Source organism: Streptomyces sp. NPDC055103, from assembly GCF_053607625.1.
This window is the reverse complement of record NZ_JBSGTX010000026.1, coordinates 60,024-103,309: the sequence shown is the minus strand read 5'-3', so window position 1 is coordinate 103,309 and position 43,286 is coordinate 60,024. Positions and strand designations below refer to the sequence as shown.

At 71.0% G+C, this 43,286-nt stretch carries 34 protein-coding genes; 11 read left to right on the top strand and 23 right to left on the bottom strand.

The features are described 5' to 3' along the window. Positions 1–91: 91 nt before the first annotated feature. On the bottom strand, positions 92–3,631 hold the full coding sequence (dnaE, locus tag ACWFR1_RS18565) for a DNA polymerase III subunit alpha (protein ID WP_453552381.1): 3,540 nt from the start codon (positions 3,629–3,631) through the stop codon (positions 92–94). A gap of 189 nt (positions 3,632–3,820) precedes the next feature. Between dnaE and ACWFR1_RS18560 the strand changes: the two genes are divergently transcribed. The 5 genes from ACWFR1_RS18560 to ACWFR1_RS18540 all read left to right on the top strand — a co-directional run bounded on the left by ACWFR1_RS18560 (position 3,821) and on the right by ACWFR1_RS18540 (position 9,932). Continuing rightward, positions 3,821–5,170, top strand: coding sequence for a DUF2252 domain-containing protein (locus tag ACWFR1_RS18560; RefSeq protein ID WP_453552379.1), 1,350 nt, complete (start codon positions 3,821–3,823; stop codon positions 5,168–5,170). 86 nt (positions 5,171–5,256) lie between these two features. Continuing rightward, entirely contained in the window at positions 5,257–5,943 is a 687-nt protein-coding gene (locus tag ACWFR1_RS18555) for a hypothetical protein (protein ID WP_453552377.1), read from the top strand. 59 nt (positions 5,944–6,002) lie between these two features. Beyond that, complete coding sequence (locus ACWFR1_RS18550; protein WP_453552375.1) at positions 6,003–6,818, top strand: DsbA family protein; 816 nt, start codon at positions 6,003–6,005, stop codon at positions 6,816–6,818. 153 nt (positions 6,819–6,971) lie between these two features. Then, positions 6,972–8,621, top strand: a complete 1,650-nt coding sequence (locus tag ACWFR1_RS18545; RefSeq protein ID WP_453552373.1) for an alkaline phosphatase D family protein — start codon at positions 6,972–6,974, stop codon at positions 8,619–8,621. A gap of 348 nt (positions 8,622–8,969) precedes the next feature. Next, positions 8,970–9,932 (top strand): M43 family zinc metalloprotease, encoded by a 963-nt coding sequence (locus tag ACWFR1_RS18540; RefSeq protein WP_453552371.1) that lies wholly within the window; start codon positions 8,970–8,972, stop codon positions 9,930–9,932. A gap of 79 nt (positions 9,933–10,011) precedes the next feature. On the opposite strand, the gene ACWFR1_RS18535 is transcribed toward ACWFR1_RS18540, so the two are convergent. Together ACWFR1_RS18535 and ACWFR1_RS18530 are read right to left on the bottom strand one after the other, a co-directional pair. Beyond that, positions 10,012–10,581, bottom strand: coding sequence for a dienelactone hydrolase family protein (locus tag ACWFR1_RS18535; RefSeq protein ID WP_453552369.1), 570 nt, complete (start codon positions 10,579–10,581; stop codon positions 10,012–10,014). Between the two features lie 131 nt (positions 10,582–10,712). Then, positions 10,713–12,299 (bottom strand): Na+/H+ antiporter, encoded by a 1,587-nt coding sequence (locus ACWFR1_RS18530; protein ID WP_453552367.1) that lies wholly within the window; start codon positions 12,297–12,299, stop codon positions 10,713–10,715. A 72-nt stretch (positions 12,300–12,371) separates the two neighbouring features. Here ACWFR1_RS18530 and ACWFR1_RS18525 point away from each other — a divergent pair, with 72 nt between their 5' ends. Beyond that, on the top strand, positions 12,372–12,560 hold the full coding sequence (locus ACWFR1_RS18525) for a hypothetical protein (RefSeq protein ID WP_453552365.1): 189 nt from the start codon (positions 12,372–12,374) through the stop codon (positions 12,558–12,560). Positions 12,561–12,638: 78 nt separating this feature from the next. On the opposite strand, the gene ACWFR1_RS18520 is transcribed toward ACWFR1_RS18525, so the two are convergent. The 4 genes from ACWFR1_RS18520 to ACWFR1_RS18505 all read right to left on the bottom strand — a co-directional run bounded on the left by ACWFR1_RS18520 (position 12,639) and on the right by ACWFR1_RS18505 (position 15,476). After that, positions 12,639–13,115, bottom strand: a complete 477-nt coding sequence (locus ACWFR1_RS18520) for a GNAT family N-acetyltransferase (RefSeq protein ID WP_453552363.1) — start codon at positions 13,113–13,115, stop codon at positions 12,639–12,641. Then, a complete protein-coding gene (locus tag ACWFR1_RS18515; RefSeq protein WP_453552361.1) occupies positions 13,112–14,053 on the bottom strand; it encodes an RluA family pseudouridine synthase in 942 nt (313 codons plus the stop codon). The genes ACWFR1_RS18520 and ACWFR1_RS18515 overlap by 4 nt, the downstream gene beginning before the upstream one ends. Positions 14,054–14,113: 60 nt before the next feature. Continuing rightward, positions 14,114–14,701, bottom strand: a complete 588-nt coding sequence (gene lspA / locus ACWFR1_RS18510) for a signal peptidase II (protein WP_453552359.1) — start codon at positions 14,699–14,701, stop codon at positions 14,114–14,116. Positions 14,702–14,768: 67 nt separating this feature from the next. Beyond that, a complete protein-coding gene (locus tag ACWFR1_RS18505; RefSeq protein WP_453552357.1) occupies positions 14,769–15,476 on the bottom strand; it encodes a TraR/DksA family transcriptional regulator in 708 nt (235 codons plus the stop codon). Between the two features lie 554 nt (positions 15,477–16,030). On the opposite strand from ACWFR1_RS18505, the gene ileS reads away from it, so the two are divergent. Then, the gene (gene ileS / locus ACWFR1_RS18500; RefSeq protein ID WP_453552355.1) at positions 16,031–19,174 is read left to right on the top strand and encodes an isoleucine--tRNA ligase; all 3,144 of its coding nucleotides are present in this window, start codon (positions 16,031–16,033) and stop codon (positions 19,172–19,174) included. Between the two features lie 460 nt (positions 19,175–19,634). On the opposite strand, the gene ACWFR1_RS18495 is transcribed toward ileS, so the two are convergent. The 16 genes from ACWFR1_RS18495 to rsmH all read right to left on the bottom strand — a co-directional run bounded on the left by ACWFR1_RS18495 (position 19,635) and on the right by rsmH (position 37,365). Next, the gene (locus ACWFR1_RS18495) at positions 19,635–20,747 is read right to left on the bottom strand and encodes a DivIVA domain-containing protein (protein ID WP_453552353.1); all 1,113 of its coding nucleotides are present in this window, start codon (positions 20,745–20,747) and stop codon (positions 19,635–19,637) included. Positions 20,748–20,814: 67 nt separating this feature from the next. Further along, positions 20,815–21,105, bottom strand: a complete 291-nt coding sequence (locus tag ACWFR1_RS18490; protein WP_017238790.1) for a YggT family protein — start codon at positions 21,103–21,105, stop codon at positions 20,815–20,817. Positions 21,106–21,185: 80 nt separating this feature from the next. Continuing rightward, positions 21,186–21,806, bottom strand: coding sequence for a cell division protein SepF (locus ACWFR1_RS18485; RefSeq protein WP_024757241.1), 621 nt, complete (start codon positions 21,804–21,806; stop codon positions 21,186–21,188). A 139-nt stretch (positions 21,807–21,945) separates the two neighbouring features. Next, a complete protein-coding gene (locus tag ACWFR1_RS18480) occupies positions 21,946–22,665 on the bottom strand; it encodes a YggS family pyridoxal phosphate-dependent enzyme (protein WP_453552350.1) in 720 nt (239 codons plus the stop codon). Beyond that, the gene (gene pgeF, locus ACWFR1_RS18475; RefSeq protein ID WP_453552348.1) at positions 22,662–23,402 is read right to left on the bottom strand and encodes a peptidoglycan editing factor PgeF; all 741 of its coding nucleotides are present in this window, start codon (positions 23,400–23,402) and stop codon (positions 22,662–22,664) included. Before pgeF ends, ACWFR1_RS18480 begins: the two co-directional genes overlap by 4 nt. Then, positions 23,399–24,613, bottom strand: a complete 1,215-nt coding sequence (gene ftsZ / locus ACWFR1_RS18470) for a cell division protein FtsZ (protein WP_453552346.1) — start codon at positions 24,611–24,613, stop codon at positions 23,399–23,401. Before ftsZ ends, pgeF begins: the two co-directional genes overlap by 4 nt. A 281-nt stretch (positions 24,614–24,894) precedes the next feature. Further along, positions 24,895–25,698 (bottom strand): cell division protein FtsQ/DivIB, encoded by an 804-nt coding sequence (locus tag ACWFR1_RS18465; RefSeq protein ID WP_453552344.1) that lies wholly within the window; start codon positions 25,696–25,698, stop codon positions 24,895–24,897. A 20-nt stretch (positions 25,699–25,718) separates the two neighbouring features. Then, positions 25,719–26,813: an undecaprenyldiphospho-muramoylpentapeptide beta-N-acetylglucosaminyltransferase gene (gene murG, locus ACWFR1_RS18460; protein ID WP_392296983.1), complete on the bottom strand. Its 1,095-nt coding sequence runs from the start codon at positions 26,811–26,813 to the stop codon at positions 25,719–25,721. A 6-nt stretch (positions 26,814–26,819) separates the two neighbouring features. Next, positions 26,820–28,160 (bottom strand): putative lipid II flippase FtsW, encoded by a 1,341-nt coding sequence (gene ftsW, locus ACWFR1_RS18455; protein WP_453552341.1) that lies wholly within the window; start codon positions 28,158–28,160, stop codon positions 26,820–26,822. A 55-nt stretch (positions 28,161–28,215) separates the two neighbouring features. Next, entirely contained in the window at positions 28,216–29,655 is a 1,440-nt protein-coding gene (gene murD / locus ACWFR1_RS18450) for a UDP-N-acetylmuramoyl-L-alanine--D-glutamate ligase (RefSeq protein ID WP_453552339.1), read from the bottom strand. Continuing rightward, positions 29,637–30,707, bottom strand: a complete 1,071-nt coding sequence (gene mraY / locus ACWFR1_RS18445; RefSeq protein WP_453552337.1) for a phospho-N-acetylmuramoyl-pentapeptide-transferase — start codon at positions 30,705–30,707, stop codon at positions 29,637–29,639. The genes murD and mraY overlap by 19 nt, the downstream gene beginning before the upstream one ends. Further along, positions 30,704–32,128 carry a UDP-N-acetylmuramoyl-tripeptide--D-alanyl-D-alanine ligase gene (locus ACWFR1_RS18440; protein ID WP_453552335.1) on the bottom strand — a complete coding sequence of 475 codons (1,425 nt, stop codon included), beginning with the start codon at positions 32,126–32,128 and terminating at the stop codon, positions 30,704–30,706. The genes mraY and ACWFR1_RS18440 overlap by 4 nt, the downstream gene beginning before the upstream one ends. 4 nt (positions 32,129–32,132) lie before the next feature. Beyond that, on the bottom strand, positions 32,133–33,860 hold the full coding sequence (locus ACWFR1_RS18435; protein WP_453552333.1) for a UDP-N-acetylmuramoyl-L-alanyl-D-glutamate--2,6-diaminopimelate ligase: 1,728 nt from the start codon (positions 33,858–33,860) through the stop codon (positions 32,133–32,135). A gap of 16 nt (positions 33,861–33,876) precedes the next feature. After that, a complete protein-coding gene (locus tag ACWFR1_RS18430; RefSeq protein WP_453552331.1) occupies positions 33,877–35,868 on the bottom strand; it encodes a peptidoglycan D,D-transpeptidase FtsI family protein in 1,992 nt (663 codons plus the stop codon). Between the two features lie 7 nt (positions 35,869–35,875). Continuing rightward, positions 35,876–36,412 (bottom strand): FtsB family cell division protein, encoded by a 537-nt coding sequence (locus tag ACWFR1_RS18425; RefSeq protein WP_453552329.1) that lies wholly within the window; start codon positions 36,410–36,412, stop codon positions 35,876–35,878. Continuing rightward, a complete protein-coding gene (rsmH, locus tag ACWFR1_RS18420) occupies positions 36,409–37,365 on the bottom strand; it encodes a 16S rRNA (cytosine(1402)-N(4))-methyltransferase RsmH (protein WP_453552327.1) in 957 nt (318 codons plus the stop codon). Before rsmH ends, ACWFR1_RS18425 begins: the two co-directional genes overlap by 4 nt. A gap of 377 nt (positions 37,366–37,742) precedes the next feature. Here rsmH and ACWFR1_RS18415 point away from each other — a divergent pair, with 377 nt between their 5' ends. The 4 genes from ACWFR1_RS18415 to ACWFR1_RS18400 all read left to right on the top strand — a co-directional run bounded on the left by ACWFR1_RS18415 (position 37,743) and on the right by ACWFR1_RS18400 (position 43,253). Next, on the top strand, positions 37,743–38,282 hold the full coding sequence (locus tag ACWFR1_RS18415; protein ID WP_453552325.1) for a beta-class carbonic anhydrase: 540 nt from the start codon (positions 37,743–37,745) through the stop codon (positions 38,280–38,282). Positions 38,283–38,461: 179 nt separating this feature from the next. Continuing rightward, a complete protein-coding gene (locus ACWFR1_RS18410) occupies positions 38,462–39,481 on the top strand; it encodes an AAA family ATPase (protein WP_453552323.1) in 1,020 nt (339 codons plus the stop codon). Then, positions 39,481–40,830 carry a DUF58 domain-containing protein gene (locus ACWFR1_RS18405; protein WP_453552321.1) on the top strand — a complete coding sequence of 450 codons (1,350 nt, stop codon included), beginning with the start codon at positions 39,481–39,483 and terminating at the stop codon, positions 40,828–40,830. The genes ACWFR1_RS18410 and ACWFR1_RS18405 overlap by 1 nt, the downstream gene beginning before the upstream one ends. Further along, positions 40,827–43,253, top strand: coding sequence for a transglutaminase TgpA family protein (locus tag ACWFR1_RS18400; protein ID WP_453552319.1), 2,427 nt, complete (start codon positions 40,827–40,829; stop codon positions 43,251–43,253). Before ACWFR1_RS18405 ends, ACWFR1_RS18400 begins: the two co-directional genes overlap by 4 nt. Positions 43,254–43,286 lie beyond the last annotated feature (33 nt).

Sequence of the window (43,286 nt, the reverse complement as noted above, 5' to 3'; positions counted from 1 at the left end):
AATCCACACCGAACCCGGAAGGCCCTCACCCGTTCAAGCAGTCTCAGCCGAGACCTGCATCACCCGTCCACAACCTCCCGGGGCAATACACCTAGCCGGCCAGGCAGGACGGGCCGAGCAGGACCTTCAGGTCGCCGAAGAGCGCCGGGTCGGCCGTCACCCGGTGCCGGTCGAGCCGGAGGACGGTCGTGGTCCGGGGGCCCTGGAGCTTGATCCGTACCTCGGTGTTGCCCTTGTGGCTCTTGAGGATCTCGCCGAGCCTGCTGACCATCGGCGGGGTCACCTTCACCGTCGGGATGGTGAGGATCACCGGCGCGTTGGTCCCGGCGTTCGACAGGTCGGGGACCATCAGCTCCATGGCGACGAGGCGGGGGATGTCCTCCCGCTTGTCGAGCCGGCCCTTCACGAAGACGACCGTGTCCTCGACGAGCTGGGTGGAGACCAGCTGGTAGGTGGCCGGGAAGAACATGCACTCGATGGAGCCGGCGAGGTCCTCGACGGTGGCGATCGCCCAGGCGTTGCCCTGCTTGGTCATCTTGCGCTGGAGGCCCGAGATGATGCCGCCGATGGTGACGACCGCGCCGTCGCTGTGCTCGCCGCCGGTGAGCTGCGAGATGGCCGCGTCCGTCTTGTCGGACAGGACGTGCTCGATGCCGAAGAGCGGGTGGTCGGAGACGTAGAGGCCGAGCATCTCGCGCTCCTGGGCGAGCAGGTACGACTTCTCCCACTCGACGTCGGAGAACTCGACGTCCAGACCGAAGCCGGGCTCGTCGCTCGTCTCCTCGCCCATGCCGCCGAAGAGGTCGAACTGTCCCTCGGCCTCCTTGCGCTTGACCGCCACCACGTTGTCGATCATCGGTTCGTGGTGGGCGACCATGCCCTTGCGGGTGTGGCCCATCTCGTCGAAGGCGCCGGCCTTGATCAGCGACTCGATGGTCCGCTTGTTGCAGACGACGGCCTCGACCTTGTCGAGGAAGTCGGGGAAGGTGCTGTACTTCCCCTTCGCCTTGCGCGACTTGATGATCGACTCGACGACGTTGGTGCCGACGTTCCGCACGGCGGAGAGACCGAAGAGGATCACGTCGTCGCCCTGGGCGGCGAAGTTCGACTCGGACTCGTTCACGTTCGGCGGGAGGACCTTGATGCCCATGCGGCGGCACTCGTTGAGGTAGACCGCGGACTTGTCCTTGTCGTCCTTGACCGAGGTGAGCAGACCGGCCATGTACTCGGCGGGGTAGTTCGCCTTGAGGTAGGCGGTCCAGTAGGAGACCAGGCCGTACGCGGCGGAGTGCGCCTTGTTGAAGGCGTAGCCGGCGAAGGGGACCAGGACGTCCCAGAGGGCCTTGATCGCCTCGTCGCTGTAGCCGTTCTTCTTCGCGCCCTCCTGGAAGATGACGAAGTTCTTCGCCAGCTCCTCGGGCTTCTTCTTGCCCATCACGCGGCGCAGGATGTCGGCCTCGCCGAGCGAGTACCCGGCGATGATCTGGGCGGCCTTCTGCACCTGCTCCTGGTACACGATCAGGCCGTAGGTGACCGCGAGCACCTCTTCGAGCGGCTTCTCCAGCTCGGGGTGGATCGGGGTGATCTCCTGCTGCTTGTTCTTGCGCAGGGCGTAGTTCGTGTGCGAGTTCATGCCCATCGGGCCCGGCCGGTACAGGGCCGAGACGGCGGAGATGTCCTCGAAGTTGTCGGGCTTCATCAGCCGGAGCAGCGAGCGCATGGGGCCGCCGTCGAACTGGAAGACACCGAGCGTGTCACCGCGGCAGAGCAGTTCGTACGTCTTGGGGTCGTCCAGCGGGAGGGCCAGCAGGTCGAGCTCGATGCCCTTGTTGGCCTTCACCATCTTGACGGCGTCGTCCATGATCGTGAGGTTCCTGAGGCCCAGGAAGTCCATCTTGATCAGGCCGAGCGACTCGCACTGCGGGTAGTCCCACTGCGTGATGGTCACGCCGTCCGTGTGCCGCACCCAGATCGGCGCGTGCTCGACGATCGGCTCGCTGGACATGATCACGCCGGCCGCGTGCACGCCCATCTGCCGGACCAGGCCCTCGACGCCGCGGGCGGTGTCGATGACCTTCTTGACGTCCGGCTCGTTCTCGTACATCGCGCGGATCTCGCCGGCCTCGCTGTAGCGCGGGTGCGAGGGGTCGGTGATGCCGTTGAGGTCGATGCCCTTGCCGAGGACGTCGGCGGGCATGGCCTTGGTGAGCCGGTCGCCCATGGCGTAGGGGTAGCCGAGGACGCGCGCGGAGTCCTTGATGGCGTTCTTCGCCTTGATCTTGCCGTAGGTGCCGATCATGGCGACCTTGTCCGAGCCGTACTTCTCCGTCACGTACCGGATCACCTCGACGCGCCGGCGCTCGTCGAAGTCGATGTCGACATCGGGCATGGAGACGCGCTCGGGGTTGAGGAAGCGCTCGAAGATCAGTCCGTGCGGGATCGGGTCGAGGTCGGTGATGCCCATGGCGTACGCGACGATCGAGCCGGCCGCGGAGCCTCGGCCGGGGCCCACGGCGATGCCCTGCTTCTTCGCCCACATGATGAAGTCGGCGACGACGAGGAAGTAGCCGGGGAAGCCCATCGAGATGATCGTGTCCATCTCGTACTCGACCTGCTTCATGCGGTCCTCGGGGATGCCCCCGGGGAAGCGGCGGTGCATGCCGCGCATGGTCTCCTCGCGGAACCACGTGGTGTCGGTGTACCCCTCCGGGATGTCGAACTTCGGCATGAGGTTCTTCTCGACGAACATGCCGTCGGTGGAGACCTGCTCGGCGACGAGGAGGGTGTTGCGGCAGCCCTCCTGCCAGGCGTCCGAGGAGTCGATGGCGTACATCTCGTCCGTGGACTTGAGGTAGTAGCCGGTGCCGTCGAAGCGGAAGCGGTCCGGGTCGGAGAGGTTCTTGCCGGTCTGGATGCACAGCAGGGCGTCGTGCGCGGTCGACTCGTGCGCGTACGTGTAGTGCGAGTCGTTGGTGACGAGCGGCGGGATGCCGAGCTTCTTGCCGATCTCCAGGAGTCCGTCGCGGACCCGGCGCTCGATCTCGATGCCGTGGTCCATCAGCTCCAGGAAGTACCGCTCCTTGCCGAAGATGTCCTGGTACTCGGAGGCGGCCTTCAGGGCCTCGTCGAACTGGCCGAGGCGGAGCCGGGTCTGCAGCTCGCCGGAGGGGCAGCCGGTGGAGGCGATGAGCCCCTCGGACCACTTGGAGATGGTCTCCTTGTCCATCCGGGGCCACTTCTGCAGCCAGCCCTCGGCGTACGCGTCGGAGGAGAGCTTGAAGAGGTTGTGCAGTCCGGTGGCGTTGGCCGCCCAGATCGTCTTGTGGGTGTAACCGCCGGAGCCGGAGACGTCGTCCCGCTTCTGGTGCGGCTGGCCCCACTGGATCTTGCGCTTGTTGCGCCGGGACTCGGGCGCGACGTACGCCTCGATGCCGATGATCGGGGTCACCCCCGCCTTCTTCGCCGAGTGGAAGAAGTCGTACGCCCCGTGGAGGTTGCCGTGGTCGGACATGGCGATATGGGTCATGCCCATCTCGTTGCACGCGTTGAACATGTCCTTGAGCCGCGCGGCACCGTCCAGCAGCGAGTACTGGGTGTGGACGTGGAGGTGCGTGAAGGGCGGCTTGGTCACGGCGGGAGGCCTCCGAAAACACTGAGAGACAGGCTGCGGGCAGTCTGGGGGGACAGCGTGGAAGTCTACGTCTCCGCACTGACAGACGACGGGCACTCGGGGCTAGGGTCGCCCGTTGAGAGACACAGAACACCTGTCCCTTTTGTCATGACCAGTCTTACGCATGTCCGGTACCAGGAGGCACCTCGAATGTCGGTCCCCCAGCCCACCGTCGCGGAGCGCGGTGAGCACATCCTCGCCGTCTTCGAGACCGCCTTCGGCGAGCTCCTCGCCGCCGACCCCGCGGCCTTCCGCGTCAAGTTCCGGAAGATGGCCGGCTCCGCCTTCGCCTTCTACCGGGGGACGGCCTGCCTCTTCTACGCGGACCTGGAGAAGGAGATCGCCGGGCGGGTGGGCGGGAGCGCAGGTGCCGGCCCCTACCTGGACGAGCGCACCGGCCGGGTCTGGATCCACGGCGATCTGCACGCCGAGAACTTCGGCACGTACATGGACGCCAACGGCCGGCTGGTCTTCAACGTCAACGACTTCGACGAGGCGTACGTGGGGCCCTTCACCTGGGACCTCAAGCGCCTGGCCGCCTCGCTCGCCCTGATCGGCTACGCCAAGGCCCTCAGTGACGAGCAGATCACCGCGGGGGTACGGATCTGCGCCGCCGCCTACCGCGAGCGGATCCACGCGCTGGCGACCGGCGCCGACAAGGACGACGTGCCGCCGTTCACCCTGCAGACCGCCGACGGCGCGCTGCTCGCCGCGCTGCGCGCCGCCCGGGCGAAGACCCGCTTCGGGCTGCTCGACTCGATGACGGAGATCCGCCAGTTCGAGCGCCGCTTCGCGAGCGGCGGGGGCGCGATCGACCTGGACGCGGCCACCCGCTACAAGGTCCTGGCCGCCTTCGACGGCTACCTGGAGACCCTGCCGGAGTCCAGCCTGGTCCGCCCCGACTCGTACCGGGTGAAGGACGTCGTGGGCCGGCGCGGGATCGGCATCGGCTCGGCCGGTCTCCCTTCGTACAACATCCTTCTGGAGGGGCACAGCGACGCCCTGGAGAACGACGTCGTGATCTACCTGAAGCAGGCGCAGACCCCGGCGGTCTCCCGCCATGTCATGGACCCGGCGGTACGGGAGTACTTCCGGCACGAGGGCCACCGCACCGTGATCTCCCAGCGGGCTCTCCAGGCGCACGCCGACCCGTGGCTCGGCTGGGCGGAGCTCGACGGCGCCGGGCAGCTGGTCGCCGAGGTCTCGCCGTACGCGGTGGACCTGGACTGGTCGGACATCGACGACCTCGAAGAGATCGCGGCGACCGTCGCGGACCTGGGCCGGGCGACGGCGACCATGCACGCGGCGGCGGACGAGTCCAGCGGGCAGTCGCTGGTGCCGTTCTCGACGGAGCGGGCCATCGACGCGGCGATCGCCGCCGACGAGGAGGGCTTCGCCGACCTCCTGGTCGACTTCGCGCACTCCTACGGGGCCCGGGCGCGGGCCGACCACCAGATCTTCGTGGACCTCTTCCGCAACGGCCGGATCCCGGGGCTGTAGCCAGGAGGGTCCGGCGGGTCCCGCGGGGCGGTTCACAGCCTTCCTTTAGGGACCTCTTACGGCTCGACATGGCACACTCCACGACGATGGACATGGCAGGGACGCAGCTGAGAGCGCTGCGGGCGGCGTTCTTCACGGCACTGGTCGTGACGCTGTCCGTGGCGTCCCACGTGCTGCTCTCCGGCGTGCCGCTGCCGCTGGGGACGGTCGTCCCGGTCGCGGCCGGCACGTTCGCCGTCGCGTACGCGCTGGCCGGCCGCGAGCGCGGCTTCGGCCCGATCGCCGGGCTCCTCGTCCCGCTGGAACTGGCGGCCGACACCCTCTTCACCAGCGGTCAGGTGGTCTGTTACGGCGCCGCCGGGGGCCCGGTCGCCGGTTCGCTGCGCGCGGTCGGCGTCGACGTCTTCTGCGGCGGCGCGGTGGGTGCGCCGCTGCCGGGCGTGACCGCCCCCGGGAGCGGGAGCGCGGCCGCCCTGCTCGACTCCCCCGACCCGGCGCTGCCGTGGCTGCTGCTCCTGGCGCACATCGGCGTCGGGCTCGCGGCGGCGTGGTGGCTGCGCGGCGGGGAGCGGGCGCTCGCCCGGCTGCTCGGCGCGGTGGCGGCCTTCTCGTTCCGGCCGCTGCTGCTCGTCGCGGCCTTCTTCCGCGGTGGGGGTACGGCGCGGGGCCGGGCGACCCGGCCCGCGGGACGGCCCAGGACCTCCCGTATCCGTCTCCTCGTGCACTCCGTAGGGCGGCGGGGGCCGCCGTTCCCGGACTTCGCTCTCGTCTGAGCGACGCCGGTACAGCGGTTCCCCCTTCTCTTCCTCACCCCCTCACGGAGATCACGATCATGAGCGCACGCAACAGCCAGTCCAACAAGGCCGCCGCCCGCGAGCGGCTGCGCGTCGAGCGCGAGCGCCAGGCGAAGAAGGACCGGGCCCGCCGACAGCTCGTCGTCGGCGTCTCGGCCGTGGCCGTCCTGGCCGCCGCCGGAGGCATCGGCTACGCGGTCGTGCAGTCCAACAAGCCGACCCAGTGGGAGGCGGCGGCGGACGCGAAGACCGTGACGGCGCCGAAGAACACCTCGGGCACGAACGGCACGACGGTCGTCATCGGCAAGGCGTCCGCGAAGAAGACCCTGGAGCTGTACGAGGACTCGCGCTGCCCGGTCTGCGCGACCTTCGAGCAGGGCGTGGGCTCGACGATCGAGAAGGACGTCGAGTCCGGCAAGTACAAGATCAAGTACGTCGGTGCCACCTTCATCGACGACGGCGTCCCGGGCGAGGGCTCGAAGAACGCCCTCTCGGCGCTGGGCGCGGCTCTGAACGTGAGCCCCGAGGCCTTCATGAAGTACAAGGCGGCGCTCTACTCGACGGACTTCCACCCGGAGGAGAACCAGGACAAGTTCGCCAAGGACTCGTACCTCCTGGAGGTCGCGGACTCGGTCCCGGCCCTCAAGAGCAACGCCGAGTTCAAGAAGAACGTCGAGAGCGGCACCTTCGACGCCTGGGCGATGAAGATGTCCGAGGCCTTCGACAAGAGCGGCGTGACGGGTACGCCGACGCTGAAGATGAACGGCAAGCCGGTCACGGCGCAGGGCTCCGACAGCCCGCCGATGACGGCCGATCAGTTCACCACGGCGATCGACGCGGCCCTCAAGGCCTGACGCCCGCGCCTCTTCCGCCCGATCGATTCGAGCCGACGTCGACCCGGCCCCGGCCCCCCGAAGGTCCGGGGCCGGCGACGTACGGGCGACAAGTCGACGAACTTCCGGAATTCGCCTGCCCAAGCGCCCTACCCGTCAGTAATCTGACTGGCCGTGACCAGTCAGTTCATATCCTCCGCCCCCAGCCGGCGCACGGTCGTCAAGGCCGCCGCCGTCACCGCCGTCGCCGCGCCCACGCTCCTCGGCGCCGCCTCCCCCGCCCTCGCGGACACCGGGACACCCGCCTTCCTCCACGGCGTCGCCTCCGGCGACCCACTGCCCGACGGCGTCCTCCTCTGGACGCGCGTCACCCCCTCCCCCGAGGCCGTGCCCGGATCCGGGATCGGCCCGGACGTCGCGGTGGGCTGGGAGCTCGCCGAGGACCGCGGCTTCTCCCGGATCGTCGCCGCCGGTTCGACCACGGCGAACGCGTCCTCCGACCACACGGTGAAGGCCGACGTGCGGGGCCTGCGCCCGGCGACCGCATACTGGTTCCGCTTCACCGCGGGCGAGGCCGTCTCGCCGGCCGCCCGCACCAGGACCGCGCCGGCCGTCGACGCCGCCGCCCCCGGGGTCCGCTTCGGCGTGGTCTCCTGCGCGAACTGGGAGGCCGGCCACTTCTCCGCGTACCGCCACCTCGCGGGCCGCGCCGACCTGGACGCCGTCCTCCATCTCGGCGACTACGTCTACGAGTACGCCGCCGGGGTCTACCCGGAGGCGCAGTACACCGTCCGGCGGCACGAGCCGCGCCACGAGATCGTCTCCCTGGCCGACTACCGCACCCGGCACGGGCACTACAAGACGGACCCTGACCTCCAGGCGCTGCACGCCGCCCACCCCGTGATCGCCATCTGGGACGACCACGAGTTCGCCAACGACGCCTGGACGGGCGGGGCCGAGAACCACACCCCCGGCGCCGAGGGCGAGTGGGCGGCCCGGGTGGCCGCCGCCAAGCAGGCGTACTTCGAGTGGATGCCGGTCCGCGCCTCCACCGAGGGCACGGTCTTCCGGCGGCTGCGCTTCGGCAGGCTGGCCGATCTGCACCTGCTCGACCTGCGGACGTTCCGCTCCGCCCCGGCGAAGACGGGCAGCGGCACGGTCGACGACCCGGAGCGGACGATCACCGGCCGCGCCCAGCTGGACTGGCTCAAGGCCGGTCTCGCCGGCTCGGACGCGACCTGGCAGCTGGTCGGCACCTCGGTGATGATCTCGCCGGTCGCCTTCGGCGCCCTGCCCGCCCACCTCCTGGAGCCGCTCGCCGAGCTGATGGGCCTGCCCAAGGAGGGGCTCGCGGTCAACGTCGACCAGTGGGACGGGTTCACCGACGACCGGCGGGAACTGATCGCCCACCTGACCTCGCGGGCCATCCGCAACACGGTCTTCCTGACCGGCGACATCCACATGGCCTGGGCCAACGACGTACCGGTGAAGGCGGCGACCTACCCGCTGTCGGCCTCGGCGGCCACCGAGTTCGTCGTCACCTCGGTGACCTCGGACAACCTGGACGACCTGCTGCACGTGGCCCCGGGGACGGTCTCGCTCGTGGCCGCGGGCGCCGTGAAGGCGGCCAACCGCCATGTGAAGTGGGTGGACATGGACCACCACGGCTACGGCGTGCTGGACGTGACCTCCGAGCACTCGCAGATGGACTACTACACGGTCTCGGACAAGGCGGATCCGGCCGCGACGACGGCCTGGGCGCGCTCGTACCGGACCAGGAACGGAACCCAGCGTGTCGAGCGGGTGTACCAGCCCGTGCGCTGAGACGTCGCTGACGGCTCGTTAGCGACGATTTTCAGCCATGATCTCTTCTATTAACGGGAGATCACATCGCTACGGCGGGTGGCGGGTTTAGGAGATCGAATCCGGACACACCACCCGCCCCTGTCACGCCATTCGTTACGTCGAGGTCTCAAACTCCGGAACGGGCGCAAGAATTTCTTCTCGATAGACCGAATTGCCCCATGAATGATTGGGCTTGATCACTCCTCAACAGTGTCTGACATGGACGCGTAATCTCCCCGCCGTGGCGAGGAAGTTCCTCTCCACCACCCCCCGCGAGGAGTCACCATGCGTGCTCTTGTCCGTATATCGCCGCGTATATCACGTCGTATGCTCGGCACCGCTGTCATGGCCGGAACGTTGGCCCTGGCGCCGCTTTCCGCCCCCGTCGCCGCCGGCGCGGCCACCGTCACCCTGGCCGGTGCCTCCGCCGAGGAGTGCGCCGACGGTGCCGACGCCCTCTCCGGCGCCCGCAAGTCGCGCGAGGCCGACAGCCACGCCGCCGAGCCCAACGAGGTCACGGCCGCCCAGGCGAAGGCCATGGACGAGGACTTCAAGCAGAAGCTGAGCGCCGCCCGTGCCGAGCAGCGCCTCAGCGCCACGGCCGACGCCGCCGCGGTGGTGAGCATCCCCGTGTACTTCCACGTGATCCACAGCGGCACGACGGGCAAGCTCTCCGCCACCGCCATCAACAACCAGATGAACGTGCTGAACGCGGCCTACGCGGGCCAGGGCACCGGCAACGTGAACTCGAACTTCCAGTTCACCCTGGCCGGTACCGACTACACGGACAACGCCACCTGGTACAACCTGACCTCGGGCTCCACCGCCGAGAAGCAGATGAAGCAGACCCTCCGCCAGGGCGGCGCCGGTGCGCTGAACTTCTACACGGCGAACCTCGGCGGCGGCCTCCTCGGCTGGGCGACCTTCCCGTCCTCGTACCAGTCCAACCCGTCCATGGACGGTGTCGTCGTTCTCGACACCTCGCTCCCGGGCGGCACGGCGACCAACTACGACGAGGGCGACACCGCCACCCACGAGGTCGGCCACTGGATGGGCCTCTACCACACCTTCCAGGGCGGCTGCAACGGCAACGGCGACTACGTCACCGACACCCCGGCCGAGAAGAGCCCCGCGTACCAGTGCCCGACGGGCCGTGACTCCTGCGCCTCGAAGACCGGTGTGGACCCGATCCACAACTTCATGGACTACACGTACGACGCGTGCATGTACCAGTTCACTTCCGGCCAGGTGGCCCGGATGAACGAGTACTGGACCGCGTACCGCGCCTGACGGCTCCGGAACACAGGTGTGGCCCCTGGGGAACTCCCCAGGGGCCACACCCCGTTCACCACGAGCGACCCGAAGGCCCCTACAGACTCTCCAGGAACGACAGCGCCACCGACCAGGTCTGCTCGGCGGCCTCCGCGTCCCAGTCGGGCAGCCCCGGGTCCGTGTACACGTGCCCCGCGCCCCGGTAGCGGTAGATCTCCACGTCCGCCCCGGCCTTGCGCATCTGGAGGTACCAGGCGGACAGCCAGTCGTCCGTCTCGAAGGGGTCGGGCTCCGCCACGTGCAGCTGTACGGGCAGCTCGTCCACCGACACGTTGGGCGCGAGGTCCGAGGTGCCGTGGAGCAGCAGCAGCCCGCGCGCCTTCTCGTCGCCGAGGGCCAGCGTCTGGGCGACCGAGGCGCCGAAGGAGAAGCCGGCGTAGACCAGACCGCGCTCGGAGTACGGGGCGGCGGCCAGGATCGCGCGCTTCAGCAGCTCGTCCTTGCCGATCGCGTCCCGCTTCGCCATGCCCTCCTCCACCGACTCGGTGGTCCAGCCGTCGAAGAGGTCCGGCACCCACACCCGGTGCCCGGCGGCCCGCAGCCGCTCGGCCGCGTCCTCGACGGCCGGGCGCAGTCCGTGGACCGAGTGGAAAAGCATGATGTCCATGCGGGCCATCCTGCCACCCGCCACCGACAGTCACCGAAACCCCGCCGCGCCACGATCGCGCACCACCACCGCCGCCCTCACCGCGCCCACCGCCACCACCGGCCCCACCGCCCTCACCGCCCTCACCTCCCTCACCGCATGCTGCGCACGTCCAGCTGCCGCAGCACCCGGTCCACCACCTCCGGATCCGCCCCCGGCTCGCTGCGCGCCGCGAGGACCTCGTGCCGGGCGGCGGACATCAGCTCCCGCTGGATCCGCTGCACCGCCTTGAGCCGCTCCGTCCGCGCGGCGAAGGCGGCCCGCCGCTCCTCGTCGACCATGTCCGGACTGATCCGGGCGCCGATGTCGTACGCGCCCCGCAGCAGCCGCTCCTGGACGTCCTCGGGCAGCTCCTCGACCTCCTCGATCTCCTTGAGCCTGCGCTTGGCGGCCTTCGCCGCCCGGATCGCGAGGTCGCGCTCGAGGACGCGCTCGGCGTCCGTGTCGGCCCGCACCCCGAGCCGCTTGACCAGCCACGGCAGGGTGAGCCCCTGGAAGACGAGAGTGGCGATGATCACGCAGAAGGCGATGAAGACGATCTCGTCACGGCCGGGGAAGGGCGAACCGTCGTCGGTGCGCAGGGGGATGGCGAGGGCGAGCGCCACCGAAGCCACTCCGCGCATGCCGGACCACCACATGACGATGGTCTCCCGCCAGCTCGTCGGGATCTCCTCCTCGATGTCCCGCCCGGTGTGCATGCGCTTCGCCAGCCAGGTGGCCGGCAGCAGCCACAGCAGCCGGACCCCGACGACCACCGCGACCACGGCGGCGCCCCAGCCGAGCATCTGCCAACCCCGCCCCTCGGCCACGCCGAAGACATGGATGAGCTCCAGGCCGATGAGGCCGAAGGCGACGCCGGTGACGAGGGTGTCGACGATCTGCCAGAAGGTCTGTCCGGCCAGCCGGCCCATGACGTCGTCGGCGTCGACGGCGTGCTCGGCGAGGAAGAGCGCGGTGACCAGGACGGCGAGGACGCCGGAGCCGTGCAGCTCCTCGGCGAGGACGTAGCTCACGAAGGGGACGAGGAGGGTCAGCCCGGTCTGGAGCGTGACGTCCCCGAGCACGCCGATCAGCTTGTTGCAGAGCCAGCCGAGCCCCATGCCGACGACGACGGCGACCACGGCCGAGAGCACGAACTCGCCGACCGCCTCGGGCCAGGAGAAGGAGCCGCTGACGACGGCGGCGATGGCCACGTGGTAGAGCACGATGGCGGTGACGTCGTTGAAGAGTCCCTCGCCCTCCAGGATCGAGACCAGCCGGCGGGGCAGGCCGAGCGAGCCGGCGACGGCGGTGGCCGCGACCGGGTCGGGCGGGGCGACGAGCGCCCCGAGCGCGAGGGCGGCGGCCAGCGGCAGACCGGGCACGAGCGCGTCGGCGACGGCTCCGACGGCGGCCGTGGTCACGAAGACGAGGGCGACGGCCAGCAGGAAGATGGGCCGTTTGTTGGCCCAGAACTGCCGCCAGGACGTCCGCTGCACGGAGGCGTACAGCAGGGGCGGCAGCACCAGCGGGAGGATCAGGTCCGGCGGGATCTCGACGTTCGGCACGAACGGCAGGAAGGCCAGCACGATCCCGACGAGGGTCATCAGGACGGGTGCGGGGAGTCCGAGTCGCTCACCGAGGGGGACGGTGAGCAGGGCGCCGAGAAGCAGCAAGAACAACAGGGCCAATTGATCCACGGCGTCCCCTTAGGCAGCACGCAATCGGACGCCTATCATAAAAGGACCATTCCGACCATTCGGGGGGATGTTATGCAGCGGAAGCCCCTCGCGCGTGGGATAGCCGCGCTCGTACTCGCCGTGGCCGGTGTGCTCGGTGCCGGCTCGGCCGCGATGGCGGCGCCGCACCCGCCCACCAACGGCGGAAACGGCGGAGGCCGGAGCGGCCAGTGCACCGGACCCGCGGACGAGCGTCCGCACGGTTGCCACACCTTCAAGTAGCGCCCACAATCGCCGACGCCGGTCCGGAGAACCGTCGCCCGGCGCGTCCCCCTGGGCCTGTCCTGCCGGACCAGGCCCTCAGTCGTGTGTCAGTGCGCGCCGCATCGCCCGGTGCGGCATGCCCGCGTCGGGGAACTCCGGTCCGTACGCCTCGTAGCCGAGCCGCTCGTAGAAGCCGAGCGCGTGCGTCTGCGCGTGCAGGTCGACGGCGGAGAGACCGCGCTCACGCGCCGCGTCCTCGATGCCCCGCACGAGCGCCGCGCCGACCCCGAGCCCGCGGGCCGCCTTGGAGACCGCGAGCCGCCCGAGGGAGCCCACCGAGGCGTCGCCACCGGTCCTGCCGAGGGCGTCAGCGCCGTGGAGGAGCCGTCCGGTACCCAGGGGCAGCCCGTCCGCGCGCACGGCGAGGACGTGGACCGCGGTCGTGTCGTACGTGTCGTACTCGAGCTCCTGCGGGACGCCCTGCTCCTCGACGAAGACCTCGCGGCGGACCGCGAAACAGGCCTCCCGGTCGTCGGCGCCGACCGCCTCGCGGACGGTGTACGCCTCGGTCACTGGCTCTCCGAGGCGATCCGGTCCAGGGCCTTCTGCAGGTCCTCGGGGTACGTGCTGGCGAACTCGACCCACGAGCCGTCGCCCGGGTGCTCGAAGCCGAGGCGCACGGCGTGCAGCCACTGCCGCGTCAGGCCGAGGCGCTTGGCGAGCGTCGGGTCGGCGCCGTAGGTGAGGTCGCCGACGCAGGGGTGACGGTGGGCGGACATGTGCACCCGGATCTGGTGGGTGCGGCCCGTCTCCAGCTTGATGTCGAGCAGCGAGGCCGACCGGTACGCCTCGATGAGGTCGTAGTGCGTCACGGAGGGCTTGCCCTCGGCGGTGACCGCCCACTTGTAGTCGTGGTTCGGGTGCCGGCCGATCGGCGCGTCGATGGTGCCGCTCATCGGGTCGGGGTGGCCCTGGACGAGCGCGTTGTAACGCTTGTCGACCACGCGCTCCTTGAACTGGCGCTTGAGCGAGGTGTACGCGTACTCGGACTTGGCGACCACCATCAGACCGGAGGTGCCGACGTCGAGGCGGTGCACGATGCCCTGGCGCTCGGCGGCGCCGGAGGTGGAGATGCGGTAGCCGGCGGCGGCGAGGCCGCCGATGACGGTGGTGCCGGTCCAGCCGGGGCTGGGGTGGGCGGCGACGCCGACCGGCTTCATGATCACGACGATGTCGTCGTCGTCATGGATGATCTCCATGCCCTCGACGGGCTCGGCGACGATCTGGACGGGCGCGGGGGCGCCCGGCATCTCGACCTCGAGCCACGCGCCGCCGCTCACCCGCTCGGACTTGCCGACGACGGAGCCGTCGACCTGGACCTTCCCTGCGGCGGCCAGCTCGGCCGCCTTCGTACGGGAGAACCCGAACATACGGGCGATGGCGGCGTCGACGCGCTCGCCCTCCAGGCCATCGGGAACGGGCAGCGTGCGGATCTCGGGACTCGTACTCACCCGTCGAGTATGCCTTGCGCGGGAGGTGATCCGCCCCGGCCGTCCGTCGTCGTGGTCGCGTCAGTCCTTGTGGACCGTGCCGTCGGGGTCGATGCCCCGGAACGACAGGAACACGATGAGGATGCCGCCGCAGACGATCGCCGAGTCGGCGAGGTTGAAGACGGCGAAGTGCGCGGGGGCGATGAAGTCGACGACCGCGCCCTCGAAGACGCCGGGCGAGCGGAAGATCCGGTCCGTGAGGTTGCCGAGCGCGCCGCCGAGCAGCAGACCGAGGGCGATGGCCCAGGGCAGGCTGTAGAGCTTCCGCGCCAGCCGGAAGATCACGACGATCACGGCGGCCGCGATGCACGTGAAGACGATCGTGAAGGCCTCGCCCATGCCGAACGCCGCGCCCGGGTTCCGGATGGCGTCGAGGCGCAGCAGGTCGCCGATCACCGGGATCGCCTCACGGCCCTCCAGCTTGGCGACCACGAGCATCTTGCTGCCCAGGTCGAGCAGGTAGGCCAGCACGGCCACCACGAGCAGCGCGACGATCCTGCGCCTGCCCGTGGGCCGCTCCTCGGGAGCGGCCGTGCCGTCGTCGGAGGCGGCCGACTCCTCGGCCCCTGCTGAATCCGGCGTACCGATGATGCGCTCCGCCTCTGCCACGTGAGTGAGTCCCTCGACCTCGATGCCTGACCGTGCCCTGAGGGTACGGCACAGGCGTACGAGACCGTCAGCCGCGCCGCTCCTGTCGCTGCTTGTCCTCGACACAGAGCGTGGCCCGCGGGAAGGCCTGCATCCGCGCCTTGCCGATCGGCTTGCCGCACACCTCGCAGAGGCCGTACGTGCCCGCGTCGAGCCGCTCCAGGGCGTGCTCGGTCTGTTCCAGCATCTCCCGGGCGTTGGCGGCGAGGGCGAGCTCGTGCTCGCGGGTGATGTTCTTGGTGCCGGTGTCGGCCTGGTCGTCACCCGCGCCGTCGCCCGAGTCGCGCATGAGGCCGGTGAGCTCCTCCTGCGAGTGGACGAGCTCGCTGCGCAGCCTCAGGACCTCCGCCTGGAGCGAGCTGCGGGCCTCGTCGACCTCCTCCGGCGTCCACGGGTCCTCGCCGGGGCGCACCGCGAGCTCTCCGGTACGGGCCGGGGGGACCGCTGACTCGTCCTCCACTGTCGTCACGCCACCCGCGGTCTTCTTCGCTGCCACCGTCCTGGCTCCTGTCTGCTTCTTCGCGGCGGTCGCCTTCCTGGCGGCCGTCTTCTTCGCCGCGGCCTTCTTGGCGACCGCCTTCTTGGCGACCGCCTTGCCCGCGACCGCCTTCTCGCCGACCGCCGACTTCTTCCCGGCCACGTCCTTGCCGTCCACGGCCGCCGCACCGGCGGAGGCGTCGGAAGCGGCGGAAACGGTGGTCGAGGACTTCTTCGCGGCGGTCTTCTTCGCCACCATGTCGCGGCCCCTTCACATTTTGTGATCTTGCTCGCGATTCGTGCTGGGACGATAAATCGGCCCAAGGCCCGCGGCAACGGGGCACGCCGCCGTTCCCACCCGCCCCCGCTCCCCGCGGGGCGGGCCTGCCTCCGTTGTGCCCAGCTCCTTGCCCGGTTATCCGCCCCGCGCCTCCCCCACATGGCCGTAACGGAACTCCGCCCCGCCTCGTATGGCCATTCGGGTGGCCGTCAGGGGCGCGGAAAACCGGTCGGCCGCGCCGCTCCACGCCCCGTACACTGGGCGGAGCGAAAGGCTTGGATGGGGACGAGTAGCGTCGTACGCAGCCATGAGCGACCCGGGGACGGTGAGAGCCCGGGGGCGAGCCCGATGTGAAGCATCACCCCGGAGCCGTCGGAAGAAAGCCGCACGAGAGTGCGGTGACTAGACCCGGCGTCGCGACCCCAATGAGGGGGCTCAGGGCACGTGCCTGCCCGGAGCCAAGGAGGGTGGTACCGCGGGAGCAGTGCTCTCGTCCCTCCGACGGAATGACGACAGTCCGCCGGAGGAACTCGATGACACCGCCGCAGTACCGCCAGGTGCCCGCCCAGGTCGACCTGCCCGCGCTGGAGCACGACGTGCTCGATTTCTGGCGCGACAGCAAGGTCTTCGCGAAGACCCTCGAACAGTCCGAGGGACGCCCCGAGTGGGTGTTCTACGAGGGCCCGCCGACCGCGAACGGCATGCCCGGCGCGCACCACATCGAGGCCCGCGTCTTCAAGGACGTCTTCCCCCGCTTCCGGACCATGCGCGGCTACCACGTGGCCCGCAAGGCCGGCTGGGACTGCCACGGCCTGCCGGTCGAGCTCGCCGTCGAGAAGGAACTCGGCTTCGCCGGCAAGAAGGACATCGAGGCGTACGGCATCGCCGAGTTCAACGCCAAGTGCCGCGAGTCCGTGACCCGTCACACCGACGCCTTCGCCGAGCTGACGACCCGCATGGGCTACTGGGTCGACCTGGACGACGCGTACCGGACCATGGACCCCTCGTACATCGAGTCGGTCTGGTGGTCGCTGAAGCAGATCTTCGACAAGGACCTGCTGGTCCAGGACCACCGGGTCGCCCCCTGGTGCCCCCGCTGCGGCACCGGTCTCTCCGACCACGAGCTGGCGCAGGGCTACGAGACGGTCGTCGACCCGTCCGTCTACGTCCGCTTCCCACTGACCTCCGGCCCGCTGGCCGGGAAGGCGGCGCTCCTCGTCTGGACGACGACGCCGTGGACCCTGGTGTCCAACACGGCGGTCGCCGCGCACCCCGAGGTCACCTACGTGGTCGCGACCGACGGCGACGAGCGGGTCGTCGTCGCCGAGCCGCTGCTCGACAAGGCGCTCGGCGAGGGCTGGGTGACCACCGGCGAGTCCTTCACGGGCGCCGAGATGGAGCGCTGGACCTACCAGCGCCCCTTCGAGCTGGTGGAGTTCCCCGAGCCGGCCCACTACGTCGTCAACGCCGAGTACGTGACGACCGAGGACGGTACGGGTCTGGTCCACCAGTCCCCCGCCTTCGGTGAGGACGACCTTAAGGTCTGCAAGGCGTACGGCCTGCCGGTCGTGAACCCGGTCCGCCCCGACGGCACCTTCGAGGAGGACGTGCCGCTGGTCGGCGGCGTCTTCTTCAAGAAGGCCGACGAGGCGCTCACGGCCGACCTGGACGCCCGCGGCCTGCTCTTCCGGCACATCCCGTACGAGCACAGCTACCCGCACTGCTGGCGCTGCCACACGGCCCTGCTCTACTACGCGCAGCCGTCCTGGTACATCCGCACGACCGCGGTCAAGGACCGCATGCTCGCGGAGAACGAGAAGACGAACTGGTTCCCGGACTCGGTCAAGCACGGCCGCTTCGGCGACTGGCTCACCAACAACGTCGACTGGGCGCTCTCCCGGAACCGCTACTGGGGCACGCCGCTGCCGATCTGGCGCTGCGAGGACGACCACCTCACCTGCGTCGGATCCCGCGCCGAGCTCACCGAGCTGACCGGCACGGACCAGTCGGAGCTCGACCCGCACCGCCCGTACATCGACGCGGTCACGTTCGCCTGCCCGACCGGGGGCTGCGGGAAGACGGCGACGCGCGTACCGGAGGTCATCGACGCCTGGTACGACTCGGGCTCGATGCCGTTCGCGCAGTACGGCTACCCGTACGAGAACAAGGAACTGTTCGAGTCCCGGTACCCGGCGCAGTTCATCTCCGAGGCGATCGACCAGACGCGCGGCTGGTTCTACACGCTGATGGCGGTCGGCACGCTCGTCTTCGACAAGTCGTCCTACGAGAACGTGGTCTGCCTGGGCCACATCCTCGCCGAGGACGGCCGCAAGATGTCCAAGCACCTGGGGAACATCCTCCAGCCGATCCCGCTGATGGACCAGCACGGCGCCGACGCGGTCCGCTGGTTCATGGCGGCCGGCGGCTCGCCGTGGGCGGCCCGCCGCGTGGGCCACGGCACGATCCAGGAGGTCGTCCGCAAGACCCTCCTGACGTACTGGAACACGGTCGCCTTCCAGGCGCTGTACGCCCGTACGTCCGGCTGGGCGCCGAGCGCCGCGGACCCGGCCCCGGCCGACCGCACGGTCCTCGACCGCTGGCTCCTCTCCGAGCTGAACACGCTCGTCGCCGAGGTCACCGAGGCGATGGAGTCGTACGACACCCAGCGCACCGGCAAGCTGATCTCGTCCTTCGTCGACGACCTCTCCAACTGGTACGTGCGCCGCTCGCGCCGCCGCTTCTGGCAGGGCGACGCGTCCGCGCTCCGCACCCTGCACGACGTGATCGAGACGGTCACGCGTCTGATGGCGCCGCTGACCCCGTTCATCACGGAGCGGGTCTGGCAGGACCTGGTGGTCGCGGTCGCCCCGGACGCCCCGGAGTCGGTCCACCTGGCCACCTGGCCGGAGGCGGACACCGACCTGATCGACAAGACGCTCTCGGAGCAGATGCTCCTGGTCCGCCGCCTGGTGGAGCTGGGCCGCGCCACGCGCGCGGAGTCGGGCGTGAAGACCCGCCAGCCCCTCTCCCGGGCCCTGGTGGCGGCGACGGGCTTCGCCGCCCTCTCCCCGGCGCTCCAGGCCCAGATCACGGAGGAGCTGAACGTCTCCTCCCTGGCCTCCCTCTCGGAGGTGGGCGGCTCGCTCGTCGACACCACGGCCAAGGCGAACTTCCGCGCCCTGGGCAAGCGGTTCGGCAAGGGCGTCCAGGACGTGGCGAAGGCGGTGGCCGCGGCCGACGCGGCGGCCCTCTCGCTGGCCCTCCGCTCGGGCGAGGCGACGCTCTCGGTGAACGGCGAGGAGATCACGGTCACCCCCGACGAGGTCATCATCACGGAGACCCCGCGCGAGGGCTGGTCGGTCGCCTCCGACTCCGGCGCCACGGTCGCCCTGGACCTGGAGATCACCCCGGAGCTCCGGAAGGCCGGCCTCGCCCGGGACGCGATCCGCCTGATCCAGGAGGCCCGCAAGAACAGCGGCCTGGACGTCGCGGACCGGATCGCCCTGCGCTGGACGTCCTCGTCCCCGGAGACGACGGAGGCCCTCGCGGCCCACGCCGAGCTCATCGCGGACGAGGTCCTCGCGACGGACCACGCCGAGGGCGAAGCGGACACCACGTACGGCACCCCGTTCACGGACGACGCACTCGCCCTGACGTTCCGCCTCCGCAAGGCGTAACCAGCACGACGAAGGCCCGGCCCCCCGTGGGGGTGCCGGGCCTTTCCGCGTTCCGCCCACCCCACCCCTTGCCTTGCGGCGCGAGGCTGTCGCGGTGCTGGAGTCCGGGGATTGCGGCGCGAGGCTGCCGCTGCCCCTGGGGGCCGGGGATTGCGGCGCGAAGCTGCCGCGGTGCTGAAGTCCGCGGGGCTGCGGCGCGAAGCTGCCGCTGCCCCTGGGGGCCGGTGGCCTGCCCCCGGGTCCTCCTCGGGGTCCGGGGCGGAGCCCCGGTTTCGGGAAGGGGCGGGGTGGGGGAAGGCCCGCCGCAGGCGCCCCCGACCGTCCACCCGCACCGCCCTGGCCCCCCGGGTCCGGGTCCGGGTGGGCCCGGGTACGGCGAAGGGCCGGGACCCGGTGTTACCCGGGGCCCGGCCCTTGCAGCCTGCCGACGGCTACGCGCTCATCGCGCGACCGCGCGCCGTCAGTTGTCGTCCTCGTCGATCAGGAAGCCCCGCATCGGCGCCGGCGCCTGCTGCATCGGCTGGGGAGCCTGCGGCCGGACCGGAGCCATCGGCTGGGTCATGGCCGGGGACATCTGCTGCTGGCCGCCGTAGGAGGGGGCACCACCCATGGAGGGCGCACCACCCATCGCGCCGTTGCCGCCGTAGGACGGGCCGCCCGCGCCCGCCGAGGCCATCGAAGGCGCCGGCGGCAGGGAGGCGGTGGCAGGGGTCCGCGGTGGAGCCAGCGAGTCGTCCGCCTGGGTCTCCAGCTGACGCAGCTGCGACTCCAGGTACGACTTCAGGCGCGTACGGTACTCGCGCTCGAAGCCGCGCAGGTCCTCGACCTTGCGCTCCAGCGTGGCGCGGGCGGACTCCAGGGAGCCCATCGCGACGCGGTGCTTCTCCTGGGCGTCCCGCTCAAGGGCGTCGGCCTTGGCGCGGGCATCCCGCTCCAGGCCCTCGGCGCGCGAACGCGCCTCTCCGACGATCTTGTTGGCCTCGGAGCGGGCCTCGGCGATCGCCTGGTCGGCGGTCTGCTGGGCCAGCGAGAGGACACGCGCGGCACTGTCGCCGCCCGGAGCCTGCGGGGGCTGCTGCTGCATCTGCTGCTGCATCTGCTGCTGCGGGTGACCCATGGGGCCGCCCTGCATCGGGCCGGGACCCATCGGGCCGCCCTGCATGGGACCGCCCTGCATCGGGCCGGGACCCATCGGGCCGCCCTGCATCGGACCGCCCTGCATGGGGCCGGCGGGAAGCGCGGGGGCACCGGAAGGCAGCTGCGGCGGGCCCATCTGCGGCTGCTGCTGCTGGACCGGCGGTCCGGATATGGCCGCGGGCACGGGCGCGCCGGGACCGACGGGACGATCCTGCGGCTCCGGGGGCTTGCGCATGCCCTGCTGCTGCTGGTTCTGCGCGGCGGCACGCGTCGCGGCGGCCAGCTTGGCGCGCAGGTCCTCGTTCTCGCGGAGCAGGCGGGTCAGCTCGGCCTCGACCTCGTCGAGGAAGGCATCGACCTCGTCCTCGTCATAGCCTTCTCGAAGGCGGACGGTCGTGAACTGCTTGTTCCGCACGTCCTCGGGGGTCAGCGGCATCTCTTCTTCACCTCTACGTAGTCGTCGGCAGTCGGCAAGACCGTATCGTCCACAGTTCTCTCCATCATCACCTCGCGAAGCTGCTCACGATGGAGATCAGGATGTAAACGATGATCATCAGAACGAAGAAGGACAGGTCGAGTGCCACGCCCCCGAGACGCAGCGGCGGGATGAGTCGCCGCAGAAGCTTGAGCGGTGGATCGGTGACAGTGTAGGTGGCCTCCAGAACGACCACCATCGCCTTACCGGGTTGCCATGAACGCGCGAACTGGAAGACGTAGTCCATGACCAGCCGGACGATCAGGAGGACGAGGAAGCACATCAGCACGATGTAGACCACCTGTAGTGCGACGCCCATCCCGCGTTTCCCTCTCCCCTGGCTTACGTGCTCTCACTTGCCCGGCCGCTTCGCGACCGGTCCGTCCGGTTCTGTTGTTCTCAGCTCTGGTTGAAGAATCCGCCCTCAGCGATCCGGGCCTTGTCCTCCGCCGTGACATCGACGTTAGCAGGCGACAACAGGAACACCTTCTGCGTCACGCGCTCAATGCTGCCATGGAGCCCGAAGACGAGTCCGGCGGCAAAGTCGACAAGTCGCTTCGCGTCCGTGTCGTCCATCTCCGTGAGATTCATGATCACCGGAGTGCCCTCACGGAAGTGTTCCCCGATGGTACGGGCCTCGTTGTAGGTCCGGGGGTGCAGCGTGGTGATGCGGTAGGGCTCCCGCTCGGACACGACCTTGGGCATGATCACCGGTGCGTTCTTCTCCAGGCTCGGGCGTTCTGGTGTGATGGATGCCACGGGGGCAATTCGGGCCGGGCGTCCGCTTTCGGCGAGTACCGGGACAGAATGGGCGATCGGTTCACGGGGCGCCGGAGGCTGCACCACGCGCACCGGCTCCTCGCGCTCCACCTGCCGCGGAGGGGTGTGGCGCCGCTCGCGCTCGGGCTCCGGCTCCAGCTCGGGTTCGAAGTCGTCGTCGGGGTCGAAGCCCCGGCCGTCGTACCCATCGTCCTCCACGAGGCCGAGGTAGACCGCCATCTTGCGCATCGCGCCGGCCATTCTCTGAGTCCTCCGCTCTGTGGTGGATCGCCGTACCGGCCGATGTCGCAGCGTCACCAAGTGCCCGCGATCCACGGGCCACCCCGCCGTTCTGCGGAATGACCATATTTTCTGCTGTGGTCCGACTTGCTTCGCGACGTTACCCGAGCTTCGGGCGGACACCGAGCACCGCCGTACCGACGCGTACGTGTGTCGCCCCGGCAGCGACGGCCTCCTCGAGGTCCGCACTCATCCCTGCTGACACCATGTTCGCAGCCGGACGGGTCGCGCGCAGGGCAGTCGACAAATCCATCAACCGGTCGAAGGCGGCGCGCTGTCTGCCCGCGTACGGACCGGAGAGCGGCGCGACGGTCATCAGGCCGTCGAGCCGCAGGCCGGGTGCGGCGTCCACCGCGGCCGCCAACTCCTCGATCCCCTCCGGAGAGACGCCGCCACGGGCGCCGCGCTCCCCGGACTCGGCGTCGAGCGCGACCTGGAGCAGACAGCCGAGTTCGCGCCCCTCCTTCTCCGCGGCCGCGGAGAGAGAGGAAACGAGCTTCAACCGGTCGACGGACTGCACCACATCGGCATAACCCACCACGGATCGGACCTTGTTGGTCTGCAACTGGCCCACGAAGTGCCAGGTCAGATCAAGGTCCGCGCACGCGGCGGCCTTGGGGGCGGCGTCCTGGTCGCGGTTCTCGGCGACGTGCCGCACGCCCAGTTCGTACAGAATGCGCGCATCGCTCGCGGGGTAGGTCTTGGTGACCACGATGAGGGTCACCTCCTCCCGCGCGCGCCCCGCCGCGGCGCAGGCCGCGACGATGCGCTCCTCCACCCGGGCGAGATTCTCGGCGAGTTGCGACTTCCGGTCCGTCATGTCTCTTCCTGGGTCAACCAGACATATCCCGCGAGTCGCCCTGTGGTGCGGTCGCGGCGGTACGAGTAGTGGTCACCGGATTCCCGGGTGCAGACCTCACTGGCCCGCCGGTCCGTGACGCCGAGCCGTTCGAGCTGGGCGTGCACTCCGGCGGTGACGTCGACGGCGGGGGTGCCCCAGCTCGTCTCGGCCCAGGCGGCGGGTTCGGTCTCCGCGACCTCGGCCCGCATCGCCTCCGGCACCTCGTAGCACCGCCCGCACACGGCGGGGCCGGTGCGGGCGACGATCCGGGCGGGGTCGGCGCCGCGAGCGATCATGGCCTCGACGGCGGCGGGGACGATCCCCGCGACCATTCCGGGCCGCCCGGCGTGGGCGGCGGACACGACCCCGGCGACGGGATCGGCGAGCAGGACCGGGACGCAGTCCGCGGTGAGGACGGCGAGGGCGAGCCCGCGGGCCGAGGTCACGAGACCGTCGACCGCCGGGACGGGCCCGGTGCTCCACGGGCCCTCGACCTCGGCGACGTCCGCGCCGTGGACCTGGTTCATCCAGACGACCCGCGCCGGTTCGAGCCCGAGGGCTCCGGCTGCCAGTGCCCGGTTGGTCCGTACGGCCTCGGGGTCGTCCCCGACCGCGCCGCCGAGATTGAGCTCCTCGTACGGAACGGCGCTCACCCCGCCCCACCTGTCGGTGAAGGCGAAGTGCGCGCCGTTCGCGTCGAAGGACTGCCCTATCACTTCAGGAAGTCCGGGACGTCCAGCTCTTCGGCCTGGGAGTCCGCGTACGGACGGGCCGGCGGGACGACCGGCGGGGCCGGCGTCAGCGGGGTCTCGTTGACGGCCGGGACAGGCTCGACCGGGACGGATACCGGCTCCTCGCGGGGAGCCACCGTGCCGAGTCCGCCCATCGGGCGGGACGGCTCGCTGATGCGGGGGGCCGGAGCCGGCTCCTCGCGCTTGGCCGAGACCGAGCCGATGATGTTGTCCCGGCGGGCCGGCGGCTGGCCGCCGTCGAAGCCCGCCGCGATGACGGTGACCCGGACCTCGTCACCGAGGGCGTCGTCGATGACGGCGCCGAAGATGATGTTGGCCTCCGGGTGGGCCGCCTCGCTGACCAGCTGCGCGGCCTCGTTGATCTCGAAGAGACCGAGGTCGCTGCCGCCGGAGATGGAGAGCAGCACGCCACGGGCGCCGTCGATGGAGGCCTCCAGGAGCGGCGAGGAGATCGCCATCTCCGCGGCGGCCACCGCGCGGTCGTCGCCACGGGCGGAGCCGATGCCCATGAGGGCGGATCCGGCCTCGGACATGACCGACTTGACGTCGGCGAAGTCGAGGTTGATCAGACCCGGGGTGGTGATGAGGTCCGTGATGCCCTGGACGCCGCTCAGCAGCACCTGGTCGGCCGACTTGAACGCGTCGAGCACGGAGACCTGACGGTCCGAGATCGAGAGCAGTCGGTCGTTCGGGATGACGATGAGGGTGTCGACCTCTTCGCGGAGTTCGGCGATGCCGTCCTCCGCCTGGTTGGCGCGACGCCGGCCCTCGAAGGTGAAGGGTCGGGTGACCACACCGATCGTCAGGGCGCCGAGCGAGCGCGCGATGTTGGCGACGACGGGTGCGCCGCCTGTGCCGGTACCGCCGCCTTCGCCGGCGGTGACGAAGACCATGTCGGCCCCCTTGAGGACCTCCTCGATCTCCTCACGGTGGTCCTCTGCCGCCTTGCGACCGACGGCCGGGTTGGCCCCGGCGCCCAGGCCGCGGGTGAGTTCACGACCGACGTCGAGCTTGACGTCGGCGTCGCTCATCAACAGCGCTTGCGCGTCGGTGTTGATCGCGATGAACTCGACGCCCTTGAGGCCGACCTCGATCATTCGGTTGATGGCATTGACACCACCGCCGCCGACACCGATGACCTTGATGACTGCGAGGTAGTTCTGCGGTGCTGCCACGTCGAAGGCCTCTCGCCTCGAGTTACGTGTCGCCGCTACGCGGTGGTTGGTCGCGCTGCGACGACGGATGCCGATTGGGGCGGTCCGGAACGCCGACCCAAACCCTAACGTTGAAGTTTAGGGTTACCAGTGTCTCTGTTCGCTGGACTCTTCCGAACAGGACACTAAGTCGACAAGCGGCGCACGTTCAACGAACACGCCGAACCTCCCGTTTTTCTTTTCACCCTATGTGATCACCCGGAGCGCTGGCGAACCAGGGTCCTGGCCAGCGCCGATGTCCGTCAACTCCCGGACGACGCGGGCGCCATGGGGGCACTTACATCGAAGTGCCCCGCTTTGGGCGAGGCCTTCATGAGGGCGGTCAGCACCCGGGCTTTCACCGGGCCGTGCTCGGCGCTCCCCCAGAAGACGGTGCGCCCTTCGGTCAGCTCCAGAGTGACGGAATCGTACGAGGTGACGCGGACGACACGAGTGTTCTGGGCGATTTCCCGCGGGAGTTCACCCCGGACGCGGACCGCCTCGCCGAGGAGCCGGTCCGCGTCGAAGCGGCGCAGACTGGGCGAACCGGCGGCATTGAGGACGAGCCGGGGCACACCCTTGGGGGCCGTGTCGACGGTGGCGAACCGGACGCCGGTCGCGTCCACTTCGATGAACTTCGTGCCCTTTTCCAGCAGGAGAACGGGCTTCCGTTCTGTCACTTTCAGACCGATTCCGTGCGGCCAGGACCGTACGACGTCGACCGACGCGATGCGCGGAAACCCCTGCCGGAGCCGCTCCTCGATCGCCTCGGTGTCGACGGTGACCATCGGGGCACCCGCCGGAACGGCCGCGACCGCCTCGATCTCACCGGGGGTCAGAACCCTTGTGCCGGAAGTCTTCACACGTTCCACACGGAACCAGGTCGATCCGTAGAGCGCCCAGATCACGCCGGCCGTGAGCACGACGACGCCGAGCACGACGAGGAGCACCCGGGGGGCGGGCACCCGGAATCGATGATTCCGGGTGCCGGTGCGGGACGGCCGTTCCGACGACCCCTTCGGCTGCTTCGCGCCGCTCTTCTCGGCGGTCGTCGATCCGGCTGCCACGCTTCCGCCTTTCGCCGCCGCTACGCCTGTCGGCGGGCGGCGATCGCCTCGTACACCATGCCGACGAGCAGGTCGTCGGCGTCCCGGCGGCCGAACTCGGCGGCGGCACGGGACATCTCGTACAACCGGTGCGGATCGGCCAGGACGGGCAGGACGTTGCCCTGCACCCACTGCGGCGTCAGCTCCGCGTCGTCGACGAGGAGTCCGCCGCCGGCCTTGACCACCGGCTGGGCGTTGAGCCGCTGTTCGCCGTTGCCGATGGGCAGCGGGACGTACGCGGCGGGCAGCCCGACGGCGGAGAGCTCGGCGACGGTCATCGCGCCCGCGCGGCAGAGCATCATGTCGGCCGCGGCGTACGCGAGATCCATCCGGTCCACGTACGGTACCGGGACGTACGGCGGCATACCGGGCATGTTGTCGACCCGCGGCAGTTCGTTCTTGGGGCCGACCGCGTGCAGGATCTGGATGCCGGAGCGCTGGAGCACCGGGGCGACCTGCTGGACGACCTCGTTGAGCCGCCGGGCGCCCTGCGAGCCGCCCGAGACGAGCAGCGTCGGCAGGTTCGGGTCGAGCCCGAAGGCGGCGCGCGCCTCGGGGCGCACCCGCGCCCGGTCGAGGGTCGCGATGGTGTACCGCAGCGGGATGCCGATGTAGCGGGCGTTGCGGAGCTTGCTGTCCGGGGTGGCGACGGCGACCCCGGCCGCGTACCGCGAGCCGATCTTGTTGGCCAGGCCGGGCCGGGCGTTGGCCTCGTGGACCACGATCGGCACCCCGAGGCGCTTGGCCGCGAGATAGCCGGGCAGTGCCACGTAGCCGCCGAAGCCGACGACGCAGTCCGCCTTCGTGCGCTCCAGGATCTGCTCGGCGGCCTTGATCGTGCCGCGGAGCCGCCCGGGGACGGTGATCAGCTCAGGGGTGGGCTTGCGGGGCAGCGGTACGGCGGGGATGAGCGCCAACTCGTAGCCCCGCTCGGGCACGAGCCGGGTCTCCAGACCCTTTTCCGTGCCCAGCGCTGTGATCCCCACGCTGGGGTCCTGCCTGCGCAGGGCATCCGCGAGGGCCAGCGCGGGCTCGATGTGGCCGGCGGTCCCCCCGCCGGCGAGTACGACATGCACCGAAATTCACCGCTCTCCGGACGGGCGCTTCTTGACGCGCCGTCGCATCGACTTCCATCTCACCCCGGCCCGCTTGCCCCAGCCGGGGCGGCGCATGGCCAGGGCCGCTTTCGCGGCGGGTTCCTGTCGCGCGAAGGCGATGAGGAGCCCGACGGCGAACATGGTCGGCAGCAGGGCCGACCCCCCGTACGAGAACAGCGGGAGCGGGACTCCGGCGATCGGCAGCAAGCCGAGCACCGCACCGATGTTGATCACGGCCTGCGCCGTGATCCAGGTGGTCACGCCTCCCGCGGCGTACCTCACGAAGGGGTCCTCCGTGCGTCCGGCCACGCGGATACCCGCATAGCCTAGAGCCGCGAACAGGGCGACTACCGACAGCGTCCCCGCGAGACCCAGTTCCTCACCGGTCACCGCGAAGATGAAGTCGGTGTGCGCTTCGGGGAGTTGCCCCCATTTCTCCACACTCGCACCGAGCCCGGAACCGAACCATCCGCCCGAGGCCAGCGCATAGATTCCGTGCGCGGCCTGGAGACACGGGGCTCCCTCGCCGCCGGGGTCGGTCGCGCCGATGCAGTCGAAGCGCTTCATCCGGTTGTCACTCGTCTTGATCAGCAGGACACCGATCGCGCCGGCCACGGAGAGTACCCCGACGAAGAGCCGGGTGGGCGCGCCGGCCGTCCACAGCAGACCGAAGAGGATCGCGGCGAGGATGATCGAGGTGCCCATGTCGCCGCCGAGCATGATCAGCCCGAGCAGCATGAAGGCACCGGGCACCAGCGGCACCAGCATGTGCTTCCACTGGGTCAGCAGCCGCATGTCCTGCTTGCGGGCGAGCAGGTCGGCCCCCCACAGGATCAGTGCCAGCTTGCCGAACTCGCTGGGCTGGAGCTGGAAGGGGCCGCCGAGCGAGATCCAGTTCTGGTTGCCGTTGACGGAGTGCCCTATGCCGGGGATCTGCACGAGCACCATCAGGAAGACGGCGCCGACCAGGATCGGGTAGGCGAGCGCCCGGTGGAGCTTGACCGGCATGCGGGAGGCGGCCAGGAGCAGTCCGGTGCCGAGGAGCGCGGCGAAGAACTGCTTCCGGAAGAAGTAGGAGGGCACCAGGTCGTAGCGGAGCGCCGTGATCATCGAGGCGGAGAAGACCATCACCAGGCCGAGCATGGTGATGAGCAGTGCGGCGCCGATGATCACGTAGTACGCGGTGAGGGGCCTGTCCCAGGCCTTCAGCGCCCGCTCACGCAGCCGGCGTACGCCCCCGCCGCGTGGCCGCCGCGGGGTCGCCGGCGCCCGCCCTCCGCCGCGTACGGCGGAAGGCCGGCGTGTCCCCGCGATCTTGCTCGGCATGGTCGCTGCCCCCTCCAGTCGTGCCCGGTCCGGCCGGACCCTCCCAGTGGTCGGGTCAGGCGTCCCCGGTGGTGGCGAGGGCGCGGACCGCGTCCGCGAAGGCCTCGCCCCGCTTGTTGTAGTTGGTGAACATGTCCATCGAGGCGCAGGCCGGGGCGAGGAGCACCGTGTCCCCCGGGCGGGCCAGCCGGGCCGCTTCCCGGACCGCCTCGGACATCGCCCCAGTGTCGGTCCGGTCGAGGTCCACCACCGGGACTTCCGGGGCGTGTCGCGCCAGGGCTTCCCGGATCAGCGCGCGGTCGGCGCCGATGAGGACGGCCCCGCGCAAGCGCTTCGCCGACTTCTCCACGAGCTCGTCGAAGGCCGCGCCCTTGGCGAGGCCACCGGCGATCCAGACGATCGGGTCGTAGGCCGCCAACGAGGCTTCCGCGGCGTGGGTGTTGGTGGCCTTGGAGTCGTCGACGTACGTGACGCCCTCGATCTCCTCGACCAGTTCGATGCGGTGCGGGTCGGGCCGGAAGGCCTTCAGTCCGTCCCGTACGGCCTTCGCGTCGACGCCGAAGGCGCGGGCGAGGGCGGCCGCGGCCAGCGCGTTGGCGATGTTGTGCGGGGCCGGGGGCTGGACGTCGACGACCTCGGCCAGCTCCTGGGCGTTCTTCTGCCGGTTCTCGACGAAGGCCCGGTCGACGAGGATGCCCTCGACGACGCCCAGTTCGGACGGGCCGGGGGTGCCGAGGGTGAAGCCGATCGCGCGGCAGCCCTCCTCGACGTCGGCCTCGACGACGAGGTCCTCGGTCGCCTTGTCGGCCACGTTGTAGACGCAGGCGACCTGGTTGCCCTCGTAGATACGGCCCTTGTCGGCGGCGTACGCCTCCATGGAGCCGTGCCAGTCGAGGTGGTCGGGCGCCAGGTTGAGCACGGCGGCCGAGTGGACGCGGACGGACGGCGCCCAGTGGAGCTGGTAGCTGGAGAGCTCGACGGCGAGGACGTCGTACTCCTCCTCGCCGAGGACGGCGTCGAGGAGCGAGACCCCGATGTTGCCGACGGCGGCGGTCCGCAGACCGGCCGCCTCCAGGATCGAGGCGAGCATCCGCACGGTCGTGGTCTTGCCGTTGGTACCGGTGACCGCGAGCCAGGGGGCCGCGTCAGGGCCCCGCAGGCGCCAGGCGAGTTCGACGTCGCCCCAGATCTCCACGCCCGCCTCGGCGGCGGCCGTGAAGAGCGGCTTGTCGGGGCGCCAGCCGGGGGTGGTGACGATCAGCTCGGTGCCGGACGGCAGGGTGGCCCCGTCGCCGAGGCGGACGGTGATGCCCTCCGCCTCCAGGTCGGCGGCCTGCGCCCGGGAGCGCTCGTCGTCGCCGTCGTTGACGACGGTCACGACCGCGCCCAGTCCGTGCAGGACCCGGGCGGCCGGGATCCCGGAGACCCCGAGCCCCGCGACGGTGACCTTCTTGCCGTTCCAGTCGAGCTGTTCTGTCACTTCGACGATGCCCATCCCGCGTAGAAGAGGCCCAGGCCCACGATCACGCACATGCCCTGGATGATCCAGAACCGGACGACGACCAGGACCTCGGACCACCCCTTGAGTTCGAAGTGGTGCTGGAGGGGAGCCATCCGGAAGACGCGCTTGCCGGTCATCTTGAACGAGCCGACCTGGATGACCACGGACATCGTGATCAGCACGAACAGGCCGCCGAGCAGGGCCAGCAGGAGCTCCGTACGGGAGCAGATGGCGAGACCGGCCAGCGCGCCGCCGAGGGCCAGCGAGCCGGTGTCACCCATGAAGATCTTGGCGGGCGAGGTGTTCCACCACAGGAAGCCGAAGCAGGCACCCATCAGCGCGGAGGCGACGACCGCGAGGTCGAGCGGGTCGCGCACCTCGAAGCAGGCGTTGGGGTTGGTCAGCGTCACCGCGTTGGCACAGGACTCCTGGAACTGCCAGAGCCCGATGAAGGTGTATGCGCCGAAGACCATCACCGAGGCGCCGGTGGCCAGACCGTCCAGACCGTCCGTCAGGTTCACGCCGTTGGACATGGCCAGGATCATGAACAGCGCCCAGACCACGAACAGCACCGGTCCGATGGACCAGCCGAAGTCCGTGATGAAGGAGAGCCGTTCGGAGGCGGGCGTGAGCCCGCGCAGGTCCGCGAACTGCAGCGACAGCACGGCGAAGGCGATGCCGACGATCAGCTGGCCGGCCATCTTCGCCTTGGCCCGCAGACCCAGCGAACGCTGCTTGACGATCTTGATGTAGTCGTCGAGGAAGCCGACCAGGCCCATGCCGGCCATGAGGAACAGCACCAGGACGCCCGAGTACGTCGGGTCCTCACCGGTGATGACCTTGGCCAGGGCGTACGCGACGATCGTGGCCAGGATGAAGGAGATACCGCCCATGGTGGGCGTGCCCTTCTTCCCGGCGTGGCCGCGCGGGCCGTCGTCGCGGATGAACTGCCCGTACCCCTTGCGGGCGAGGAGCTTGATCAGCAGCGGGGTGCCGATCAGGGTCAGGAAGAGGCCGATGGCCCCCGCGAAGAGGATCTGCCTCATCGTCCGGCGACCTCGCCCTCGGTGTCGAGGAGGGCCAGCGCGACCCGTTCGAGACCGACCGACCTGGAAGCCTTCACAAGGACGACGTCCCCCGGGCGCAGCTCACTGCGCAACAGGTCGACAGCCGCCTGCGCGTCGGACACGTGCACCGACTCCTCACCCCACGAACCCTCGTTATATGCGCCCAGTTGCAGCCAGGACGCTTCCCTGTCCCCGACCGCGACGAGCTTGCTGACGTTGAGCCGGACGGCGAGCCGTCCGACCGCGTCGTGCTCGACGAGCGATGCGTCACCGAGCTCGGCCATCTTGCCGAGCACCGCCCACGTACGAGCCCCTCGGGCCTGTGCGGCCCGGCCCATGGACGCGAGCGCGCGCAGGGCGGCTCGCATGGACTCGGGGTTCGCGTTGTAGGCGTCGTTGACGATCGTCACGCCGTCCGGACGCTCGGTGACCTCCATGCGCCAGCGCGACAGGGTGCCGGCCTCGGAGAGCGCGGTGGCGATCTCTTCGACATGCATGCCCAGCTCGTGCGCGACGGCGGCCGCGGCGAGCGCGTTCGACACGTGGTGCTCACCGTACAGGCGCAAGGTCACGTCACTGCACCCGGTGGGTGTGTGAAGCGTGAAAGCAGGCTGTCCGTTCTCTGTGAGGCGGACGTTCTCGGCCCGTACGGCCGCTTCGTCCGCTTCGCCGAAGAGGATCACGCGGGCCTTGGTGCGGCTCGCCATCGCGCGGACGAGGGGGTCGTCGGCGTTGAGGACCGCCACTCCCCCTTCCTCGGCCGTCGGCAGGGCCTCGACGAGCTCGCCCTTGGCCTCGGCGATCTGCTCCCGGCCGCCGAACTCGCCGATGTGGGCGGTGCCCACGTTGAGGACGAGGCCGATACGGGGCGGGGTGAGGCCCGTGAGGTAGCGGATGTGCCCGATGCCGCGGGCGCCCATCTCCAGGACGAGGTGCCGGGTCTCGTCGCTCGCGCGGAGCGCGGTGAGCGGCAGGCCGATCTCGTTGTTGAGGGAGCCCGGCGTCCACACGGTGGGCGCGTGCCGGTCGAGGACCTGGGCGATCAGGTCCTTCGTGGAGGTCTTGCCCGCGGAGCCGGTGAGGGCGACGACGTCGGTGCCGAGCCGCTCGACGACCGCACGGGCGAGGGCTCCGAGCGCGGTCTGCACGTCGTCCACGACGATCGCGGGGACGCCGACGGGACGGGCGGCGAGCACGGCCGCCGCACCCGCCTCGACGGCGCGCACCGCGTAGTCGTGGCCGTCGACGTGCTCACCGGCGAAGGCGACGAAGAGGCTGCCGGGTCGCACCTCACGGGAGTCGATGACGACGGGCCCGGCGACCCGGGCGGCCGGATCCGGTATGTCGTGCGGCTGCCCGCCGACGATTTCGGCGATCTCGGCGAGGGAGAGGGCGATCACTGCTTCATCCCTGACTGTTCTGGTGGCTGTCTTCGGCGCTGTCTTCGGCGCTGTCGTCCACGGGGGCGACCTGGCCGTTCTGCTCGAGCATCGCGGCCTGTCCGACGATCGCCGCGCGCAGGACCTGGCGGTCGTCGAAGGGGCGTACGACCCCGGCGACTTCCTGGCCCTGCTCGTGGCCCTTGCCCGCGACCAGGACGGTGTCGCCCGGCTCGGCGCGGGCCACGGCGGCGGCGATGGCGGCGGCGCGGTCGGCGAGGACGAGGACCTCGCCGCGCTCCTCCGCGGGAACCTCCGCGGCGCCGGCGAGCATCGCGGAGAGGATCACGAGCGGATCCTCGGAGCGGGGGTTGTCGGAGGTCAGGACGGCGGTGTCGGCGAGCCGGGCCGTGGCGGCGCCCATCGGGCCGCGTTTGGTGGTGTCCCGGTCGCCGCCGCAGCCGATGACCACGTGCAGCTTGCCCTCGGTGACCTCGCGCAGGGAGCGCAGGACCGATTCGACGGCGTCCGTCTTGTGGGCGTAGTCGACGACCGCGAGGTACGGCTGGCCGGCCTCGACCCGCTCCAGGCGGCCGGGCACGCCGGGGACGGCGGCGATGCCGTCGGCGGCGCTCTTCGGTTCGAGGCCCGCGGCGGCGAGGGTCGCGATCGCGGCGAGGGTGTTGGCGACGTTGAACGGGCCGGGCAGCGGGGCGGTGGCGGAGATCCGCTCGCCCTGCGGGCCGACGGCGGTGAACGTCGAGTCGTGGGAGCCGAGGAGGAGGTCCTCGGCGCGCCAGTCGGCGTCCGCGCGGCCCTCTGCGGAGAAGGTGACGATCGGGACGGTCGCCTCCTTCGCGAGCCTGCGGCCGTAGGCGTCGTCGAGGTTCACGACCCCGAGCCTGCTGCGCTCGGGGGTGAAGAGCGCGGCCTTGGCCCGGAAGTAGTCCTCCATGTCGGAGTGGAACTCCATGTGCTCCGGGCTGAGGTTGTTGAAGACGGCGACGTCGAAGACGCAGCCGTCGACCCGGCCGAGCACGAGGGCGTGGCTGGAGACCTCCATGGCGACGGCCTCGACGCCCCGCTCGCGCATGACGGCGAAGAGCGCCTGGAGGTCGGTGGCCTCGGGTGTCGTGCGCTCCGACTTGATGCGCTCGTCGCCGATGCGCATCTCCACGGTGCCGACGAGGCCCGTGCTCCGCCCCGCGCCGCGCAGGCCGCCCTCGACGAGGTAGGCCGTGGTGGTCTTGCCGGAGGTGCCGGTGATGCCGATCTGGAGGAGGGCGGCGCCTGGCCGCCCGTAGATCTCGGCGGCGAGCTCGCCCATCCGGCCGCGCGGGTTCTCGACGACGAGGACCGGCAGGCCGGTCGCCGCGGCGCGCTCGGCGCCCGCCGGGTCGGTGAGGACCGCGGCGGCTCCGAGTCCGGCGGCCTGGGCGACGAAGTCGGCGCCGTGGACGCGGGCGCCCGGCAGGGCTGCGTACACGTCCCCCGGGCGTACGGCCCGGGAGTCGTGCGTGATCCCCGTGATGTCCACGGGGCCGGCGTCGGGGGTCTCGACGCCCAGCTGTGCGGCCAGGTCGCCCAGGGGTGTCGGGCGGGCCTGCTCCGGCCGGGGCGGGGTGGTTCGGTACTGATCAGCGTGTGGCACGGCGGTGAGCGTACCGGGCGTACCCTCCGCGGGGCCAAAAGAGCCCGGGGCGTCGCCGGAGTTCGATTTCCGGTTCCCGGAATGGTGGGTGATCGTTGTCACTGGTGCTCCCGGAGTGTCACGGGGTGGGGTCGAAAGTGACCGGCAGTCGGGCCGGCTCCTTGCCCGTGGGGGCGACGTGCAGGGTCTTGAGGGCGAACTCCATGACCTTCTTGTAGATGGGACCGCAGATCTGGCCGCCGAAGTGGCTGCCCTTGGTGGGGTTCTGGATGGCGCAGTAGACGGTGATCTGCGGGTCGTCGGCGGGCGCGAATCCGGCGAAGGACGCGGTGTAGCCCTTGTAGCGGCCGAGCTCGGGGTCCACGCGGTTGGCGGTGCCGGTCTTGCCCGCGACGCGGTAGCCGGGGATGGCGGCCCGGTTGCCGGTGCCCTCCGCGTCGTCGACGACGGACTCCAGCATCGTGGCGAGCGTGTCGGCGGTCTTCTCGCTGACGACCCGGCTCTTCTGGGGGGCGGGGGCCGGGCTGAAGCGGCCGTCGGGCCCCTTGGTGCCGCGGATGAGCGTCGGTTCGACCCGTACGCCTCCGTTGGCGATGGTCGAGTAGACCGAGGCGGCCTGCATCGCGTTGACGGAGAGGCCCTGCCCGAAGGGGATCGTGTACTGCTGCGAGGTGGACCAGTCCTCGGGCTTGGCGAGGATGCCCGGGGTCTCCCCCGGGTAGTCGAGGCCGGTGGGGCTGCCGATGCCGAACTTGCGCAGGTAGGAGTGGAGGATCCGGTTGGACTCGGCCTGGGTGGCGCCGAGCTGACCGGTGGCCAGGATGGTGCCGATGTTGCTGGACTTGGCCAGGACGCCGTTGAGGGTCAGGTACCAGGTCTTGTGGTCGACGTCGTCCTTGAAGAGCCGGTCGCCGCGGTGGAGCCGGTTGGGGACGGTGACGTGGGTCTGGGGGATCGCCTTGCCCTCCTCCAGGACGGCGGCCATCGACATGACCTTGCTGGTGGAGCCGGGCTCGTAGGCGTCCTGGAGGGCGGCGTTGCCCATGGAGGCCGCGTTGGCCGCGGAGAGGTCGTTGGGGTCGAAGCCGGGGGCGTTGGCCATGGCGAGGACCTCGCCCGTCCTCGTGTTCTGGACGACGACGTACCCGCGGTCGGCCTTGGACTTCCTCACCTGCTCGGTGACGGCCTGCTGGGCGGCCCACTGGATGTCCCGGTCGATGGTGAGCTCGATGTCCGAGCCGGGGACGGCGGGCGTGCCCTGGGAGCCGGCGGTGGGCACCTGGCGGCCGCCGGACTCGGTGAAGCGGACCTTGCCGTCCTTGCCGGCGAGCTCCGGGTCGAGCATGGACTCGACGCCGCCGGCGCCCTTGCCCTCAGCGTTGACGTAGCCCAGTATCCCGGCGGCGAGTTCGCCGTTCGGGTAGACGCGCTTGGTGCTGGGCTCGCTGAGGATGCCGCCGAGCAGATTGACGCCGGTGCCGCCGGTGGCGCGGGACTTCTCCCCGTAGACCTTCCTGAGGTCCTTGATCTGGTTCCAGACCTGCGGCGTCTGCTTGCGGGCGAGCAGGGTGTAGCGGGACTTGGGGGTCTTGAGCTTCTTCACGAGCTCGGCGGGTTCCTTGCCCAGGATCGGGGCGAGGAGGGCCGCGGCCTGCTCCGGCGCGTCGGGGAGCTTGGACTCCTCGGGCGTGAAGAGCTTGGGGTCGGCGGTGATGTCGTACGCGTCGACGCTGGCGGCGAGCGCGATGCCGTTGCGGTCGGTGATCTCGCCCCGCTCGGCGGAGAGCGTGTGGTCCTGGAAGCGGTACCTGTCGGCCTTGGCCGCGTACGCGCTGGCGTCGACGGCCTGGACCTGGAGCAGCCGCACCACGAAGACCAGCATGACGAGGGTCAGGCCGAGGGAGATCAGCCGGAGCCGGGGCCGGGGGCTGCCGAGCCGGATGGTGCGGGGCTGCCGGGCCGGGGGCCGGGGCGCGGGGCGCCTCGCGGCCGGGCGCGGAGCGGGCCGCGACGCGGGACGGGTCGGGCGGGCGCCGGCGGAGGCGGGCCTGGGGCGTGCGGGCCGGGCGGGTCCGGGGACGCGGCGGCGGGGTGGCTCCTTGGAGGGCACTGCGCGGTCACCTGCCGGAGGTCGGTTGTACGGAAGCGGCTGCGGGCGCTGTGGGTGCCTGGCTGGTCCCGGTGGGGGCCGAGCCGGTGGGTGTGGTGCCGGTGCTCGCGGGCGGCGTGGGCTTCGTGTCCGGGGGAGGCGTGGGCGTCGGCGTCGGCGTCGGGCTCGGCTTCGGGGAGGTCGCGACCGAGGGCTCGCCGAGCACCTTGCCGTCCGGGCCGAGGAAGGCGGGGCTGCCGCCCGGGACCATGCCGAGCTCGCGGGCCCGCCGCTCCAGGGCGTCGGGCGCCGCGTAGTCGTCCACGTCCCGCTGGAGCGCCTGCTCCTGGTCGGTGAGCTCGGTGGTCCTGTCCTTGAGCTCGCGCAGCTTGAAGGAGCCCTGGTTGAGGGCCGAGTTCAGCAGGAGCAGGGCGATGAGACCGCCGCCGAGGAGCACGAAGACGAGCAGGACGAAGGGGGTGCGGGCGGCCGAGCTGGGTCCCGACGGCATGAGCCGTCCGAGGCGCGCGGCCCGCCCTTTGAGGGGCCCCTTCGCCGTGCTCACAGCACGTCCTCCCGGATGCGCTGCGCGCCCCTGAGCCGGGCGGGCGCGGCGCGCCGGTTCTCGGCGACCTCTTCCTCGGTGGGGAGCTCGGCGCCCCGGGTGAGGAGCTGGAGGCGGGGCTGGTACTTCTCCGGAACCACCGGGAGTCCGGGCGGCGCGGTCGTCGTGGCGCCGGCCGCGAAGACCTGCTTGACGATGCGGTCCTCCAGCGACTGGTAGGAGAGGACGACGACCCGGCCGCCGACGGCGAGGGCCTTCACGGCCGCCGGGATGGCCTTCTCGACGCTGTCGAGCTCACGGTTGACCTCGATGCGCAGGGCCTGGAAGGTCCGCTTGGCCGGGTTGCCGCCAGTGCGCTTGGCCGCCTGCGGCAGGGAGTCGCGAATGAGTTCGACGAGCCGGGCGCTGTTGGTGAAGGGTTCCTTCTCGCGCTCGCGCACGACGGCGGAGACGATGCGCTTGGCCTGCTTCTCCTCGCCGTACGCGCGCAGGATGCGGACCAGCTCGCCGGGCGGGTAGGTGTTGAGGACCTCGGCCGCGCTGATGCCGGTCGTCTGGTCCATGCGCATGTCGAGCGGGGCGTCCTGCGCGTAGGCGAAGCCGCGGTCGGCCTCGTCCAGCTGCATGGAGGAGACGCCCAGGTCGAAGAGGACGCCGTCCACCTTGGGGATGCCGAGCCGGTCGAGGACCTCGGGCAGCTCGTCGTACACGGCGTGGACGAGCGTGGCGCGCTCCCCGAAGGGGGCGAGGCGCTCGCCGGAGAGGCGCAGGGCCTCCTTGTCCCGGTCGAGGGCGACGAGCCGCGCCTCGGGGAACCGCCGGAGCAGGGCCTCGCTGTGGCCGCCGAGGCCCAGGGTGCAGTCGACGACGACCGCGCCGGGGCGCTCGAGTGCGGGGGCCAACATGTCCAGGCACCGCTGGAGCATCACCGGGACGTGTCGGTCGTTGCTCAATGCGCCCTCTCAGATCCGGCGCGGTGGTACGTACCGCCGGGCTGCCGCCCCGCGCCGGCTGCCGCGCGAGCGGGAGCTGGCCGAGCCGTAGGTACCGCCGCACACACGGGGGAGAAACCGCGGAAATCGCCCGATCCGTGCGATTCCGCTCGATGTCTCCGTGAACTTCGCGTCACTTTAGTCCACGTGACCCGCCGGTCAATCAACCGGCTGGCGCGTCGCGCGGAGCCGGCGGACCCGTGGGACATTCCGGGCGGCTCACCCGTTCGGAGCCGTACGCGCACGGCCTGTGGGTTAGCTCACAACAAGGCTCATTGATGTTCTTTGTCCCCTCTCACAGCGAGCCTGGCGCCCCTGTGCCCGTTAACGTCGGAACCATGTCGACATCCGCGCACACCTCTGCCGACGCCATACGCACAGCCGGCACGGTCACCGACCGTCTCGTCGAGGCGAACGAGCGCTACGCCGCCGATTTCAGCGACCCGGGAATGGACGCGCGCCCCGTGCTGCGCGTCGCCGTCGTCGCCTGCATGGACGCCCGTCTCGACCTCCACGCCGCCCTGGGCCTCCAGCTCGGCGACTGCCACACCATCCGCAACGCGGGCGGCGTGGTCACCGACGACGTGATCCGGTCCCTCACGATCAGCCAGCGCGCCCTCGGTACGCGCAGCGTCATGCTGGTCCACCACACGAACTGCGGTCTCGAATCGCTCACCGAGGACTTCCGGCACGAGCTGGAGGACGAGGTCGGCCAGCGGCCGGCCTGGGCGGTCGAGGCCTTCCGTGACGTGGACCAGGACGTCCGGCAGTCGATGCAGCGGGTGCGGACCTCCCCGTTCCTGCTGCACTCCGACGACATCCGGGGCTTCGTCTTCGACGTCACGACCGGTCTGCTCCGCGAGATCGACCCCTCCTAGTCGTCTCCGTACGGCAACAGTCGGATCGGCACAACGGGTCAAACCCCGACATCCCCCGCGCACTTGTCCACAGGCGAGTGACACGACACGGCCACGGCAACAAGAATGCTGGGGTGACACCCCCCGAACCTTGTCCCCGGGGGCAGGTGTCCGTGTTCCGGAAGGCCGAGGAGGGCCGGGTGACGACCTATGACGATCGAGCGAGCCTCACTGATCTGACCACGACCGCGGAGCGTGTCCGCAGGTCGGTGGAGAGTGTGATCGAGGGCAAGCCCGAGGTCGTACGGCTTTCTCTGACCGTGCTGCTCGCCGAGGGACACCTCCTCATCGAGGATGTCCCCGGCGTCGGCAAGACCATGCTCGCCAAGACGCTGGCGCGGTCCATCGACTGCTCGGTGCGCCGCATCCAGTTCACTCCCGACCTGCTGCCCTCGGACATCACGGGCGTGTCGATCTTCGACCAGCAGCGGCGGGAGTTCGAGTTCAAGCCGGGCGCGATCTTCGCCCAGATCGTGATCGGCGACGAGATCAACCGCGCGTCGCCGAAGACCCAGTCCGCGCTCCTGGAGTCCATGGAGGAGCGGCAGGTCACCGTCGACGGCCAGACCTACGAGCTGCCCAGCCCGTTCATGGTCGTCGCCACCCAGAACCCGGTGGAGATGGAGGGCACCTACCCGCTGCCCGAGGCCCAGCGCGACCGGTTCATGGCCCGGGTCTCCATCGGCTACCCGAGCGCCGAGGCCGAGCTCCAGATGATCGACACCCACGGCTCGGTGTCCCCGCTGGACGACCTCCAGCCGGTCGCCCACGCCCACGACATCGTGAAGCTGATCGACGCGGTGCGCGCGGTCCACGTCGCCGAGTCCGTCCGCCGGTACGCGGTCGACATCGTCGCCGCCACCCGCTCCCACCCCGACCTGCGGCTCGGCGCGTCGCCCCGGGCCACGCTCCACCTGCTGCGGGCCGCGAAGGCCTCCGCCGCGCTCAGCGGACGCGAGTACGTCCTGCCGGACGACCTCCAGGCGCTCGCGGCGCCCGTCCTCGCCCACCGGCTGATGCCGACGGCGCAGGCCCAGCTGAACCGGCGGACGGCCGAACAGGTCGTCCAGGACATCCTCCAGCGCACCCCCGTCCCGGCCGCGGCCCCGCCGGCCGGACCGCTCTACGGCCAGCAGCAGCCCGGCGGCCGGCGGCTGTGATGACCACCGCTGCCGTACCGGACGGGCAGCGGGGCGAAGACGACCGGGGCGGGCTGCGGGCCGCCTTCGGCGGTCTCACCACCCGCGGCCGGTCCTTCCTCGCCGCCGGGGTGGCCGCCGCGATCTGCGCGTACGTCCTCGGCCAGGCCGATCTGCTGCGCGTCGGGCTGCTCCTCGCCGCCCTGCCGCTGATCTGCGTCCTCGTGCTGCACCGCACGCGCTACCGGGTCGCGGCCTCCCGCCGTCTCACCCCGCAGCGGGTGGAGGCGAGCTCCGAGGCCCGCGTCCAGCTCCGGATGGAGAACGTCTCCAAGCTCCCCACCGGGCTGCTGATGCTCCAGGACCACGTCCCGTACATGCTGGGGCCCCGCCCGCGCTTCGTCCTCGACCGGGTCGAGGCGGGCGGCCGGCGCGAGGTCTCCTACCGGGTCCGCTCCGACCTGCGCGGACGCTTCCCGCTGGGCCCGCTCCAGCTCCGGCTCAACGACCCCTTCGGGATGTGCGAGCTGACCCGTTCCTTCAGCGCGTACGACACCCTGACCGTCGTCCCGCGCACGGAGGCCCTGCCTCCGGTGAAGCTCCCCGGCGAGGCCGCGGGGTACGGCGACGGGCAGCAGCGCTCCCTCGCGCTCGCCGGCGACGACGACGTCATCCCGCGCGCCTACCGGCACGGCGACGACCTGCGCCGCGTGCACTGGCGCTCCACCGCCCGCTACGGCGAGCTGATGGTCCGCCGCGAGGAGCAGCCGCAGCGCGCCCGCTGCACGGTGCTCCTCGACACCCGCCGGGTCGCCTACCAGGGCACCGGCCCCGACTCCGCCTTCGAGTGGGCGGTCTCCGGCGCCGCCTCCTCGCTGGTGCACATGCTGGAGCGCGGCTACGCGGTCCGGCTGCTCACCGACACCGGCAGCGCGGTGCCCGGCGAGGGCTCCGACGGCTTCGCCGGCTCGGCACAGGACTCGGCCGACACGGCCGGTCTGATGATGGACACCCTCGCGATCGTCGACCACTCCGAGGGGGCGGGGCTCTCCCGCGCCTCCGACGCGCTGCGCGGCGGCAACGAAGGACTGCTCATCGCCTTCCTCGGTGACCTCGACGAGGAGCAGGCCGCCCTGACCGCCCGGATGCGCGGGCGGACCGGCGCGGCCGTCGCCTTCGTCCTGGACTCGGGCACCTGGCTGACCGGCGGCGCGATCGGCGGGGCGGTCGAGAACCGCGTACGACAGCTGCGCGAGGCGGGCTGGACGGCGCTGGCCGTGCCGCCGGGGGCGCGGATCGCCGACCTGTGGCAGCAGGCGGCCGGAGCCCGTACGGACTCCGCCGCCGACACCTACGGAGGTTGGTCATGAGCGGCCGCGCACGGCTGACCCTCGCCTCCTGGGGTGCCACCCTGATGGCGGCCGGGGCGCTGCTCCCGCTGGTGAAGCCGGCGACCTGGATCTTCACGGCGGCCTTCGTCCTCGCCCTGGTGAGCGGCGCGGGCACGCTGGCCCGGCGGGTGCCGCTGGCCCGGCCGCTGACCCTGCTGGCGCAGGTGGCCCTCGTGCTGCTCGCCCTGACCGTGATCTTCGCCCGGGAGCAGGCGATCCTCTGGCTGATCCCCGGCCCGGAGGCGGTCTCGTACGCCGTCGACCTGTTCTCGGCGGGTGCCGAGGACGTCGGCCGGTACGCGGTCCCGGCGCCGGACACCGAGGGCATCCGGCTCATGCTCGTCGGCGGTGTGGTCGGGATCGGGCTCCTGGTGGACACCCTCGCGGTCACCTTCCGCAGGGCGGCCCCGGCCGGTCTTCCGCTGCTCGCGCTGTACTCGGTGGCCGCCGGGCTCTCCGGTGGCGGCGCGGGCTGGCTCTGGTTCCTCCTCGCGGCCACCGGCTATCTGCTGCTGCTTCTCGCGGAGGGCCGCGACCGGCTCTCCCAGTGGGGGCGGGTCTTCGGCGGTGCCCAGCGCTCCGGCCGGCCGGGCTCGGCGGTCGCGAGCGGCGGCCCCGCCTTCGCACCGGCCCGCACCGGCCGCCGGATCGGTGCCGTCGCGATGGGCGTCGCCATGGTGGTGCCGCTCGCGCTGCCGGGTCTCTCCGGCGGCCTCTTCGGTGGTGGCGGCGGCGAGGGCGGTGGAGGCACCGGCAAGGGCGGCACCATCTCGGCCGTGAACCCGCTGGTCTCCCTCCAGAACAATCTGCGCCAGCAGGACGACCGCGAGGTCCTCCGCTACCGGACCAACGCCCGCGACACCAGCGGCCTGTATCTGCGGCTCGTCGCCCTCGACCAGTTCGACGGCGCCTCCTGGAAGTCCTCGGTCCGCCCGATCGAGGACGTGCCGAAGCAGCTGCCGTGGCCCCCGGGGCTCGGCCAGGACGTCAAGGTCACCGAGGTCATCACCAACTTCGTCGCCTCCGACGCGTACGAGCAGCGGTGGCTGCCCATGCCGTACCCGGCGGACCGGGTAGACATCAGCGGGAAGTGGCGCTTCGAGCCGGCCGGCCGGATGCTCGTCGGCGACGACAAGCAGACCACCAGCGGCGTCCGCTACCAGGTCGCCAGCCTGGAGGTGCAGCCCACGTCCGGGCAGCTGGTCGCGGCCGGGCCCGCCCCGGAGAAGCTGCGCACCGAGTACACGAAGGTCCCCGACTCCCTCCCCGACGACGTGAAGGCGAAGGCGCTGGAGGTCACGAAGGGCGCGCGCAACGACTACGAGCGGGCGGTGAAGCTCCAGGACTGGTTCGCCGAGGAGGGCGGCTTCCGCTACGACGTCGACGTGGACTCCGGCACCGGGGTGCAGGCGATCTCCCGCTTCCTGAAGGACAAGGAGGGGTTCTGCGTCCACTTCTCCTTCTCCATGGCGGCGATGGCCCGCTCGCTCGGTGTCCCCGCGCGGGTGGCCGTCGGCTTCATGCCGGGCACGACGCAGACCGACGGCTCCGTCTCGGTGGGCATCCGGGACGCGCACGCCTGGCCCGAGCTGTACTTCGACGGGGCGGGCTGGATGCGGTTCGAGCCGACTCCGTCGCGGGGCTCCACCCCGGCGTACACCCGGCAGGAGACGCCCTCGGGCGCGACCACCGGTCCCGCGCAGCCCGAGCAGAGCGCCTCGGCGCAGCCGACCGCGGCGCCGAGCGCCTCGGAGAGCTGCACGCCGCAGATGCGGAGGCTCGGCGACTGCGGTCCTGACGCGGCGGTGGGCGGCGATCCCTCGGACGGTTCCGGTACGGATCCGCTGAAGGTGGTGCTGCTGTCCCTCGGGGCGCTCGTGGTGCTCGCCCTGCCGTTCCTGCCGGCGCTCTGGCGGACCCGCGTCCGGGCCCGACGGCTCGGTCCCGGCGGCGGTCGCGGCCCGGAGGAGCTCGCGGCGCGGACGCTCGCGGTCTGGCAGGAGATCACCGACACGGCCTGGGACTACGGGGTCGAGCCTGACGAGTCGATGACGCCCAGGAAGACGGCGGCGCGCATGGTCCGACTGGGTGAGCTGAAGGGCGAGCCGGCGGACGCGGTGCACCGCGTGGCCCGTGCGGTGGAGGAGGCCCTCTACGCGCCGCGGCCGGTGCCGGCCGCGGGTCTCGCGGAGGAGGCCGCCCGGATCAGGGCCGGTTTCCACGCGAGCGCCGACGGCCGTGCGCGCCTCCGCGCCCGCCTGGCCCCGCGCTCGGCCGTCCGCCTCCGCTGGGGAGCCTCGGCGCGCTGGTCGTCCGTGACGGCGGCGTGGTCGCTGCGACGGCACACGCTGGTCTCCCGGACCACGTCCCTCTTCCGCCGCACGCCCCGCGAGGCGGGCTGACGGTCAGGGGGCAGGGGCGGGGCCGCTCTCCGC

Excerpts from the sequence above, each read along its gene's own strand:
- ACWFR1_RS18550 (WP_453552375.1), top strand. The coding sequence starts at position 6,003 with ATGAGCGCACGCAACAGCCAGTCCAACAAGGCCGCCGCCCGCGAGCGG.
- ACWFR1_RS18540 (WP_453552371.1), top strand. The coding sequence starts at position 8,970 with ATGCTCGGCACCGCTGTCATGGCCGGAACGTTGGCCCTGGCGCCGCTT.
- ACWFR1_RS18415 (WP_453552325.1), top strand. The coding sequence starts at position 37,743 with ATGTCGACATCCGCGCACACCTCTGCCGACGCCATACGCACAGCCGGC.
- ACWFR1_RS18485 (WP_024757241.1), bottom strand. The coding sequence starts at position 21,806 with ATGGCCGGCGCGATGCGCAAGATGGCGGTCTACCTCGGCCTCGTGGAG.
- ACWFR1_RS18495 (WP_453552353.1), bottom strand. The coding sequence starts at position 20,747 with ATGCCGCTGACCCCCGAGGACGTGCGGAACAAGCAGTTCACGACCGTC.
- mraY (WP_453552337.1), bottom strand. The coding sequence starts at position 30,707 with ATGAGGCAGATCCTCTTCGCGGGGGCCATCGGCCTCTTCCTGACCCTG.
- ACWFR1_RS18400 (WP_453552319.1), top strand. The coding sequence starts at position 40,827 with ATGAGCGGCCGCGCACGGCTGACCCTCGCCTCCTGGGGTGCCACCCTG.
- ACWFR1_RS18405 (WP_453552321.1), top strand. The coding sequence starts at position 39,481 with ATGACCACCGCTGCCGTACCGGACGGGCAGCGGGGCGAAGACGACCGG.
- ftsW (WP_453552341.1), bottom strand. The coding sequence starts at position 28,160 with ATGCCGAGCAAGATCGCGGGGACACGCCGGCCTTCCGCCGTACGCGGC.
- murD (WP_453552339.1), bottom strand. The coding sequence starts at position 29,655 with ATGGGCATCGTCGAAGTGACAGAACAGCTCGACTGGAACGGCAAGAAG.
- ileS (WP_453552355.1), top strand. The coding sequence starts at position 16,031 with ATGACACCGCCGCAGTACCGCCAGGTGCCCGCCCAGGTCGACCTGCCC.
- ACWFR1_RS18505 (WP_453552357.1), bottom strand. The coding sequence starts at position 15,476 with ATGGTGGCGAAGAAGACCGCCGCGAAGAAGTCCTCGACCACCGTTTCC.
- ACWFR1_RS18480 (WP_453552350.1), bottom strand. The coding sequence starts at position 22,665 with ATGACGGACCGGAAGTCGCAACTCGCCGAGAATCTCGCCCGGGTGGAG.
- ACWFR1_RS18535 (WP_453552369.1), bottom strand. The coding sequence starts at position 10,581 with ATGGACATCATGCTTTTCCACTCGGTCCACGGACTGCGCCCGGCCGTC.
- ACWFR1_RS18555 (WP_453552377.1), top strand. The coding sequence starts at position 5,257 with ATGGACATGGCAGGGACGCAGCTGAGAGCGCTGCGGGCGGCGTTCTTC.
- ACWFR1_RS18490 (WP_017238790.1), bottom strand. The coding sequence starts at position 21,105 with ATGGGCGTCGCACTACAGGTGGTCTACATCGTGCTGATGTGCTTCCTC.
- ACWFR1_RS18560 (WP_453552379.1), top strand. The coding sequence starts at position 3,821 with ATGTCGGTCCCCCAGCCCACCGTCGCGGAGCGCGGTGAGCACATCCTC.
- ACWFR1_RS18525 (WP_453552365.1), top strand. The coding sequence starts at position 12,372 with ATGCAGCGGAAGCCCCTCGCGCGTGGGATAGCCGCGCTCGTACTCGCC.